The sequence below is a fragment of the Bowmanella denitrificans genome, from assembly GCF_002887595.1.
Taxonomy (GTDB): Bacteria; Pseudomonadota; Gammaproteobacteria; order Enterobacterales; family Alteromonadaceae; genus Bowmanella; species Bowmanella denitrificans.
In genome coordinates, this window is the sequence record NZ_PEBU01000006.1 from 1 (window position 1) to 57,671 (window position 57,671).

Consider the following 57,671-nt stretch of genomic DNA (forward strand, 5'->3'; position numbering starts at 1 on the left):
CCATGTGAGAGTAGCACACCGCCAGGCTCCCAATATGAAGAAGGGCTATCCGAGTGGATAGCCCTTTTTTATTGCCTCTCGTTTACCCCAACCATCAGACCGCTTTAATCCCTGTCGGAATCAATTCCGACCCACTCTGCTTGCTGTCACGCCTTAAGTTCAAAGATCTGATTTTTTCTGAAGGCCTATGTATAGCGCTGGTTCATAAAGAAAAATCCTGTAATGTCATATACATAAAACTAGCTTGTTGATCCTGGTGGGAGAGTTGTACATGGATAAGCGACTGTATGAGATCGATCTCTATCGTTTTATAGCTTCAGTGATGGTGTTGATATTTCACTATACCTTTGTGGGCTATATGCTCGGGTATGCGCCCGATATTCGCTTTGACGGCATAGGCGAATACAGCCGTTACTTTTATCTGGGTATCAACTTCTTCTTCATTATTAGCGGCTTTGTGATCCTGATGAGCGCCAAAGATGGTGAACCAGGCAAGTTCTTTGTTTCCCGTTTTATCCGGCTTTACCCGGCTTACTGGGTCGGGGTCATCCTGACCGGGAGCGGTATCTTGTACTTTAATCAAAGCCAATTTCAGGCATCAAGCGCTGAAATTGCTGCCAATGCCACTATGTTCCAGGCTGCCATGGGGATAAAATCCATCGAATCTGCCTACTGGACATTGTGGATAGAAATGCAGTTTTATCTGGTGATGTTTGCTCTGGCCTGGTTCGGCTGGTTACGTTTTATTCTGCCCCTGATTGGTCTGTCGTTGCTGGTGTGCACGGTCTCGCTTTTCACTAGCTGGGGGCAAGCATTCGATCTCTGGACTAACGCATTTCCGCATTGGTGGGGATACTTCGCGACAGGTTGCCTGCTTTATCTTATTCGCAGAGATGGCTTGGATTTACTGAAATCATCTATGTTAGTGCTGGCGTTAGTCTTTGTTGTCTGTCAAAACTGGCTATTTACCAACATGATGGAAGGCTGGTATGGCACGGCGTTTAATGAGTTTGTTATTATTGGATTAAATCTGTTGTTTTTGGGTTTGATGCTGTTTAGCACCTTGGCCAATCAACATCCGTTAAGAAATGCCCGGTTTGTTGCCTGGGGCGCCTTAACTTATCCCCTGTATCTGATTCATCAAAACATAGGCTATATGTTGTTTAATGCTTATGGCCAGCATATAAACAAGTACCTGATGCTGGTTGTAACGGCATCACTGATGCTGGCTGTTGCTTACGCTATTCACCGCTTGGTGGAACGCCCCTTAGCTCCCTGGCTTAAGAAGCACTTAACGGCCTGGCTGCAGGACAAAAAGGCCAGAGAAAGCCGGGGCAAAGGGGAACTGGAGCCACAATGACTCCCATTCATGCGGGCGATAAGAAGGACACCATAGAGCCGCTGCCGTCAAATGTGTGAGTAGAAGCATATTTTAATAGGCTGAAAATCTCTGATTTTTGTCTGAATTGTGCTGCCCAGAGCCTGGCGGATGTTGACTTTGTCTGAAGGAAACGTATTTTCGTCTGTATTGATTTCGCTAGGAGCCAACGGCTTTGGACAGGCAGCATCTCGGCATGGACGAGCAGGTGTACAGCGGGTGGCAGTTTGCACATTTTCACTTTTTTGCAGAGCAGGATCTGTTATGCAATCAATCGCATAATCAGCAGCATAAGCTGGAGCCTCAGGTCAGTCGCTTATTGCTGCTATTCTGCCAGTCCAACGGCCATCTGCTTAGCCGCGAGGAGCTGGAAAGAGCGCTATGGCCTAATACGGTGGTGGACAATAACAGCCTCTATCAACTGTTAACCAAACTCAGGCGTTTACTGGAAGACTCGCCCCGCCAACCTCAATTTATTAAAACGGTGCCAAAGCGCGGTTATTGTTTCCTGCCTGATGTATCTGCTCTGCCTGCTGAGTCGGTTAATACTGATAGTAAGACGCCAAGCAAAAGGCCTGTATGGGTAAGATGGCTAAGCTGGGGATGTGTCGGAGCCATGTGTTTTGCTGCTGTTGCAAGCCTGGGGAGTAAGTTTGACAGACCCAAACCGGTGCAATACGCATTAACGGACGTAAGTTATGCGCTTGGTTTGGAAGCGGAAGTCAGTGCTCACCCCGAACAAAATTTACTCGCCTTTGTCAAAGACATCAATCAACTGCAGGTCAGTGATAAAAGCGGTAATTTACTTAGCAGTCTGAAAGTGGAAAGTCGTATCAGCCTGCCGCAGTGGCACCCTAAGCGGGCACTGCTGGCTTACTGGCAATATCAGGCCGGAGAGTGCTTACTGAATCTGGCCGATGAAAAGCTGAATCAGATCCACACCAGTCGTGCGTTGCCCTGTACCTATGCCAAGCGCCCGGTATGGAAAAATCTGGATGAAATGGTGGTGATCTTAAAACGCAACCAGCAAGACCTGCCTTACCTCTATCGTATTAGCACTGGCCAACTGATTTTATTGCCGCTGCACCTGCACGCCGACGAGAATATTCGTGCCGCTGTTCGAGTCTGGGATGATGAAATTCTCTATCTGGTTAACAGCCCTGGCAAGGGCAGCTACTTGCTGTCTCTGGCCGGTAAAAAGGTGATGACATGGGATTACCATGTATGGCTGATATCCTATAACCCTAAGCGTCGCACCCTGATTCTTAATCATCCGAGTCAAATGGGCGCTATCATTGAACAAGTGCCTGGACAAAAGGCACAGGTGGTCGCCAATACTGCCCAGGGGGTTTTCACCTCTGTATCGGCGGACCAGCATGGTCAGTTGTTTGTGGCCAGCGAATCCTGGCAGGTTAATATTCGCAACAAGTTGAATATGCCCCTGTTTTCTTCATCCTCGCTGGATTATCTGCCAGCCACTAACCCATTGGGTGAAACGGCCTTTATGTCCAGACGCAGCGGAGTTTGCGAAGTCTATCTGCAAGCCGGAGACAAGCTGACCAGGCTTTCTGCCTATCATGGTAATGCCTATGCACATTTTCTGCAGTGGAGTCCCGATTTCAGTGCTCTGCTGTCCAATCGCGACAAACAAATCGTGCTGTATGGGCGACAGGGAGAAATTGGCGAATTTACCACTGAGCTAAGTGGCCCGTTGTTAAGTCTGGGGTGGTTGGACCATGAGCGGCTTTATGCATATGATGGCCAGACACTGATTTTGTACAACCGCCAGGGAATTATTCTACAGCAGTGGGCCATAGACGCCTTGGCGGTGCATTATGACTGGCAGGACAAGCGTTGGCTGATTTTTGACAAGCAGGTACTGCGCAGCACGTCTTCACTGGATATGCCTGGCGAGGCGTTAACTTCTCTCAACCCTCAGCACGTCAATCAACTGATGAATCTTAAGCTGGTCGATGGCAAGGTCTACTGGCAGTCAAAATGGGATAAAGGCATCCAAATCTGGCAATTTTCCCTGGATCAGACTCTGGCGCCGGTGCTGATAGAGCAGGGCCACTTTATCTGGCATTTTGATGTGGATGCCAAAGGGGAGCTAATGGTGGCGGCCAGGGAGAGAGTGGAAGGGGATATCAAGGTGTTGCGTCCAACCGAGCTTTAACCCATGACCTAAGCCGGGCCACCAGTTGTTTTTTACCACTAAGCCCGGCTTCCTGACAAACTGAGCCAATATCCCAACCTTGCAGCAGGTATCGCATTGCCAATTGCGTATCCATGCATGCTGGCAGTTTCACTCTGCTTATCAGCAAACAGCGCAGCGCCTGAAGCACATTATCAAGTGGCTGTGTGCCAACTGAAAAGGCCTGTAATTGTCTCTGATATCTGGCGCTAAGAGTGACGTCCTGGCGATTCCCCTTTAATAAACTCAGGGCCAGGCTGGCATCTAGCTGCTTAAAGTAAGTGGCTAACAGATAAGGATACTCGTCATAAAAGTAGCTTGTCAGTGCACACTGCCAGATCTGCGCCTTAGAGCTGAGCGCTTTTAACACCAGCAGGCTATGTTCGCCGCTGGCAGCATCCTGCTTGTGCCCGAGTCTGACGGGCATAAATTCACTATGTTGCCAGAAAGCCAATAAATCTGGCGAGGCGCCAAAACTGCTACCCAAGGCATCATAGCCGCGATGAGTCGCTTCAGTGGTCAATTGCCTCAGCATTTGCCGGCCCAGCCCCAAACGGCGCAGGCTGTCTTTTACCGCAATGCGCACAATTCGAAGATAGCTGAGACTGGCCAGCGTCGGTTCACATAAATAAGCACTGAGATTCTGCGCCAATAAATGACCTTGCACCCGCCGCTGCCCCAGGCTAATGGGGTTAGCGAGGTCCGCCAGGCGCTGCGTGCCTTCTGTTTGTACCAGCATCGCAGCAAGCAAGTGTTGCTCTTGCTGCAAGGTAACAACCTGTATATCCGGGGCGTCCAGTATACGCTGCAGGTCATCCGGACTGGTCTGATAATGGGCATTGACCAGCAGGTCAAATACCTTATGCAATAAGCTGGGTTGACTCGCCAACTGCGGGCCTGAATACCAGTGCAGTTTGAGTGCTGTGAACGGTTGTGAAGCTAATGTCTCTGGCGCATCACGCATGAGTAAGGCGTCAAACCATAAAGCTTCCAGACAGTCTCCTGGTGACCAGCGCAAAGGCGTGGATAAATGCAGTTGTTGCCAGCCGGGACGCTGAGCTTGCAGATAAGGTTTAAAGCGTATCTCAAAGCCTCGTCCACTGCCTTCGTAGCCGTGAATAGTGGAGGCAAATACCACCCGGCTATAACGTCCTAACAGTTTTTTCAGCAAGGGCGCCGGGATCGCTGCGGCTTCATCCACAAGCAATACGTCGGCAGGCTGCGCTTCGCGTAGCAGCACATCAACAGGTACAAAGCGCAGCTCCCCATGTGCTGTCTGCAGTCGATCTTTGCTTTGGTTTGCTTCTGGCAAAAGCTTTGCGGCTTGTGTAAAAGCCTGGGCAACGGCATCCGGATGCGGGGCGGTGATGACAATATTCCTGGCATTGTCACGGATCAGTTGAGCTGCGGCAATGCCCAATGCTGATGACTTACCTCGGCCCCGGTCCGCGGTAATAACCAGCGGGCGATGTCGGTGCCCCTTCGCCACTTTGACAATGCCCTGTACCGCCAACTCTTGTTCGGGGCTGGCACAGGGGCCCGGCATGGCTGATGGTTCGTCAGCCTGATAGTGGTAGCCGCGAAATGCCTCTGGTGTAAATACTGCCACCTGCCTGGATTGGCTGACCCTATCGAGTAGCCAACGACAGAACTGGCTGGGGCCAACAGGCCAGCCGAAGGAGTTTTTCTGTCCGGCTTTGGGGTCAATAAAGTGGACAAGTTCTTGTTGCGCCGGACACAGCAGCAGCATTAAGCCTCCCCGGCGTACGGTGCCGGACAGTGCCACTAACGCACTGGCGCTGACACCTGCAAATAAGTCATAAACAACTGTATCCCATTCATTGCCCAGTTGGCGTCTGTAGTCACGACAAGACACCTGATCCGGCTCGTCGCCAATCCACAGGGCCTGACCCGCCCCTGAATGTGATAACAGGCTGGCGGCTTGCTGTCTGGTCCAATCTTTGGGCCCCTGAATAAGCAGAAGCTGGCGATGAAACTGACCTGAGTAACGCTGATTCAGCCAGGATTGAAAAGCATGTTGCACGTCGGCCATATTGTCAGATAACTGGTATACTTAGCGCCTAGTTTATCCTATTGCTGTAGAGGAATTCGAATGCGCTTTTTATCCCGTCGTCTGGTGATGCCTAATGACCTTAACTATGCGAACGCCTTGTTTGGCGGACGCGCCCTGGAATGGATAGATGAGGAAGCTGCCATTTATGCCATCTGCCAATTGGAAAGCAATCATCTGGTCACCAAACACATTGGTGAAATCAGCTTTGAATCTCCGGCATTACAGGGCGATGTGGTGGAATTTGGTCTGGCCACCAAAAAGGTGGGCTGTACCTCTATTACAGTGTCCTGTCTGGTACGCAATAAGGCCACCAAGAAAACCATCTGCTTTGCTGACGATATTGTATTTGTACGGGTAGATCCGGAAACCCGTTTGCCGGTACCCCATGGTAAAACTATGGAAGAACTGGAGTCGCAAACCCGCCAAGAGCTCAAGACCCTGAATATGCAGGACTAGCTCACCTTACGCCCAGCCCTGGCGTTCGCTTCAATGAGTTTATCCATGTCCAGCGTCTGACTAACATGCAGATTGGTGGGGCGCAGGTGACTGGCCAGGACAATGATTCTATTGGCCGCAGCCCTGTTAATGCTGTCAGCCATCAGCTGTTGCTGATGGCTGTCCAGACCTTCAAAAGGTTCGTCAAGGCACCAGAGCGACGCCTCGCTTAACCAGGCTCTGGCCAGATTCAATCGTTTCAGTTCACCGCCACTTAATTTTCGCCCTGTTTCACCCAGCCACTCTTCCAGGGCATTTTCAAGGTGTGACAGGTTGGCCTGCCGTAATACCTCAATCAGCTTAGTGTCAGAGGCCGCTGCCGAGGCGATCTGCAGGTTGTCCCTGAGACTGCCGGCCAGACAAACCGGTTGCTGCTGAGCGAGGTACCAGCCCGTTACCACACCCTGTGCCAGAGTCTGACCCTTAACCAGGCGTTCCCCTTGATAAGGAATAAGGCCAAACAGAGCCTGTAGCAAGCTGGTCTTGCCTGAGCCGGAGCCACCCTGCAGTAACAGTAACTGACCGCTTTGCAGGCTTAAACTCATCGGCGGCAGCGAGCGGTTGCTGACCTGAAATGCCTTAAGTTGTATCTGTTCAAGCGGCATATCCAGTGTTTGTTGCGCGACATTTTGGATGGCAAGATGGGTTAGTTGTGTTTTGCCGTTACGGTAATCGGCCAGCGCTTGCTGCGAGCGCAGCGGGCCCGCCAACCAGTCTCTGGCGGTTAACAGCAGCATAACCGGAATAAGCAGTTTGGCTTGTCCAAGCAGGGCTGCAGGGGCCTGATAAAGCACTATTATCAGCAGTAACAGGCTTACACCATGCAATCGCCATAGTGCATGATCAGCGCGGTTTTGGATGTGCTGCTGTGCCTGCCACATGGCGGATGCATCGGCCAGATGCAATTCGGATTGCATATGCCATAACGAGCAACTGCTGAGCTGGGCGTTGGTTTGCTGTCTGAAGCGCTGCTTATGTTGCAACAGTTGTTCACTGTCACTCAGAGCTTTGAGGCAAACCCAGCCGAAGCTGAGCAGCATCCCCATCAATAAACCCCAACCATACACTGCCACTACTGGTGTTAAACACATCAGGGCCAGTTGACTAATCAGTAGCGTCAGGACCAGGCCAGCTTGCTGGCTTATCCAGGCCACCCATAAGGCGGCAACCGCTTCGGTATGCTGCACCAGTGCCTCAGTATTGGCGTCTTGTTGTGGTAACCGACTGTTGTGCATGCGTTTGAATAAGGTCAGTCTGGTGGCGGCTAGTCGCTCTAACAATTGTTTATGCCCCAGCCACATTTGTCCGTAGCCCGATGCAATACGAATCAGGGCAAGGGCGCGAATGACCACGGCAGGCAACATATAGTTGAACCCTGGGGCGGCAATGGCGCAGGCGGCAATAAACCAACTGGAAAAAATCAACAAAATCAGACCGGCAGCGACGTGGATTGCGGCCAGCAAGGTTGCCAGCAGATTGGGCTTCATAGACAGGTAATCTCCAGTCTGTCTGCCTGCCAATGGCGGTTGAACCATTGTGCAGGTAACGGTTTGTGTGACGCCCATACCACAGTGCGATCAGCCAGATGCAGCCTTAGCAGATGACAGAGTCGCTGGTGCTGTTCGTTGGTCAGGTGAGCTGTGGGCTCATCCAGTAATACCAGGTGAGTATCCGATAACAGTATTCGGGCCAGTGCCAGACGCTGTGCCTGTCCCCCGGAAAGAGCAGGGTGCTCACCCATTATGCTATCCAGGCAATGAGGTAGGCTCTTTGCCCAGTCACTTAACTCAACCTGGGCCAGCACTTGCCATAATCTGTCGTCATTGTGCTGATGACCAAGACACAAATTATCGCGCAGGCTAAGGGGTGTGATAACGGCCTGTTGAGTGAGTAACACCGCCTGACTTTGTATGCTATGACTACAAGGACGTTGGCCAAGCAAGCATTCCAACAACAATGTTTTGCCACTGCCTGACGGACCGGACAGTTGCACCCAATCCCCGGCTTGTAAGGTCAATCTTCTGGCATGCAACCCCGGCGGGCGGGCTTGCAGTGCTACCCAGTCCAAACCACTGAACTGTCCTGGCGTAGTGGGTGGCAAAGGCATTTCCAGTAGGGGGTGAAGCTCCATCGCCGCAGCCTCGGCCGCAGCCTTTTGATGATAGAGGCGCCCCAGGGCCTTTAATTCGCTAAAGCATAAAGGCGCAACCAGCAGAATAAACAGCCCCTGCTGCAGATTTAACGCTGGGCCTATCTGTAGCTCAGACAGTAAATTAAAGCCAACAAATACCGCTACCAATGCCACTGCCAGGGTGGCAAAGAAATCCAGCACGCTGCTGGATAGAAAGGCCAGACTGACCACTTTCATGGTGCGCCGATTTAATTCGTCACTGGCATCTTCAAGCAGGCGCTGCTGGCCGCTATGAGCCTGATGAATCAATAGCAGATCGGCCGCCTTCAGGCGGTCAGCAAACAAACTGCCCAACCGTGTCAGGGCGGTAAAATGCCTGCGATGCAAACTGGCTGCGCCACTGCCGACTAAATACATAAACAACGGTACCACAGGCAGGGTGAACAACATTAATACCGCTATCAACCAACTCGCTGGCCATAAACAGATGATGGCAAGCAAGGGAGCCAGTACGGCCAATTGTTTTTGCACCTGATAGCGGCTCAGAAATTCCGCCGTGGCGGGAATATGTTGTGACCAGAGTTGCTGCCAGTAGAAGGTGGGATGGCGGCGCACCAGCGCCAGTTGTCCGTTTTGTAACTGCCAGTGCAAGCGGCTTTGTAAATGCTGGCAGAGTTGCAAGTAAGTGCGCTGAGTCAGTTGTTGTTTTGCATAATCAAACCCAAGCCACATGCCCGCCGTCAGCATAACGCCTGATAATGTGGCTGAGTTGACCGGCTGTTTGCTGACAATCAGTGCGTCCGCGGCGACACTGACAAACCAGAAGAGTCCGAGCTGGCAGGCGAATATGGCCAAGCCCAGGGCTGTCAGTAGATGCAGGGCAGTGCGTTTAGTACTGCCCTGTTGACTGAGCCACGTCGACAGAGCCGGTGTGGCAGCGTCTTTAGTCATTTCTGTCCATGTCTTCGGTAGACTCCAGCCACATGGCGTTGATAATGCCAAAGGCACAGGCGAGTAAAACGCCCAGTATCCAGGTGAAATACCACATAGTCAGTCCTCCTAGTAAATGGCGTGACTTTGATTAAGTTCAGATTGTTTGATGCGTCCACGCATCACCCAAAAACCATAGGCGGTATATGCCAGGACGATGGGGACAAAGATACAGGCAACCGCAAACATAATTTTCAGGGTTAGCAGGCTGGATGTGGCGTCCCACATGGTTAAACTGGCATTAGGCATACTGGAGCTTGGCATCAAAAACGGAAACATGGAGAAGCCTGCAGTCAGGATGATGCCAGTCATGCTCAGGGCACTGCTGACAAAAGCCCAGCCTGCCCGCTTTTTCAGTGAAAACCAGGCGCAGGCCAGGCCCGCCGCAATACCCAAAGCAGGGGCGACCATCATCCATGGATAGACACTGTAATTACTCAGCCACGCACCACTTTGTTGTTCCACTGTCTTCGTCAGGGGATTGGAGGTGGCATAGGCATCAATGACCGATGTTACGACAAAACCATCAACGCCCAGTGCGACCCAAATACCGGCCAGTATAAACAGCACAACCGCCAGCACTGACAACATCACCGAGACCGCGCGAGCCCGTTGCAGTAACTGATCAGTGGTTTTCAACTGCAACCAGGTGGCCCCGTGGTTGAGTAGCATGGCAACCGACACCAGACCACAAAGTATGGCAAAGGGGCTGAGTAAACCAAAGAAGCTACCGGTGTAAGTTGAACGCAGGTTGTTGTCCAACTCAAAGGGCACGCCCAACAGCAGGTTGCCGAAGGCCACACCGAAGATCAGTGCAGGTACCAAGCCACCGGCAAATAATGCCCAGTCCCAGGCTTTACGCCAGGTGGCATTGGGCAATTTGCTGCGATAGTCGAAGCCGATGGGGCGCATCCACAAAGCGATTAGTGTTAACGCCAGGGCCAGGTAGAAACCAGAGAAGGCGGTAGCGTAAATCATCGGCCAGGCGGCAAAGATGGCACCACCGGCGGTAATAAACCATACCTGATTGCCATCCCAATGGGGGCCGATGGTATTGATCATCACCCGTCTGTCCTGATCGGTTTTGCCAACCAGTGTTAACAAGGCGCCCACTCCCAGATCAAAGCCGTCGGTGATGGCGAAGCCAATCAGCAGGACGCCGACCAGTCCCCACCAGATAACGCGCAATATTTCATAGTCGATCATAGTTGTGCTCCTTTTATACCCAGGTGCAGATTGTCCCGCTCGGCTTGCTCAGCCAGGGCAGAAGGACCTTTTTTGGCGAATTTCTGCATCAGATAAAAGCCGATAATAAACATCACCAGATAAAAGCTGGTGTAGGCCACAAGGGTGATGATCACGTCACTGACGGATAAGTTGGACACCGATGCATGGACCGGCAGGACCTCAGCAATAGACCAGGGCTGGCGCCCAAACTCGGCAACAAACCATCCTGCTTCACAGGCGATCCAGGGTAAAGGCAGGCTAAAGAGCGAGGCCTTAAGCAACCAGCGGGGCTTAGTGATCTGATGCTTGGTGCTGTACCAGAACGCTGCCGCAAATAAGGCCAGCATTAAGAATCCGCACACCACCATTAAACGGAAACTCCAGAATAACGGTGCCACTGGCGGAATACTGTAGTCTACCGCCCGCTGAATGGCGTCTTCACTGGGATTGGCCACATCAGGGGTAAAAGGTTCAAGCAACATGGCATAACCCAGATTGGCCTTGTTTTGTTCAAATAGCGCCAGTTCTGCCTCGCTGGCTCGTCCTGTTCTGACGCTGTCCAGCACGCCGTAAGCTTTACTGCCAGCGATGATTTTTTGTCTGTGATCTTCCTTAAGTTCGCGGATACCCATCACTTCCTCGTCCAGCGAGCGGGTGGCAATCAGTCCCATCAGCCAGGGGATTTTTACCGCATACTCGGTTTTCTCCAGCTCATCATTGGGGATACCAAACAGGGTAAATGCGGCGGGAGCGGGCTGGGTTTCATACTCTGCTTCCACCGCCGCCAGTTTGACTTTCTGGACATCTCCCAGTTCATAACCACTTTCATCACCCAGTACAATGACCGACAACACCGAAGCCAGACCGAAGCTGGCGGCAATGGCAAAGGAGCGACGGGCGAAGGCAACCTCCCGGCCTTTTAACAGGTAGTAGCTGGAAATCGCCAGGATGAACATGGCACCTGTTACATAGCCGGCTGACACGGTATGCACGAATTTTACCTGTGCTACCGGATTGAACATCACCTCGGCAAAGCTGGTCATTTCCATACGCATTGATTCAAAATTGAATTCAGCACCAACCGGATACTGCATCCAGCCGTTGGCTATCAAAATCCATAAGGCCGAAAAGTTTGAACCTAATGCCACCAACCATGTGGTGGTCAGGTGCTTAACTTTCGACATTTTGTCCCAGCCAAAGAAAAATAGGCCGACAAAGGTGGACTCCAGAAAGAACGCCATCAGGCCTTCTATTGCCAGGGGGGCACCAAAAATGTCGCCCACATAGTGTGAGTAATAGGCCCAGTTCATGCCAAACTGGAACTCCATGGTCAGTCCGGTGGCCACGCCAAGGGCAAAGTTAATACCAAACAGCTTGCCCCAGAATTTGGTCATCTGTTTGTATATCTCCTTGCCTGTCATCACATATACCGACTCCATAATGGCCAGCAGGAAGCTCAGGCCCAGTGTCAGTGGCACGAAAATAAAGTGGAACATAGCGGTCAGGGCGAACTGCCAGCGTGACAGCTCTATCAGTGTCTCGTTCATAACCAGGCCCTCATAGCAGGACTCCTTGTGAAGGTGTTGAATAACAGGTTCGTGGATTACTCTGTCACTGAACTGCTCAGCAAGTTTTGATCCATATCACCAAGGTGGTATTCCTTTGGGGGGAGAGGCCGCTACTGGGAAGGGCCGACAGGTCACCCGCATGGCAGGCCTGCTGAGTTGGGGGCGTGAAAGACTGACAATTTTGTCAGTCCTCGTCTAAACGTGCTATGCCAAGAGCTTTGAGCACATATTTTTCGTATACCGGTTCGCTGTTGCCGGTTTTCATCTTACGCATAAAGTATTTTTCAAAAGCGATCTTAGCCAGATGCACCCATTTGCCCTTTTTAAACCAGGTGACATTGCGAGGTGGGATCTGTGGCATTGCCACGAAGGCGGCGCCGGTATCGCCCATATCAGCGAGACAGATAGCATGCCAGGTGCCTTTACTGTGTGGAGGCTGATTGTCCACAATGATGGCTTTCAGGTTGTGGGCGATGGCTGTCATCATGGTTTCTATCATGTAGCCGGTTTTGGGGGTGCCGGTGGGGACTGGCGTCGTGTCTACTGGTGGAATGGCAACACAAACACCGCCTGAAAATATGTTTGGGTATGTCGGACTGCGTTGATACTCGTCTGTTATGACAAAACCTTTAGGGTTACACAAACCTTCCACATCAGCCACGGCTTGAACCCCGGCAAACGGTGGGATCAGCATGGCATGCTTGAAGGCCAGGTTGTGAGACAACTCCAACTGTCCTTTACGATCAAGCTCGCTGATATGCATATTGCTTTCGTCAATCAGGTCGACCCTGGCATTACATATCCACTTAATGTCGCGCTGACGCAGCTCAGACTCCAGCAAGGATTTCGAATCGCCAACGCCGCCTAAACCCAGGTGGCCGATATAAGGCTCGCAGGTAACAAACACCATGGGGACCTTATGCCTGACTTTCGCATCGCGTAAAGCTTTATCCAGAATAAATGCATACTCATAGGCGGGGCCGAAACAACTGGCGCCCTGAAATGCCCCCACCACTACCGGGCCGGGGTTGGCGATCAGTGTCTCAACATCCTGATGGCAGCGAATCGCATGGTCCAGTGTACAAATGGATTGGGTGAAATGCGCCGGTCCCGCCCCCGGAATGTTCTCAAACGCCAGTTTTGGGCCGGTGGCAATGACCAGATAATCGTAGTCAATCTGTTCACCCCCTTTACCCAATAGGCACTGACGCTGTACGTCTATTTTTTCAATCTTGGCACAGACAAAATCGATATGTTTTTTAGCCAGATATGGCGCGATAGGAAACTTAATCGCTTTGGGCTCTCGCCAACCTACCGCCACCCAGGGATTAGAAGGAACAAAACGAAAGTCAGGGTACTCGTTAACCATCACTACCTTATGATCTGCGCCCAGCATCTGTTTGATTTCATAAGCGGCTGGCATACCACCGGTGCCAGCCCCTAACACGACTATTCTTGCCATATTCAGCCTCATTGCGTTTGCATTGCTTGATGTAAAAAAAATGTTAGCGAGAAAGGTGCCAAAAGTGGTGAATCTTCGTTTCAGGGCTGAGATGCCGCGAAACTGGCCTTGTACTCTGTAAAAGTGAAAATTTCACTGTGCTGAAACTGTCATTTATGTCAGTATTTTCCTGTGGTGACTGACAAATATGGCAAATATGAATCTGTCTATTATCCAATCTATGATCGATGCGCTGGACAAGCCTGCCATCTTTATCCGGCCCGATTATTCTATCCAAGCGGTCAACCAGGCCTATCTGGATACCTACCAGCAACCCGTTAAGCTGGGTTTGAGTCGTTGTCACGAGATTTCTCACCATGCAACGGAGCCTTGTGACCGGCACGGCGAGCAGTGCCCGTTGTTATATTGCCAGCAGCATGGGCGCAGTAGCAGTGTTGTACATGTGCATCACACCCAGGCTGGGTTGCAACACTGCGATATCCTGATGCGACCAGTTCGAGATGACGATGGCATAACCCTTGGATACCTGGAAATTTTAAATAAGGTGGAATTTGCTGCGGCAGGGGCCAGTGTGAATAAGATGGTTGGCGTATCTGCGCCATTTAACAGAATGCTGAATCTGCTTAACCGGGCCGCGTCGGCTGATATTAGTGTTTTATTGCAGGGAGAAACCGGCACGGGTAAGGAGTTGGCTGCGCGGGCAGTGCATGATGCCAGTCAACGCCATGGCAAACCCTTTGTGATTATTGAATGTACCGGGCTTAGCGAAGCATTGTTTGAAAGTGAGTTGTTTGGTCATGAAAAAGGTGCCTTCACCGGTGCCAGTCACGCCAAGAAGGGGCTGGTGGAACTGGCCAATGGCGGCACGCTGTTTTTTGATGAAATTGGTGATGTGCCATTAAACATGCAGGTTAAGCTGTTGCGTCTGTTGGAAACCCGCAGTTTCCGCTCTGTAGGCGGGCTGCAGCCAAAGCGCAGCGACTTTCGCCTGGTCTGTGCGTCACATAAAAATCTGCTGGCCATGGTGGATGCGGGGGAGTTTCGACAGGATTTATACTACCGTATTGCCGGGTTCCCGGTTCAGTTACCGGCGTTACGTGAACGTCAGCGTGATATTCCTCTGCTGGTTGAGCAATTTTTGCATGGAGCGGCTGAACACAAGCAGTTCTCTGATGCGGCTATGCAGCAGCTTTGCCTTTACGACTACCCAGGTAATATTCGAGAACTGAAAAGTATTGTTGAGCAGGCAAGTTTGATAGCCAATGACAACCCGATCCAAGTGGAAGATTTACCTCAGATGCTGCAGCCGCGTGGCAGTGAGCAAGCTGAACCCGGCAACAGTATTTGCAGTTTGGAGGAATTGGAAAAGCACTATCTGGCCCAACAATGCGAGGCATTTTCCGGTACTTTTGAACAATTGGCTTCAGCACTTGGGGTAAGCGACCGCACGTTATATCGCAAATTGCATAAATTTGGTCTGCGCTTTCGCAGCCAACCTCAATAGGCAGGGCCGATTATTCAGGGCAGAACTTATCTTTTAGCAACTGCATAAAGCGCAATGTGTCCGGATCCTGGATGCGGTAGTAAATGCTCTGTGCTTCTTTGCGACACTGCACTAACCCCTGCTCCCGCAGTACCGCCAGATGTTGTGAAAATGCCGAAGCACTGAGGGCGAAGGTTTTATGCAATTCCCCGACATTTAATTCGCCTTCAGCCAGGCGGCAGAGAATTTGTAGCCTGTGTTCATTTCCCAGAGAGCGCAGAAAAGCGGCCGCTCTGGCAGCTTCATCTTGATGCAGTTGAATGTTGGTCATGGTCAAGCCTTACTACAATTGCAGTGACGGTTATCTATCAGAGGAGCTACCCTTATTTGCCCGCCCTGGCCAATTCAGCTTCAGTTTTAAAGCCAAATATTTTTCGCAGTACTATGGTCGCCGGACAAAAACCGGTAAAGGACTGCTGAAATAAGTTGGCTCCGATAAAAACGGTAAACCAGACAAAATACGGGTGCACCCATACCGTCAGGGCCACGGATAATAACACCATAAAGCCGGCAAAGGCAGTCAGGGCTCGTTCGGCACTCATCAAATTCTCCTGTTTTATGCTAACCACTGTGGTGGCGTTAATTTAAAAGCTGTACCTGACTCTCAACCAGGCGTTGTTGTTGTCTTTGAACTGACCAAAAAAGCTATGTTGCTGGTCGGCAAAGAACAGATTTAACCCCAGGCTCCATGCCCAATGGTCGTCCAGACGATGGCTCAGGCTCGGTCTGATGTAACCATCCTGATCGGTGGGGGAATAAAAGGTAAATAAGGACAAGGTCAGATCATCGGTCACATTACGCCAGGTCAGCCGGTTGGTTAATACCACGCGATTCTGCTCTTTTTCCCATTGTGGAAAAGGTGAATGGGCGAGTAAGGCACCGTGGTCCAAAGTGTGCTCCAGATAAAACTGAAAGCCGCCGGTTAAGCGAGTGACCAACTCCTGCTCATAGCCCAGTAACACGCGCCACTGGCTGTTTGGCACCGCAGGGTTGGTGCCATCCTGGTCCTGGCGGCTGTCATGGTAGGCCAACTCTGCGTTGAATAAACCCGCCCCAAGAGTTTGGCGAATGGATGCCCCTAGTACCCGCAGGCGACTGAAAGTGGGAAGTCCTTCTGGGCTCAGGCTCTCCGGACTTTTGCTATAGCCATCATAGGCATAGAAAGCCATCTCACGACCGTCTAAGTTTTTAAACAGCCGTAAGGCCCATTCGTCAGAGCGGGGAGTTAAGGCATTGAAGCCAGGGGCGATGATGCCGCCTGCCCAGGGGTTAAAGAACGAAAAGTAGTCGCCGTTGATATAGTTGTCCGGGTCAAACTTTGGGGTCCACACCAGGTCAACATTAACCAAGTCAAAATAGCCCGATACCTTTACCGCATCCGAGGGGGCTTTGAGGTATTCATCATGGCGTCCGGCAAAGAAAGACTGCCAGTCTTTAGGAAACAGATCGTTTAGAAACAGATAGTCACCGGTTCCCCAGGTAAGAATCTGCCGTCCCGCTTTGACATCCAGATGCTGGCCTAAGCTAAAACCTGCCGACAACTCGCGAAACTGACCGCGCCATTGTTGTTGTACGCCGTCATACCAGCCGTCTGCCTTAGCGGTTACAGAAACTTGCTGCCATTGGCCGGTTTTTTCCAGTCTGAGCCTGGCATCGGCCAGGCTCACCCGCGGATTCCAATGGCTGGAAGTCAGCCGACTACCCAGTGCCAGTTCGGCAAAGCCCTGAAGCGGCAAGGACGCGCCTGGTTCCTGCCAGTCCAAATCCCAGTCGTCTTGTGCGCTTTGCTCCTGTGCTGACAGGCTTAAGCTGCACAACATAGCAAGCAGCGAAATGACCTTCATCATTAATCCTTTAGGTTTAGCCAGTCACGCGGCGGTGTGCGCAAGCTGCGCTCTGAGAAAATATCCTCGGGCAGGCCGAGGTCATACTTAATAAAACGAAACTGCATTTCGGTCTGACCGCCGCTGAGCAAATCCTGCACCCTGGAATGGGTTACGGTCGGGTGCCCATCGATGTCTTCAACTTTCAGGGCCTCCACTTTTCTATATTCGCGCGCCTGGTTGTCGAAAAAACGGATCTCCACCGGCAGCATGCTGGTCTTGTTGATTTTGACCAGATAGCGGCTGAATTCCACTGACGCAGGGTCTTTAGGTTTGCCTTCCAGCACATAATGGTCGGGGGTTTGTTCCTGCAGGGTAAAATCGTCCAGCTCGGTATTGCGGCCTGAAACATCTTCATAAAAGAAATGTGAACCGACAAATGAGGTGCGTTTGTCACCGGCCGATATCCGCTTAACCAGATCTAATCCCGGCAGATACAGCCAGCGATCATCGTCACTGTCAGTATGTTTGACGACCCTGAATACGGTGTCGCGCACATCGGCAGGCTGGGAAAAGAACACCATCATATCTTGCGAGCCGCCATCTGCCTGGTCGCGGCGTAAAATGGTGAACTGACGCATTTGCTTACGGCCCTGATTATCGGTAATGATCATGCGTGCTGCACTGCGCCCATCATCGCCGGCGTAATAGGCAGCCAGCTCTGCTTGCCTGACTATGTCGCGGGCTTCCTGTGCCTGTATGCTAGTGTTCAGCAGCAGGGTGGTCAGCAATAGAAGCTTTTTCATTGTCAATTCTCCTCGTCAGGATTTAAACAGCCAGGAACGGACCAGCGTGGCCAGTGAAGGGAGCATCACCAATGTCACCAGGGCAGAAATTGCCATGATGCTGGCAAGGAATACGCCGACCGTGACATAAGGCACCAATGGGGCAAACAGCAGTGGCGTAAAGCCCATGGCGATAACAATCGCATTACGACTGATAGCTCGCGCTGGCTCTTCAAACATTAATGCCAGGGTTTGCTGCCAGTCCTTATGTTCGGCCCAGGTCGCCCGTAAACGCTCAATAAAATGAATGGCAAAGTCCACCGACAGGCCCAAGGTCAGTGATGACAGCACAGCAATGGGCATATCGTAATCCTTACCCAACCAGCCGATCAGGCCGTATATCAGGCTGATGGTAAGCGTCAGTGGCAACATGGCCAGAATACCGAAGGCCAGAGAGCGGAACAGTAACACCATCATCACCATTACAATCACAAAGGCGCCAAGCAGACTGTCGAGCATGCCGGCCACCATTTCCTGTTGCCAGACCACGTTCAGATATGCCTTGCCGGCCCAGTTCAATTGCAATCCGTCAGGCAGCGGATGATCTTGTATATAGCGTTCAACCAATTCAACAACGGCCGTCATATCCTGATTGTCACCACTGGTCAGTTGCAGCCATACCAGGCTTTGACGGTAATTCGGTGTGACAAAGTGCCATAGATCCCCAGGGCGGTGCGAAGACTGATACTGCAGGAGTGTTTGCGCCACACCGTTGGCAGAGGAGGGCAGAACAAAGTCAGTCTCGGTGCCAGAGCGCAATTCCCGGTTCACGGTTTTAACCACATCGGCCAGACTGTTGGATTTGCCTACCAGGCCGCTGCCTTGCAAGTGGACCTGTAGCTGGCTTATGTAGTCCAGAACCGACGGCGATAAAAAGCGCTTTGATTGACTGGACAATGATTCCACATCGGCCTGCAAAGTGGCTAACAATGCGATGTCTGTGTCGTTGCTGAGTTCGAAACTTTTGTCATCAATGGCCATTAGCAAGGCAGACAGATCATCGTCTTGTTCCAGAATACCGGCTTGCTGCCTGAGCCAGGTGCGGGTGGCGTCAGACATTTGTTTCTCACCCGCGATACCGGCAATGGCTTGAATTGCCTCGTGGCTTAGATTGTTCGTATCCGTTAACACCAAAAAGGCATCGTAGGTGCCGGCAAAGTGTTGGTTCAGCACGCTGTCGGCAATGCGCAGTTCATGATCCGCTTTAAACCAGCGAACCGGGTTGTCGTTAATATTGATCAGGCTAATACCATACACAGACAACGCAAACAGGGCGGCAAATCCCAATAACCAGAGTTTGGCATGGCTGCCTGCCAGTTTGCCAAGCTTACGCAGCGCTGGAGTCAGTTTCGAATCCTGCTCTTTGGGTAGTTTTTCCAGCAGGCGGGACAGCGTATGGTCATTCAGACCGGACAGATAAGCCGGAACAAAAATAACGGTTAGTACAAAGGCCAGCATGATGCCGCTGCCCACGAACGCACCAAAAATCTGTACAGGAGGAATCGGCGTTAACATCAGGGATAGAAAGCCAACGGTGGACGTTACCGAAGTAAATAACATAGGAGTGAACAGGTGCCCCATAACCTGGCGAATAGTGTGGCTGGCCTGTTGCCCAGGTTTATGTCGATCGGCGAACTCAGAGAGTATATGCACTGAGTCTACCACGGCGATGGGCATCAGGAAGATAGCGATCATGGATGACATAATATGCACGGTAAATCCCATGCCGATGAGCGCTCCCATGGTAATCAGCACGGTTGCCATGGCGACAATCATGGCGGGTAGTACAAAAGGAATATTGCGAAAAAATACCCAAAGCAGCAGGAAAATGGTCAAGCCTGCCAGGGGGGCTGAGATGCCCATCTGCACAAACATTTCGTAGCCGAATCTGTCTTCGGCTACCGGCAAACCCGTTATATGCCACTCATCCAGGCTGCCCAGACTGGCAATATGGGCCTTCAGATCCCGGGCTATGGCGTAGCTTTGGTTTTTATCGACGATAGGCACGTACAGTGCTGCTGCTTTGCCGTCGCCGGATACCAGCGTATTACGCAGCAGCGGTAATCTCTCAGCCTGCTCGCGAATACGCTGTGCCCCTGCTAAGTCGCTGGGGGCAGATTTCATCATCCATTCAAATCTGATGGTGCCAGGTTGCGCCTGACTGATATTGTCGACATTGGCCAGAGACATCAAATCGGCCTGCACCACCCCCTCTATGCTTGATGCATACTCGGTCACATCAACCAGCGCCGACAATGTTTGCGGATTGTAGATACTCTGCTGATTCACCACGCCAACCACTATGGTGTCGTGCATGGCAAATGTGGCTTTTGCCTGGTTGTGGAATACGCGCTCAGGGTTAGTGGCATTGAGCATATTTTCAGGATCAGTATCGATCTGAATCTTTGGCAATTGGGCGACAAATATCAGGGTCAGCAACAGCAGGCCCCAATACACCCACTTGCGATAATGGATAGCGATATTCAAAACAGTGTTGACCATCAGATGCTCTAATATCAGGTTTATCTAATTTAGAATAATACGAAATATAGCGGATGAGAAAGTTTCTGTCATTATTTATTTCGCTTTTCTCTAAAGTAATGTTGCATGTGTGAGGTGTGAGGTGTGAGGTGTGAGGTGTGAGGTGTGAGGTGTGAGGTGTGAGGTGTGAGGTGTGAGGTGTGAGGCGTGAGGCGTGAGGCCGGGATGTCGGAATAAATTCCGACCCTCTGTGGGTCGGACTTGAGTCCGACATACCTAGCGACGGGAGGAACCTGCTTATCACATATGCAGCGCCTTATGGCATTTCAATACGCAGATTGGCTTTTTTCCAGGCTTCAAACCCGCCTTCCACCGAGTAGACCCTGGTAAACCCCATGCGCATCAGAGACTCTGCGGCCAGTGCGGAACGGGCGCCACTGCGGCAATACAAATACATATCCTGCTCTGCCAATTCTTCTAAAGGGGCCTCGGCGCCTCTGGCCTGCGGCAGATTAGTCAGGCTGGTTTCTAAAATTCCCCGTGGCAGATTCAGTGCACCGGGGATAAAGCCTTGTCTGTATTCGTCTGGCTCACGTACATCCAGCGCTATAATGGGGTGTGCCAGTTGTTGTTCCAGGGTAATGATAGGGACTTCCTTGATACGCTGCTTGGCTTCAGCGACCAACTGTGGGGCGGATTTAATCATATGACCTCCAATAGACTGTGTCCGACAATAAACAAAGCAATAATGACTAATAACAGGGCAAAGCCACGGCGTAAACGCTGTTGTGACCAACTTGCTGACCAGTAACGGCCGCTCAGACTGCCGATAATTCCTAGCGCGCTGATGGCCAACAGTAGCGTCCAGTCCAGTTGCCCGTTTGACTGAAATTTCAGATTGGCAAGCAGCGCCAATACCGCATTACTGAATATCAATAGCAGACTGGTAGCTCTGGCGTGGAAAAAGTCCTGACCTGCAAACCTGACTAAAACAGGTACCAGCATAAATCCACCGCCAGCACCGGTAAAGCTGGTCAATGCACCAGCGAGAGTTCCTGCGATAACGATAACGTAAGTGCTGGAATGGTTTGCGGTTGTTTCTTGATGCCGCCACATAGCTTGGGCGGCAATCAGCATCAGAGTGGCAAAGATCAGCAACTGCAGCAGTGGGTGAGCGAATTGTCCGGCGTAGGCACCAATATACCCACCCAGCGCGCCACTGATACCTAATTGCCAAGCCATACGCCAGTTTATCTGCTGCTTGGCAGGGCTGAATAGCAAGGTGGCGAGACTAATCATCGCTACGATAAACAATGATCCGGCAATGGCCTGCTTAACATCCTGACCGGCAAGATAGACAAGCAGAGGTAACGCTAGCACAGACCCCCCGGAACCTAATATTCCCAGACTCAGACCAATTCCTGCGGCGGCAAGAAGGGCTAACTGCATCGTTATCTCTCTTTGGAATAAGTTTATAACCTTTTATTGTATATTATTTCGTGTTTTGCTAAAGTTCAAGACGGAATTTTCATCAGGAGGGGTATTTATGGCACTGCGTGTTGACACTTTTTTTCATCAGGACAGTTCAACCCTGAGTTATATTCTCAGTGATCCTGATAGCGGCGAGGCGGCTATCATTGACCCTGTTCTGGACTTTGACTATGCCGCCGGTCGCAGTCACACCGCCTTTGCCGACAGACTGATCGAGCATGTTGCGCATCAGAACCTGCAGGTGAAGTGGATCTTGGAAACCCATGCGCATGCTGACCATTTAACCGCCGCACAGTATCTTAAAACCAAGCTCGGCGGGCTGATTGCCATTGGTCAGGGGATTACCAAAGTTCAGCGAACCTTCCAAAGCATCTTTAATCTGCATGACAGTTTGCCCCTCGATGGCAGTGACTTTGACCATCTGTTTTATGAAGGCGACAAATTTAGTTTGGGTGACATGCAAGGAACAGTGTTAGCGACGCCCGGGCATACCAATGACAGTTTAAGTTATGTCATAGATGGCAATGCCTTTGTGGGAGACAGCTTGTTTATGCCGGATGCCGGTACGGCTCGCTGCGATTTCCCCGGCGGCAGTGCCGCTCTGCTCTATCAATCGGTACAAAAGCTTTATGCTTTGGGGGATGACATTCGCATTTATGTGGGACATGACTATCAGCCACAAGGGCGGGCGCTGGCCTATATGGCCACCGTGGCCGAACATAAAGCCCACAATATCCATATCAGCGCCAAGACCAGTGAAGCGGTATTTGTGCAAACACGCCAGACCAGGGATGTGACCCTGGCTGTACCACGCCTGATTGTGCCGAGTATTCAGGTCAATATTCGTGCAGGCAAATGGCCAGAGCCTGAAGACAATGGCCAGATTTATCTGAAGGTGCCGGTGAATATGCTGGGACAAAAGCCTTAATGCCTAGTGGCCAGTTGCAGTGCATCTGCCATGGCATTCTCTGCGCTGGTGTGGATATCCGGTGTGACACCTTGCCCTTCTATTCGACCAAGATTAAGACTGAAATAGTCGGCTATTGGCAGGAAGAGTTGTGCGTGCTGGTCTAAGTCGAACAGGGTTTGCGACAGCATTTTTCCAGCCGTGGTTTCACCTACCAGTGTGACATTGGGTAACATCGCCATGGCGGCTGCGGCCAGTTCAGCGGCACTGGCAGTTTGACGACTGGTTAACACATAAACCTGCCTGTCAAAGCGTGGGCTGGCAGGCTGAAATTCCACCTTGGTCAGCGACTGCTTTTGTACGTCCTGCCAGAAAGAGCGAATCGACCAACCTTGCCAGGCGGGTAATGTCAGCCAGTCCTGCGATTCAGGGGCGCGTTGCTGCTGTAAAAACCATTGGCGACTGGCAAAGGCTCCGGCGGCAAGTGGCTGCTCAAGCAAATGTGCGACCAACGGGCGTACGGCAAAGGCACCGCCTTCATTGTGGCGCAGGTCAATCACTAAGGCCTGGGCATCGCTGAGTTTTTCATAGGCTTCGTCGATTTGCCGGATGGTATCCTGGCCCATCATGGTATTGACGGTCAGTATGGCAATATTATCCTGCCAGGTCAGAATCGCTCCTTGTCCACCGACATTCATTTCGTCCAGAAAGGCGGCTAACTCCTCTGCACTTTGCTGGCGCTTGGCCAGGCGTACATGGGAAAACGGCCCCTGTTGCCAGAGCTGATTAAAGGCTCTGGAAAATTCAATGGGATCGGGTATCTGTGCATCCAGTGTTGCTGTTTCTTGTCGGATAGCCTGGTAGGCAGGTTGCGCCAACTCTGCAGGATTGTAGTGGTGTTGTTGCAACAGGCTGTCTATGTTATCTGCTCTGCTGACTTCAGCCTGTAAGGTGGCGCTGCAGCAAAAGCTTAGCAGCAGGCTGGCACATAACAGGGGGGAGGGCGATGACCGCATGGTTTTTCCTGGTTGGTTTTAATCGATACATGTCCTAGCAATTTATAAGCCTATTTTAAATATTTGATTTATATAGAAATGCTCTGTTGGCATGGCTGGGGGATGGTGAGAACGACTAGTTTGCGGGCTAAATAGCCAAGTGTTTTATGGCTGAATGGACCACCGGTTCACTGAATTATCTGCATGACCTGTTGATTTGTCACAGACCAATGCTACATTGCCTGCCTTGACAATGTTTTAAGGCTTTTCATGAGGTCGTCGGTTTCGCAGATTTTTGCCCGGGGTATGTTGTTCAGTCTGCCACTGGCTATTACCTTTGGCGCTTTGTACTGGTTTTTCAATTGGTCAGAGTCGTTGCTCAGTGTACCGCTTAGCTATTTGTTGCCACAAGGCTGGTATGTACCCGGAATGGGCGTGGTTTCGGGCCTGGCGATTATCTTTGTGCTGGGCATTCTGGTTCAGCTTTATCTGGTCAAACATTTATTTCATTGGTTTGAGTCCTTGCTTGAGCGTATTCCTCTGGTGAAAACCCTATATGGCAGCGCTAAGGACATTCTTAAGCTGTTTTCCGGCTCCAGCCAGGACGAACTACAAAAGGTGGTGTTAGTTACCCTGCACGACGATATTCGCATGATTGGTTTTGTTACCAATGAACAGATCGATTTCGCCGCCGACCAGGATGTTATTGCCGTGTATGTGCCTCTGAGCTATCAGGTGGGCGGACATTTACTATATTTGCCGCGCAGCCGCTGTGAACCATTGGATATGCCAGTGCAAAAAGCCATGCAGCAAGTGCTGACGGCGCACATCAGCCAGGCCAAAGTGAAGAAGCCATAATCAAAGCCATATAGCTGGCGGCTGAAACATGCCTAGGCAAAGCTGTGGCAGGCCTGTTACAATTCACATCGGCTTGTTATAAAGCCAAAGGCCAAGGGGTGCCACCTCCGTTGTCGGAGCAAAAGGCTGAGATGCGACCGCAGATACTGCGGCTAAGCAAACCCTTACACCTGATCCGGATAATACCGGCGTAGGAATGGTTGCAAGGTTTTCCTTCTGAATTTGTCCCATTGACCTGCCGTTAGCCCGGATCTTTTCCAGCTGTGATGAGAAGATCCAATGAAAATACGTTATTCCCTACTTTCTGTGGCGATTGCCATCGCCTGTCAGCCATTAATGGCCGAAGAAGCAGATACTGCTGTACAGGCCGTTGAACATATTCTGGTCACATCAGATTTCTCGGTTCGTAATCTGCAAACCCTGCCTGCCAGTGTGTCAGTGGTGGGGCAGCAGGAAATCACTGCCCGCCAGGCACAGCATTTAGAGCAGATTTTAAATGTGGCACCCAATGTTAATTTCAGTAGTGGTGCCTCGCGCGGGCGTTTTGTGCAGATCCGCGGGATTGGCGAGCGCAGTCAGTTTGCCGAGCCCATTAACCCTTCGGTTGGTTTTGTCATTGATGAGATGGATTTCTCTGGGATCGCCGCTATCGGTACCTTGTTTGACGTGCAGCAAGTGGAAGTGCTGAAAGGTCCGCAGGCCACCGAGTTCGGCGCCGCCGCCCTGGCCGGGGTGATAAAAATTCAGACCATGGAGGCGGGCAGTGACAGCCCTGGTCGTGTCAGTTTGAGTCTGGCTGAAAATAACAGTTGGTCAGCGGGCGTGGCCCAGGGCGGTGAGCTGACTGACAAGCTGCTTTACCGGGTGTCTGCCCAGCAATATAAAAGTGACGGTTTTATCGAAAACCTGCATTTACACAGAGATGACACTGGGCAGCGTGATGAATTGACCAGTCGCCTTAAACTCAAATACCTGGCCAATGACGATCTGACCTTGGCGCTAAACTATCAGTACTTTGATATTAACAACGGCTACGACGCTTTTACCCAGACCAATGATGGGAAAACCCGCTCTGACCAGCCAGGCTACGACAAGCAACAAACCCATGCTTTGAGTTTACAGGCTGACTGGCGCCTGGACTGGGCGACTCTGAAGGCTATTGGTACCTGGTCGGATTCCGAAATGGAATATGGTTACGATGACGACTGGTTGTATGACGGTTACCCCGGCGGTTACACCGCTTTTGACGCCTATGCTCGTGAGCGCGACACGCACAGCCTGGAACTGCGCTTGTCATCTTCTGCCTCTGCAAAGTGGTTTAACGGCACCACTGATTGGGTGCTGGGCGTTTACAGCAAAAACGTGGATGAAGTGCTGACCCGCGAGTATGACTATCTGGATGGGGTGTTTCGCAGTGATTATGAGCCGCAAAACCAGGCCATTTATGCGCAAACTATCAGCCAATTAAACGACAAAACCCGCCTGACGGTAGGGCTCAGATTCGACAAGTTTGATATTGAGTATGTTGATTCAGATGGCTTTGTGGCCAGTGTCAGTGACGACATGCTGGGCGGAAAACTGATACTTGATCATCAGTTGACTGAGCAAACCCTGGTTTATGCCGGCGTCAGCCGTGGGTATAAGGCCGGCGGATTTAACCTGGATGAACAGGTGAGCGCCGACAAACGCAACTATGCACCGGAATATAACTGGAACTATGAACTGGGTGTGAAAGGCAGCAATGTCGAGGGTGATCTGACCCTGCGCGTTGCCGGCTTTTACATGCAGCGCAAGGACACGCAAATCAGTGACTATCAACTGATACCTTCCAGCGGCCAGGCAGCGGAATTTATCGACATTATAGCCAATGCCGATATAGGCACTAACTATGGACTGGAAGTGGAAAGTCGCTGGCAGGTTAACGACAACCTGGGACTATATGCCAACTTGGGCTGGCTGCGCGCCAGCTTTGAAGATTACACCAATGCCAAAGGCGAGTATGTGAATAAGCGCGATCAGGCGCAGTCTCCTCGTTATACCTTTAATCTGGGCATGGACTGGCGACTGGCTGAAAACTGGCATTGGCATCTGGAAACCGATGGTAAAGACGGTTTTTACTTCTCTGACGGCCACAATGAGCAAGCCGATGCAGAGGTGTTGGTTCACACCCGCCTGAGCTGGCAGCACAATGACTGGACGGTGTCGCTGTGGGGACAAAACCTGTTCGACCGCGAATACCATGTGCGTGGCTTCTATTTCAACAATGAACCCGAAGACGGCTACGACCAGGATAAATCCAGGTTATATACCCAGTTAGGGGATGGTCGCCTGCTGGGTATCAGTGTTGATTATCTGTTTTAATTTATTGTCCCGGCAGGGACGCCGGGTATTTGCCAGGGCGGCAGGTTTGTCAGGAATATTTATATGAAACTGGTTGCAGAAATTTCCCTTTATCCCTTGGCCGATAAATACATTGCGCCTATTCAAACCTTTATTGACCGTATTAGTCAGTACCCGCAACTGGATGTTGAAACCAGCGCAACCAGCACCCGCATCAGTGGTGACTATCTACCCACTATGGAGATTCTGGCCAAAGAAATGCAGCGCAGTCATCAGGAGATTGGCCAGGCTATTTTTGTTTGCAAATTCTTAAATGGTGATGCCATGGGTAGCGGTCGGTAATGAACTGGTTATCTGTTGTCGCTCAGCAATGGGCTGCTCAGTCAAACTGGGAGTTACTGGCGGTGGTGCTGGCGCTCGGTTACGTATGGCTGGCCGCCAGACAAAGTATCTGGTGCTGGCCCTGCGCTTTGGTAAGTACAGCCATATACAGCTGGTTGTTCTGGGAGCATACCCTGCCACTACAGACCCTGCTTAACCTGTATTATCTGGTTATGGCCGTGTATGGCTGGTGGCATTGGCGGGCCATGGCGGATACCGAGCCCTGCCAGGTACAAAAACGCAGTGGCTGGTATCACCTAGCGGCGGTGCTACTGCTGTTGCCTTTGTCGCTGGCCATTGGCTGGAGTCTGAAAAGCTACTTTAATAGCGAACATTTGTATGTGGATGCGCTGGTGACGGTATTCAGTTTGTTCACCACCTATCTGGTCACGCAAAAAGTGCTGGAAAACTGGCTGTACTGGCTGGTTATTAATAGTTTTGCTGCCTGGCTTTATTGGCAAACCGGTTTGTATCTGACAGCGCTGCTGTTTGTCGGGTACCTTGGCTTTGCCCTGTATGGCTACATTAAATGGCGCAGTAGTTATCTGCAGGACCCACATGCTGTCGGCTGAGCAGGTCATTGAGTTACAACAGCAGGGCTGGATACAGGCTGATTACCACCTGACAGAATTATTTGACGGCACGGTTAACCGGAATTTCTGTCTGACCTCAGGTCAAAAACGTTTTTTTCTGAAGTTGTTTAGTCAAAGCGGCGGTGATCGTCAGGATCGGCGTCGCCAGTTTGACCTTCAGCAATGTATTGCCGCACATGGCATGGCGCCAGAGCCCTTGTATTTATCTGAGCGGCACGATTTTATGCTGGAAGCCTGGCTGGAAATACAGGACCTGGCGTCCGCCAGGCTAAACAAACCGCAAAAAATACAAAGGTTGGCCGAGCGCCTGTTTGCTATTCATCAGCTACCCATAGATTGCGCTGATTTGCCGCTGGTGGACGACTGGCAACATTATATTCAACGCGGCGCAATTCAGGATCGCACCCTGCTGACACAGGTTGAAGAACTGAGTCCCCGGTGGCTGGCTTTACCTAAGCCGGTGTTTTGTCACCATGACTTGTGCCTGGCCCACGTCTGCCTGATGCCACAGCGGGTTTGTCTGGACTGGGAGTATGCCGCCATGTCTACCCCTGCCTATGATATAGCGTCCAGTATTTTGGCCGAGGGGCTGGATGCACAGCAGGGCAGGTGGCTGAGTGACAGCTATGCCAAAATCAGCAGTACCTGTGCAACTGCGCTCTGGCAAGAGGCGCAGCAGATGCGGCCCTTTGCCGAGTTAACTAACCGGCTTTGGCACCTGGCTCATCGCTAGGGGCTGTTTATCTTTTCAGTATAGATTTTGTTCAAATTCAGCCCCTGGTGCTTATCATCCGTCGCCGGTTTCCAGCGACATAGGTTGTAACTGAAAAAAGCTATCCGGCGGCGTACTGCTGTCGGTGTATTGCATTGCCCATGTTGCCAGACTTTGCATCGCAGGTAACAGATCGGCGCCTTTGCGGGTGAGTCGGTATTGATAGCGTACCGGCTGCTGCTGATACGGCTGCTTGTCGATAATCCCTTCATTTAATAACCGTTTTAAACGTGCAGCAAGAATATTGCTGGGAATATTCTCCTGTTGGCAAAACTCTGAATATCGCCTGGCACCCCCTAGTAAATCACGAAGCAGCAGTAGTGACCATTTGTCACCAACAAGATTGAGAGCCTGAAAAAGCGGACAAGGTTTATGCATGGTTAGGCGCATTTATTGGTTTTCCTTATTATAAAATCGTCACTTGCAAAATAAAAGTTAGTGTTGCTATTCTCTTTTAACTTTCAAAATGCAAGTTACTTAAGAGGATATATGCTGGGCGATTACCAATGGAGTGAGCAAACCTGCGGCAGGCTGTCAAAATGGGACAAGCTCAGACTGCTTGGCTTGTTGGCAAAGGCTAAATGCATGGAACAAAGTTCCAGAATGGCGGTTAGCTTGCGGCTGAGATCTGTGTTGCAAGATGCTGGCGAAAACTGGCTTAACCTGCCGGATTCGCAACTGGTCAAGCAAACTGAGGAAGAGGCTGTTGCCCTATACAGTGCGCCGATGCTGGCCCATTGTTATCGCACCTATTTTTTTGCCCAGCTGTTTGCCCGCTATTATCAGCTTAAAGTGGACAGTGAATTGCTGGCTGTCAGCAGCCTGTTGCACGATGTGGGATTGTGCTCGCCTTATTCAGAACAATGCAGCCATACAGGATTTCAAATCATTGGTGCTCGCCATGTGCAACAGCGTGTTCAACAGGCTGGTTATTCGCAGCATAAGCAACGCCGAGCCTATGAAGCGGTGAGTTTGCATTTAAATCTGTATATCAGACCGAAGCCGCAATTTGCAGAAGCAGCTGTATTGCAAAGAGGCGCTATCTTGGATGTGATTGGTGCCAACCGACATTTGTTTGCGCCGGCGCTGCTGGCCTGGGCGCACAGGTTTTATGCAAGAGATGGCTTTCGGGCTGATATTCTCGATACTATGCAGACTATACCCCATGCGCCACATTCCCATGCTGGATTTTTAGGGCGTTGTGGCTTTGCCGGGCTGGCTGCCGCCAATCCCCTGGACACGTAACCTCTGGACAACATTTGCGCATTTGGAAAATGAGATGCAGATAAATGCTTTACCTTTAACTTGGCATGGGTATAATGCGGCCTCCATTGCAGGGGCGTAGTTCCAATTGGTAGAACAGCGGTCTCCAAAACCGATGGTTGGGGGTTCGAGTCCCTCCGCCCCTGCCAGTATTCAAAGAAGCCTGTCCAAGTGACGGGCTTTTTGCTTTTTTGCATCGAAGAAATGCGGCGGCGGGGTGAGAACCCCCATTGGGGTTAGACATCTTTGCCGGGAGCTATACCAGCTCCAATAGTTATTTGTTCATTCAGAGCAGCCCTTAAAGGCTTAGAGCAAGGCGCAGTTTCGCAGGCATAGTTGGTCCTACGTCAAGGCACTGCAACGCAGATATAAGCCTTTAAGGGCGCTTCCTTTGGACGAGTCCAAAATGCACGCTAACGACGTTTTTTGCGTTCGATTTAGCCCCACTAAACCTACACGCAAGAGCCTTGTTATCGAGCATTTTGGCTCTCGCTGAAAGAACAAATAACTATTGGAGTTGGTATTGATGTACCGCTTTAGTGCCGCTTGCGGTCAGGTGCAAGGAGGCACCTGAGGAAATCCCTCCGCCCCTGCCAGTATTCAAAAAAAGCCTGTCCAAGTGACGGGCTTTTTGCTTTCTAACAAGTAGCGTTTACAGACGATGATACGCTGGATTTGCCGTCTTATTACCCGTAACAATTATCGACGCTGGTTTGACTCTGATGGTAAGCTAGCCCTCCTATGACGACACTGACACCATATCAACAAGCCGTACTGACTGAACTGGGTATCGTTCAGTGGCAGCTACGCACTAAGCCTGATGCTGCTGAGATTGGCACGCCGACACACAGTGGGGCGGATGCTGCACAGCTGTCCCCATCCGGACAATCTGCGCCAAGAGCCAGCGCCGAGTCTGCCATTGCCAGACTGAAACAGGCCATGCAAGGCAGTACCACCGCCATACACAGTCAACCTGAGCCTGTTCAGGTAAGTGCGCCTACAGCGCTATCTGTGCCTGATACTAAGCCCATGGCTGAGCCTTTGTGGATAGCTGATAGTGAGCCAATGTTCAGCGATGTGCTGCTGGCGCTAAATTGGCCCGAAGGGCTAGGGTCTCTTCGTTGGCAACAAGCAGATGAGTTTAAGCTGGTGGATGGGATACTGTATTGTCCTGCGCCAGCCGCCCTGGCAACCGATAGCCGTCTTAAACGCCGCTTATGGCAGCTTCTGCAAGCATGCTGAGTTTCCTTGCCTTAAACAGCGAAAACTACCAACCGGCTTTTGCTTTGCAGGTGGCCTGCCATAGCCATCCCTGGTCAGAGGCCACCTTCGCCAGTTGTCTGGATGGTCAGTATTTTGCCTGGCAAATGGAAGAGAATGGTGAGCTGGCCGGGTTCTATGTGGGGTTGCAGGTTTTGCAGGAAGCCACACTGATGGATATCGGCATTGCCAGTTCACACCGGGGGAAGGGGCTGGCTAAGCCCTTGCTGGAACATTTTTTCAGCCAATGCCGCGATAAAGGCATTGATGAGGTATGGCTTGAGGTGCGGGTATCTAATCAGGCGGCAATTGGTTTGTATAAACAGTATGGCTTTGTACTGATTGAGCGGCGTAAAAACTACTATCCCTGCGAGGAAGGGCGCGAAGATGCGCTGATTATGAAGCTAAGCTGGGAAAACGCCTGATTGGACCAATTCCTGGTCTTTCTGTTGCTGATGCGGCCAACCGCAATTTCCTCTCTCTCGTGGGCGACTTTACAAGCACTTTAGGCTACAATCCGCGCCTTGTTTTTAAACTGTTTCTACCCGGCGATACAGAGTGCCGGAGCCAGGAAGCGGTCTGATATCAGCCAAACAGCAGCAGAGAGTCCCGTGGCCAGCAAAGCTTATCTAGAACAACTGAACAAACGACGCACCTTTGCGATTATCTCGCACCCGGATGCCGGTAAAACCACCATCACCGAAAAGGTCCTCTTGTTCGGAAATGCCATTCAAAAAGCCGGTACTGTGAAAGGGCGTGGTTCTAACCAGCATGCCAAATCTGACTGGATGGAGATGGAAAAAGAGCGGGGCATCTCGGTCACCACCTCGGTGATGCAGTTCCCTTATGCTGATTGCCTGGTTAACCTGCTGGATACCCCTGGACACGAAGACTTCTCCGAGGATACTTATCGCACCCTGACCGCAGTAGATGCCTGTTTAATGGTGATCGATGCGGCAAAGGGGGTGGAAGATCGTACCCGCAAATTGATGGAAGTGACCCGTCTGCGCGATACACCCATTCTGACCTTTATGAACAAGCTGGATCGCGATATCCGCGACCCCATGGAATTGCTGGATGAGGTGGAAACCGAACTGAAAATCGCCTGTGCGCCGGTAACCTGGCCTATCGGTTGTGGCAAGGAATTCAAAGGGGTTTACCATATTCACCGTGATGAAAGTATTCTGTACCAGTCTGGTCAGGGCCATACCATCCAGGCCGTGCGCATTGTAAAAGGGCTGGATAACCCCGAGCTGGATGCTGCCGTTGGCAGTTCACTGGCCGGGCAGTTGCGTGATGAACTGGAACTGGTGATGGGGGCCTCTCACGAGTTTGATCAGGCCGCTTTTCTGGCCGGTGAACTGACTCCGGTATTTTTTGGCACTGCCTTGGGTAACTTTGGCGTCGATCATATGCTGGATGGCCTGGTGAAGTGGGCACCACGCCCGCAGGGCCGTCAGACTGATGTGCGCGAAGTCAGTGTTGAAGAAGAAAAGTTCAGTGGCTTTGTGTTTAAGATCCAGGCCAATATGGATCCTAAACACCGCGACCGTATTGCCTTTTGCCGTATCGTATCTGGTCGCTACGAAAAGGGCATGAAACTGCACCAAACCCGTATCGGTAAAGATGTACGTATATCCGATGCCCTGACCTTTATGGCCGGTGACCGGGAAGCGGTGGAAGAGGCCTTCGCCGGCGATATTATTGGTTTGCACAACCATGGCTCGATTCAAATAGGTGATACTTTCACAGAGGGCGAAAAACTTAGATTCAGCGGTATTCCTAACTTTGCCCCTGAGTTGTTTAAACGTATTCGTTTAAGAGATCCGCTTAAGCAGAAGCAATTGCAAAAGGGCCTGATCCAGCTGTCTGAAGAAGGTGCGGTACAGGTATTCAGGCCGCTTATTAATAACGATCTGATTGTCGGTGCGGTTGGGGTATTGCAGTTTGATGTGGTGGTGGCCAGGCTGAAGGCTGAATACAACGTCGATGCGATTTATGAGCCGGTTAACGTGTCAACCGCGCGATGGGTATATTGTGACGATGCTAAAAAGCTGGATGAGTTTCGTCGTAAGGCCGAGGTGAATCTGGCCCTGGATGGCGGCGACAACCTGACCTACATCGCACCCACTATGGTGAATCTGTCGCTGGCGCAAGAGCGTCATCCGGATATCAAGTTCCATAAAACCCGCGAACATTCTTAAGCCGCTGCTATACAGGATGATAAAGACGATGAACATATACGAACTAATACTGGATAAATTCAAGCAAGCGTTGGCGAAAGTGGGTGCACCAGAAGGTGCTCAGGCACCATTGACGCGCAGCACCCGTCCTGAGTTTGGTGACTACCAGTTTAATGGAGCCATGGCGCTTGCAAAAGTATTGGGCCAAAAGCCACGGGATATCGCCGAGAAGATTATTGAGGCGGTGGAGCTGGATGGCATTGCCAGCAAACTGGAAGTGGCCGGTCCGGGCTTTATTAATATTCACCTTTGTAGCCGATGGCTGGCGGCCCAACTGGATAGCGCCGCCCAGGACCCGCGTTTGGGCATTGAAAAGGAAGCCGCCAAAACTGTGGTGGTGGATTACTCCTCGCCCAATTTGGCTAAAGAGATGCATGTTGGCCACTTAAGAACCACCATCATTGGCGATGCCGTGGTGCGTATCCTGGAATTTATGGGCCATAAGGTGATCCGTCAGAACCATATGGGCGACTGGGGAACACAGTTTGGTATGTTGCTGGCGCACTTTAGTGATCAGCTTCAGGAGCAGGTTGCCGAGACGGCCTTGTCGGATCTGGAAGACTTCTATCGTGCCGCTAAAGTGCGTTTCGATGAGGAACAGGGCTTTGCTGACCGTGCCAGAGACTATGTGGTTAAACTACAAGGCGGCGACAGCCAATGTCTGAAACTGTGGCAGCAGTTTGTGGATATCTCCATCGCCCATTCTGAAGAGGTTTACCAGAAGCTGAACGTGACCCTCAAGCGCGAAGATATTATGGGTGAAAGTGCCTACAACGCGCGCTTGCCAGGCATTGTCAGTGCCTTAAAAGAGCAGGGCCTGGCCGTGGAAGATCAGGGTGCACAAGTGGTATTTATCCAGGAACTGGCGGACAAGGAAGGCAACCCGGCGGTGTATATCGTGCAAAAATCCGGTGGTGGCTACTTGTACTCCACCACCGATTTGGCCGCCATGCAATACCGCTCTTTTGAACTGGGGGCTGATCGTATCCTGATCCTGACCGACGCCCGTCAGGCGCTGCACTTTAAACAAACCGAAATTGTTGGCCGCAAAGCCGGTTTTATCCGTGAACAAACCAGCTATGAACATTGTCCTTTCGGCATGATGCTGGGCAGTGACGGTAAACCCTTTAAAACCCGCACCGGCGGCACAGTCAAACTGGCTGAGCTCTTGGACGAAGCGGTGGAGCGCGCATCAGCACTGATTGCAGCCAGGGACAGTGAACTGAGTGCCGATGAGATGAGCCAGGTGGCACAAAAGGTCGGGATTGGTGCGGTTAAATACGCTGACCTCAGCAAGAACCGCACTACAGACTATATGTTCAGTTGGGACAGTATGCTGGCCTTTGAAGGCAATACCGCACCTTATTTACAATATGCCTACACCCGAGTGCAGAGTATCTTCCGCAAAGCCGGCGTGGATGCCGCAAGTCTGACGGCAAAGATTCAGTTGTTGGAATCTCAGGAACGCGCATTGGCATTGCAGCTTAGCCAATTTGTTGAAGCCATAGTGCAGGTTGAGCGCGATGCTACTCCACACGTGTTGTGTGCTTATCTGTATGATTTGGCCAGTCAGTTTATGAGTTTCTATGAAGCCTGCCCAATTTTGAAAGATGGGGTGGAAGATGACGTGCGTAACAGTCGCCTGCAACTGGCCGGGTTAACCGCCAGAACCTTGCACACCGGCCTGAATTTACTGGGTATTGATACCCTCGAGAAAATGTAAGCCAGCTCTCTGAACGAGAACCCATAAAAAACGCCGGTACAGCACCGGCGTTTTTTGGTTTTAAATCATCGGCAACAGCCGATGATCTTTGTGTTTATCAGAAGCTATATTTAACCCCTGCAGTGTAAACACGGCCATCAATATCATATAACTTCATGGAGGTGGCACCTGTATCAGCGGTCCAGCCCAGGTTATCGTCAATGGATGGATCTTCGTCGGTTAGGTTACGCACACCCACAGAGATCTCCAGGCCGTCGATACCTGTCCAGATAGCGTTGATGGAGTGCATATCCCAGGCGGCGAAACGGCCTTTGGAATTGGCTTCCATGCTGTCGATCCAGTTGTAGCGGTAGTTCACTGCAAAGTCACCGATACTGTACAACAAGTTAAAGTTGGCACGGTTTGCCGGATACTCTTCCATGCCTTCACGCTCAATGACTGTTCCTACCAGCTCATCTTCGTATTTGGCAATATGAGACCATTGAATTTCTGGCGCGAAGCTACCGTATTCAGTGTCAAACTGATACTGCAGACGCAGATCCATACCTGTCACTTCACGGTAGCCCAGGTTGGCATTGACGTTGATCAGACCGCAGTTTGGCGCTTTTTCGGCAACACACAAGGTGATAGACCCAGGTATACCATTGCTGCTGGGGGCGCGGTTGATGACTACACCTGCCGGTAGGTTGCCTTCTTGCTCAAGTTTGAAAAGATCCTCAAACTCAGGTGAAGTGACCAGACCTTCAATTTCTACATTGTAATAATCTAGGCTGACCAGCAGTTTGTCGATTGGCTCAAGCACCAGCCCCAGATTGTAGGATTCGGACGTTTCCGCTGCCAGTTGCAGGTTACCGCCTGTGTAAGTTTCTACCTGTGCTTTGGGACAATCTTTATCGCTGATACCCTGGGCGCGACAGCGGGTCAGATCCTGTACGCCTTCGAAAGATTGCTGTGGCTTGGCGTACAAGTCAGTCAGGTTCGGTGCTTTAAAGCCCTGACCATATGAAGCGCGAACCTTTAACCACTCGGCTACCTGATAACGTGCGGCGATTTGCGGCGACACTTCAGAGCCAAAGTCACTGTAGTCGTCATAACGTACGGCCAGGCTGATATCAAAGTCATTGGTTACCGGCAGCTTGGTTTCGGCAAAAGCCGCCCAGCGGTCACGGCCGCCACTGGCGGAGTTGCCGGCAGAGCCTAAAACATTCTGAGCTTCACGATAGGAGTCATAGATATCCTGGTATTCTTCATCGGCAAATTCTGCCCCGGCCGCCCATTGTACGGCACCACCAGCCAGGTCAATCGGCAGATCGCCACTAAAGCTGGTTTGTACAGACCAGTAGTCTGAACGTAAATCACGGGACAACGTCGCGCGGCTGGCAGCTATAGCGGCCAGATGCTTGGGATCGCTGGACATAGGGTCAACATAGTTATAGTCGCCACTTGCCACCAATGCTTCAATATTGGACGTCAGCACATAGTTATTACCAGCCTCTGAGCCACGGTAGTCGTATTTACGTACGCTGACATCATAGTCCACTGCACCGTCAAAAATAACGCCATTAAAACCGGCTACCAGATCCATCTCTGTGACATCCTGACTATCATCGCGCGGGCCGTGCGCGACAAAACGGTGATACAGGATAAAATCTTCCCCAACCGGGTTGATGGGGGCATCGGCACCGACCAAGAAACCGCCGATGGCCGGAGCGAAACGACCGGAAGACTCCATTCTGGACAGCCTTCCTTCAAAATACAGTTGGTGGTTTTCCCCTAAGTCGCGACGGGCGTCGACAAAGGCTGAGTAACGCTCGGTATCCATGGTGGAGTAGGAGATATCGCTGTAGATATATCCGCAGCCTTCACCCGGCACATCCAATGGGTTTCTCATCTTCATATAGAAGCTTTCGTCACATTCACCCACAATAAATGCGCGTGATTGATCCATTGTCAGGCCAGTGTTGCCGCCGCCATTGGCACCGGTTACATCGACTCCATCAATAGGGTAGCCGTCTGAATCTTTCACATTCAGCTTCGAATAGTCGCGGTCACGATCGGCAATATGATCTTTCTTGGTGTATTCAAAAGAGAACAGCACGCTGGATTTATCATTAGATGAACCCGTGGTGAATTTTACCGACTTACGATCAGCACCATCGCGGCTGGGCGCTTCAATGGCAGCATCGATAATGCTGCCATCAAAGTCACTCTTCATAATAATATTGATTACCCCACCAATGGCATCCGCACCATAAATGGCAGAGGCGCTGTCGGTCAGAATTTCGATATTCTGCACGGCCGACAGAGGGATAGAGTTGATATCGACAGAGGATGAACCGGTAAAAGGGTTCCCCGGGACGCGGCGGCCATTAATCAGCACCGCGGTTCTGTCTGCCCCCAGGCCTTTCAGGTTTACCTGGGCGATAGGGCCAAAGCTGCTACCGGAGCTTTCACGGTAAGAGCCCATGGTATTGTATGAGGTGGAGCGGATAACATCGGCTACGTTTTCAAAGCCTGCTGCTTCAATGGCGTCGGCGGTAATCACAGTAACAGGGCGCGGCGCGTCCGATACCGTGGTGGCAATGCGCGAGCCGGTCACCGCGATTTTTTCTACACTTTGTTCCTGTTGAGCCTGAGCCATGGCCTGGGTGGCAAATGTGCTTGCCACACCCAGTGTCAGCGCCAGATTAACTGAACGAGACAATCTGGATTGCTTTTGCATGTGTTAGTTCCTTTTCTGTATTTTTGTATTTAGATGTCCGAACGCGGACGAAGAAGAGGCAAGCGGCGCTGTTTATTACCGCTGTCCTTTACCCGCCAGCAATGGTTTATGACTAGCGACGGGAACTGCTGAGAAAGCAGTGGCGGGACTCTAAAGGGGCTTTTATTTGGATACAAGCGACAAAGACAAATTGTAACAAATACAAAATCTTAGTGTCGATTTTTGGGCAGTTGAATCGCGTTGATGGCTGAATCTTTTTTGTACCTATCGCCTTGCTGCTGAGGTTGGGCGGCGCTAAAAACAATCCAGAGATACAGGCTGGGATATTTATTGTGCTCGCAGGTCGATTTGACCATCTGATTGAACTGTTTAAAGTTTGCAAAACCATAGTGATTAGCTATTTCTATATAACTCAATGAATTAGTTGGAACAGCTTATGTGGTTTAGGCGTAGTCATGCCGATGACGTCGTTCATGCCATTCATCAGACGCAGGCGGTTATCGAATTTTCACTGGAAGGTATTATTGAGACTGCCAATCAGAATTTTCTGCAATTAATGGGTTATCAGCTAAAAGAAGTGCAAGGCAAGCATCATAAAATATTTGTTGATGCGCAAACCGCCAGCAGTAAAGCCTATCAGGAATTCTGGGCACAACTTCGGGCTGGCAAACCGCAAACGGCAGAGTTTCGGCGTATTACCAAGTCTGGTGCCACGGTGTGGATCCAGGCATCTTACACCCCCATTTTCAGAAAAGGTAAGATTGAGCGAATCGTTAAATTTGCTACAGACATTACCCAACAGGTTTTAACGCGAGCCAATTATCAGTCACAACTGGATGCGATTCAGCGTGCCCAGGCGGTCATTGAATTTGATCTGGACGGTAAAATCCTGCATGCCAACGACAACTTTCTATCCTTAATGGGCTATACCCTGGCAGAAGTGAAAGGCAAGCCCCATGCTATGTTTGTTGATCCGCATGAGGCGGCATCACCGGCATACCGGCAGTTTTGGCAGCGACTTCGTGAAGGGCGCTATCAGACCGCAGAGTACAAACGCATTGCCAAGGGGGGCAGACCTGTTTGGATCCATGCCACCTATAATCCGATCCTTGGACCGGACGATACGCTGTTAAAAATAGTGAAGTTTGCCAGTGACATCACTGAAGAAGTGCAAAAACGAGAGGAATTTAAATTACTGTCGCTGGTGGCCAATGAAACAGATAACACGGTGATTATTACTGATGTGGAACGTAAAATTCTCTATGTAAATAATGGCTTCAGCCGTATGACCGGTTATGTGCAAGAGCAAGCGGTAGGGCAGTTTGTCAGGGATATTCTGGTCGGCCCCAGAACCGACGACGTAACGCGTCGGCGTATTGTCGATGAATTGTCAAAACCGGCAGCGTTCTACGATGAGATAGAAATACATCGGCATGATGGCACATCACTCTGGGTGTCTGTTACCAGTAATCCTGTGCATGCGGAAGATGGCAGCCACAATGGTTTTATTGCAATTCTGGCAGACATTAGTGCGGTAAAAACCACGGCACTGGACTATCAAACCCGCTTTTTAGTTATTAGTCGTTCCAACTTACTGATCGAGTGGGACAATAACGGTCAATTGCTTGAGGTAAACAACTACCCTAGAGAACATTTTAATGTCGACAATCAGTTATTTGCTAAAGCAATGGGAAACTGGGCAGGCTGCTTAAATACTGAGCAACGTCGGTTTTTAGCAGAGAAAGACCTGGTTTCGGCTGAAGTTGCGGTGAACCTGAATGGTCATGGCTATGTTATTGCTGCCACATTCGGACAAATTCGCACCGTCACCGGCGAACCAAACAAAGTGATTATGTTTGGTACTGATGTGAGCGAACGTCAGGCTGTTGTTAAAACCAGTGAGCAAGTGATGGAACAATTGCTGCAATCTGGTCTGCGCATCAACCAGATGGTGGCCAGCATTAATGCCATTGCTGACCAAACCAACTTGTTGGCGCTAAATGCCGCCATCGAGGCGGCCAGGGCCGGCGAGGCCGGCCGAGGGTTTTCCGTGGTGGCCGATGAAGTACGTAATCTGGCCGCCAAGGCAGGCAGTTCGGCAGGGGAAATAAACCAGGTTGTTAGTACCAATCAAACCTTGCTGAATGACTTGTCAGATACCTTGAAGTTGCTGAATCGGCGTAATTAATCCACCACAAGCGGACTATTGTCTTATCTTGGCCAGTAATTCTGCGGTTTTTTCCTGCATCAAGGCTGGATTACCGCGGCTTTCCACATTTAAACGAATCACCGGTTCGGTGTTGGACTTGCGCAGATTAAAACGCCAGTCGGCAAATTCAACACCTATGCCATCTGTATAGTCCAGCGCCAGGGCATCGGCCTGATAAGCGTCCAGCACCTTTTGCAAGGTGGCGTCGGCATCAACTACCACGCTGTTTATTTCACCAGAGGATGGGAACGCCTGAATACGTGCCTCAACCAGCTGTGACAGCGGGGTACCCGTGGTGCAGATAAGTTCAGCCACTAATAACCAGGGCAGCATACCTGAATCACAATAGGCAAAGTCACGGAAATAATGATGCGCGCTCATTTCTCCGCCATATACCGCATCTTCCAGTCGCATGCGTTCCTTAATAAAGGCATGGCCGGTTTTGCTTTTAACCGGTCGGCCCCCTGCATGCTGAATGATATCCTCTGTATTCCAGTAGACTCTGGGGTCAAAGATGATAGCTGCCCCAGGGTCTTTCTGTAAAAAGGCCTGTGCCAGCAGCCCGACTATATAGTATCCCTCGATAAATTGACCTTTTTCGTCAAATAAGAAGCAGCGATCAAAGTCGCCATCCCAGGCGATGCCCATATCGGCATTATGCGCTTTTGCCGCTTCGGCTGTTTGGTCGCGACATTCCGGCAATAACGGGTTGGGAATGCCCTGTGGAAAGGTGCCATCCGGTTGGTGATTGATTTTAATAAATTCCACCGCGCAGCCAGATTGATGCAGGGCTTTTTCAATACAGTCAAGGGCTGGTCCGGCGGCACCGTTACCTGCATTGACCACCAGTTTCAAAGGCTTAAGATGGTTGGTATCAATGTAGCTCAACACGTGGGCGGTAAATGCTGTTTTGTTGTCTTGTAACCGATAGCGGCCACTGGCAAGGAGCTTTTCCTGTGCCACGCAGCCATGCCCCTGTTCAAAGCTACCTTCTAACGGGGTAGTTGCATAGCCAGCCAGGGCGGCAGCAACCACATCTTGTGCATAACTTTCAGCCAGCGTCTGCACGTCAAACAGGCCGGTATCGCCGCTTATGGGACGCGAACCTTCGCGCACCAGCTTCATACCGTTATAGTCGATGGGATTGTGGCTGGCGGTAACCACAATGCCGCCGTCCTGATGTAAGTGGCTGGTGGCAAAGTAAATCTCTTCAGTACCGACCAGGCCGATATCGGTCACCTCGGCTCCGCCGTCTATCAGGCCTGCACTTAAGGCAAGTTTCAGCGGTTGTGAACTTAGGCGTACATCACCCCCTACCACCACGGATTTGGCTTGCAGGTGCTGGGCAAAGGCGCGGCCGATACGATATGCAATGAACTCATCCAGTTGCTCTACCAACTTGCCGCGAATATCGTAAGCCTTAAAACAGTGCATTTTCATCCGCCGTTATCCTTCTTTTTGTTCCGTGCGGCCATACCGGTCTGAAAAACGCACAATATCGTCTTCACCAACATATGAACCAGACTGCACTTCTATCAGCTCCAGCGGAATCTTGCCGGGATTTTCCAGACTGTGCACAGCACCGATGGGAATATAGGTGGACTCGTTTTCGGTGAGCAGAAATGTCTGGTCATCACAGCTGACCCTGGCGGTACCCGCCACCACTATCCAGTGTTCGGCTCTATGGTGGTGCATTTGTACGGACAGTTTCTCGCCCGGTTTGACACAAATGCGTTTAACCTGAAAACGACTACCCTGATCCAGTGAATCGTAGCTGCCCCAGGGCCGGAACACTTCGCGGTGAAATTCAAATTCCGGGCGTTTTTTCGCTTTAAGTTTGTCTACTACCTTTTTAATGTCCTGTACCTGGTCTTTGTGTGCTACCAATATGGCATCCTTGGTTTCCACTACCACCACATTATCTATGCCAACTAACGCGATCAGTCGTTGTTCGGCATTGACGTAGCTGTTATGTACGTTTTCCAGGATTGCATCGCCTCGTACCACGTTACCTTTGGCATCTTTTTTCTGCACTTCCCATAAAGACGACCAACTTCCCACATCATTCCAGCCGGCATCCATTGGCACAACAGCGGCAGCGTCGGTCTTTTCCATGACTGCATAATCAATTGAATCTGAGGGGCATGCAGCAAAGATGTCATTGTCTACACGGACAAAATCCAGATCCTGACTTTCACTGGCAATGGCCTGACGACAAATATCGACAATCTCCGGTGCATGCTGTTCCAGTTCTTGCACGTAGCGGCTGGCCTTGAACATAAACATACCGCTATTCCAAAGGTAAGCGCCGGAAGCGAGGTATTGTTCTGCTGTGTTAAGGTTCGGTTTTTCCACAAACTCGGCCACGGCGAAACCATCGCTGCTTTGTATGGCGTCACCCCGGCGGATATAACCATAGCCTGTATGGGCGCAAGTGGGCACAATGCCAAAGGTAACCAGTTTGTTTTGTCTGGCTAGCTGTTCTGCCTGGGATATGGCCTGATGGAAGGCCGGAATATTTTCAATTAAGTGGTCTGCCGCCAGTACCAGTAGAATCGGATCTTCCCCTTTTTGCGTGGCATGCAGGGCGGCAAGAGCGATGGCCGGAGCGGTATTCCTGCCAACAGGTTCAAGCAGAATGCCGTCATGGTGAATCCCGGCCTGAAGCAACTGTTCGGCCACGATAAATCGATGCGCTTCGTTACACACAAACACCGGGGCATCATGCGCCAGACCGTTCAGTCTTGTCAGGGTATCCTGCAGCATGCTGTGCTCTGATGTCAGGCTTAAGAACTGCTTAGGAAAGGCCGCCCGGGATTTAGGCCACAGACGACTGCCTGTTCCGCCAGCCATAATAATGGGTTTCATATGTGATCTTCCGACTTGATTTTTTACAAGCATAACATCGGCTTGTTGCCAGGGGTATAGGGCTGGAAGAGGGAAAGAGCTGGATGGCGCGGCACGTCCCTGTGCCTGACAACAGGGCCGTTACTTCACTGTGGCTTTTCCTATCAGGGCTTTGACGGTTTGCTTGCCAATACCCTGAATCTTGGCGAGATCCTCTATGGACTGAAAGTTACCATTGTCCTGGCGATATTTCACAATGGCTTCAGCCTTACTTTTGCCGATACCTGGCAATTGCATCAGTTCCTTGGCCGAGGCAGTATTAACATTAATTGCTGACATACTGGCCTCAGTTTGTACCGCCCTGTCCTTGGTTACATCCTTATCTGATGCCAGGGCGGGGGCGGTGATGCCCAGCATCAAGAGCGACAACAGTAAGTACTTTTTCATATCCTTTTCCTTCTATTCCTTGTCATAACGCTGAGCGTCGCATTCAAGTGTAGACCTAGTTTGATGTTTTGTTGGTCAGTGGTAGGGATTTTTAATACTGTTTGTCCCTGGACATCGCCGCTCATTCGCCTCCATGCGACAGCAGCATACGCCCGCCAAGGATGGCGGAAGTGCAGAAAACGCAGGAGCAGCTTTTCTGCCGCCCGCCAAGGATGGTGGAAGTGCAGAAAACGCAGGAGCACTATAGCGTAAGGAGCGCTATAGAACAGCTTTAGCTGGCCTGCTATGCAGGTAAGCTACAGGGAAGTAGCTTATAGTTATTCTGCCCGTCCATCCCTGGACATCGCCGCTCATTCGCCTCCATGCGATTGCGGCATACCGTCCATCCCTGGACATAAAAAAGCCGGTCAGGGACCGGCTTTAGTGTTGTGGGGCACGCTTACAGGCGTTCTAACACTGCCTGGGTAAAGTCAGTGGTGCCATGTGAACCGCCCAGATCGCGGGTAGTACGGTCACCTGACTCAATCACTTCCTTAATGGCGGCACGAATCCTCTCGGCTTTATCGGCCATACCCAAATACTCCAGCATTTGAATGGAAGCCAGGATCACTGAGGTTGGGTTGGCCAGATTCTTACCAGCGATATCCGGCGCTGAGCCATGTACCGCCTCGAAAATAGCACAGTCTTTACCGATGTTGGCACCTGGGGCCATGCCCAGGCCGCCAACCAGGCCGGCGCACAGATCAGACAAAATATCACCGAACAGGTTGGTGGTAACAATCACATCAAACTGATGGGGATTCATCACCAACTGCATACAACAGTTATCGACGATCATCTCTGTTGACTCAATTTGTGGATAACGCTGAGCGACCTCGCGGGCCACCTTGAGGAACAGACCAGAGGTCGACTTCAGGATGTTGGCTTTATGTACCGCAGTGACCTTCTTGCGGCCTTCACGCACTGCCAGTTCGTAGGCAAAGGTGACAATGCGCTCTGCACCTTCGCGGGTGATCTTACTCATGGCTTCCGCTTCGCTACCATCAGCAGATACAACCTGACCAAGACCGGAATACATACCTTCGGTATTTTCACGAACCGTGATGATATCAATATTTTCGTAGCGTGCTTTCGTGCCTTTAAATGATAGTACCGGGCGCACATTGGCATATAGCTGGAACTTTTTGCGCAGGCTGACGTTGATTGAGGTGAAGCCTTCGCCCACAGGTGTGGTCAGGGGACCTTTCAGTGTCACCTTGTTGCTGGCAATAAGATCCAGCGTTTGTTGAGGGAGCAACTCACCGTGTTTTTCCAGTGCCACCAGGCCTGCGTCGGCATAGTCATAGGCAAAATCACAGCCGGCCTTTTCCAGAATTTGAATGGCTGCATCAACGATGTCCGGACCAATGCCGTCACCACGAATAACAGTAATACGCTGTTGAGTCATGAAGAATTCCTATGTCTGTCGTCAGGCTGACCCATTGGCAAAGGTAACACCATGGGCGATGGGTTCCGGTTATTGTCAGTACCGGAATTATGGGCGCGTTTTATAGCACTTTAGCCGATAATTTTCCAGCCGATAGCGCCAAAGTGCGGGAAATGCACCACGCTTATCCAGACAAAGGACAGTAGCAATGGCTTTGCTCTATGGCTTGCCATTTGACCATTTGGCATTGTGCTGTGTTGATATCTAATAAGTTTATTGCTGCCAGGTGGTATGGGCAGTTGTCATCCAGTGTTTCAGCAAACCAGATATGCCTTGCTATCATCAAACTAAGTCCCAGCAGACAGGCTGAGGCGCGGATACCAACCGGCATATCATGTGGCATGTCCGCATGGTATTTAAGTGCTTGCAGTAACTTGTGCTGTTGATGCCAGCCTTCTGCCAGTTTTAAGGCATGAATTTGCATATCTGCGGACTGCGGAATGAGTCCGCTAAGTGCATAGGCCGGGGTTGCCGGCTTGGGCAATTTGACCATAAGCTTGATGGCTGGATGGGTGAAAAGACCGGCGCAGGCGAAATATCCAAGGGTCATGGCTTCATCACTATCCAACGAGGCATGCTGATGTGCCAGTGCTTCCATAATTCTCACCACGAGCTGGGTGAATTGTAAAAGGCTTTCCTGCAAGGGGAAGAAATGCTGATTCAACCTGCTGATTAAGGCTTGCTGGATCAATAAGTGGCGGGTTCGTTCCAGCCCCTGAAACAGTAAGGCGTGTTTGACTTCCGACATTCTTAGTTTAAGTCTGGTACGACGGCTGGCATCTTCACTTAACTGACGGGCTAAGAAACCTTCATCGGCAATATGTCTGGCCAGATTGTCCAGATCTGAATCGGGGTGGCCGAGCAAATCCTGTATCACGAGAAGTTTGGCCGGAGGCTGGCTAATTGGATAAGTGGATTTACTCTGGGCCGACAGAGTGGGGGAAATCTCACAAGCCTGTTGCCAATCTGAATTCCAGCAGCTCTCAAAGACACTGACATCCGGGAAGCACAGCCTGGGGTGAATGGCATTCACGTTGTCATACGATATCCATTCCACACTTTGCCCTAAGCCATTGTCTGAGTCGGGGACACCTCTGACTATTACACCCGCATCTGAAACGGACAGCACCATAGCCAGCCGCTGGTCGGCGAGTTCGATATGGCTGCCAGGCGGTATTCCCCCTGGGAACGGATAAAGCCCGTCCATCAAGGGTAAAAAAGTAGGAGGAAGTTTTTGTGCGACTGCTTGAATTGCTTCATCAAAATGCTTTTCCAGCATTTTGTCAGCCAGCAATGTGGCAAATACCAGCAGGCGCTGTGTCGTCGACAGCCTGTGCAATGCCCGGTAAAAACCTTGCTTTCCAGCATGGGGTAAAAGGTTATGCAACATCAACGCGCCGCTGTACCAAAGCGGCTGATTACATTGCTTTAGCCAGCGAAGCAGGAGCTGATACTTCTGATTGTCTTGTATCACTGAATGGCAAAGCGTGGCGCACAACAAGCTTTGTGCAACGCTATCGTTAACCGACATACGTTGGCAAAGCAACTGAGTGATAATAAGTCTGCGTAAGGTTTGCTGACTTTGCAGGGCAAGGGATTCTAACCTGATAAGGGCCAGAGCAGTGAATTGGTCACAAGCCTGGCTGGCTTGTTTAGCTTGCCTGGCTACGGCCAGGCATTGACGTAGCAGCGATGTGCTCAGTGTTGCCAGATTAGCTTGTTGTTCAAGTTCTTGCAGGGCCGCTAAGAGCTGAATGCCGGGACTTGATGTTGAACTCACTGCCAATCCAGATACTGCTGGTAAGCTCCTTCTCCCCAGGCGATCAGTTGATCATTCTTAAACAGCAAAGGTGTACATTCATTCATGGTGGTAATGCCATCAGACTCCATATGTTGGGTACGATAGAACATTACCTGCAGCTTATCATCCTGGCTGTGCTTGGCTTCGCTGATATCCGGTGAACCGAGTAACTCAATAATCGCTTGTCTTGCCGTACCAAGTTCCAGCTTGCCGACTTGCACTTTGTTGTATTGTTCACGGTCCTGCCAGTCCATGGAATCAGGATCATCCGGATAAAATAATAGTACCAGCACCGCGAAGAGCAGGTAGATAATCAGTCCGAGGCCAATTCTTTTTGCAATGGTTTTATTCATAATTATTGTGCGTTATTACTGCCTACCGTTAAAGTCTACACAAAACACAGCGCCAAGACAGTGGTCTTAGGCGCTGATATTGAGCGCTTGATCTTTATTTCACCAGTTTATAGCAAGGGTGATACTGACTACCAGGCAGCTTCATCCGATGTTGGGTAACAAAAGACTGAAGTAGTTCGTCCAACATCTTCATTAATTGCAGATCGCCGTTTATTTCAAATGGACCTTGTTCACGAATTTGCCTGACGCCTTCGGCCTTAACGTTACCTGCGACTATGCCTGAAAAGGCACGTCTCAGCGAAGCAGCTAATTGGGCTTTAGGCTGATTCATATGCAAATTCAGCGATTTCATATTGTTATGAGTGGGTGCGAAAGGCATTTGAAACTCTGGGTCTATTTTAAGGGCCCAGTTGAATTGGTAAGAATCGCCCCGCATCTTGCGGTACTCAGTGATATCTGCCTGGCTTTGCTTGATGGTTCTGGCGACCTCGGCTGGGTCATCGACGATGATGGTATACAAACTTTGTGCTTGTTTACCTAAGGTTGCACCGATGAATTGATCAATGCTGGCAAAATAATCTTCACATTCCTTGGGGCCGGTCAGGATAATGGGCACCACCTGATCCTGGTTTTGCTCATGCAACAGAATACCGAGCAAATACAGTAATTCTTCTGCGGTTCCAACGCCGCCGGGGAAGATCACTATGGCATGGGCGATTCGGACGAACGCCTCCAGGCGCTTTTCAATATCCGGCATAATCACCAGTTCGTTGACTATGGGATTGGGGGGCTCGGCAGCGATAATGCTGGGTTCGGTAATCCCCAGATAGCGACCGTGTCTGACCCGCTGTTTGGCGTGCCCTATCGTGGCGCCTTTCATCGGACCTTTCATGGCGCCTGGACCACAACCGGTACAGATATTTAACTCGCGCAGTCCCAATTGATAGCCGACTTCTTTGGTATATTTGTACTCCAGCTCACTGATGGAGTGTCCACCCCAGCATACCACCATGTTCGCGTCACCACTGGGACGGATAACCTCTGCATTACGCAGCATATCAAAGACCATATGGGTGATATGGATAGATTCAGACTGTTCGACCAGCAAGTTGTTCTGGTAACGGGCGCCCATATGTAGCAAATCCCGCAACACAGCAAATAAATGCTCATGAACCCCTTTGATCAGTTTATCGTCTACAAAAGCCAGAGCAGGTGGGTTGACCAGTTCAATCTTCACCCCGCGTTCGCGGCGCAGAAGGTTGATTTCGAAATCTTCATAGGGAGAAAATATGTTTTCGTAGTTGTCTTCATGGGCGCCACTATTCAGCACTGCCAGGCTGCAATTGCGAAACAGCTGATAAAGTTCGCTGGAGGTGGATTTTTTCAGTCTGTCTACTTCCAACTGGGACAGCAGACTCATGGCCCCGATGGGGTTTAGCTGTACAGTTTTTTTCATTATCATCCTTTACTGATTATGCAGCGGTTTCGGCCCTGATGCTTAGCTTCATATAGTGCGCGATCGGCACGCTCGAAGACGGTGTCAACGTCATCTTCACGGGAAAAGCCAGCAGCACCAAGTGATACTGTGATACTGACCGCTTGCTCTTTGAATTTGAAGGGGATTTTTTCAATTTGTTGGCGAATTTTTTCCAGCACGCTATCCAATTCTGCAATGGGGGTTTGCGGAAACAAGATCACAAACTCTTCTCCACCCCAGCGGGCTAAAAAGTCTGTGGAGCGCAGACATTTGGCAATTTGCTGGGCAATAACCTGCAAAGTCTTATCGCCCCCAGCGTGGCCATATTTATCATTAATACCTTTAAAGTGATCGACATCAACCAGAGCCAGGCTTAAGTCGGTGCCGTATCGGCGCCAGCGCCGATATTCCAGCTCGACCCTGTCATTGTAGGCATAGCGGTTGGGGATCTGAGTCAGAGGATCATGATGACTATGGTATTTTTGTTGTAATAGCTTTTGTTTGTATTCAGATGCTTCTTTTTCGAGCAAGGTCAGTTGATCCTTCATATCCCTTAACAGGTTCATCAGCACCAATTGTTCTTCTTTGTCGGCCCGTTCACGGTGGTCTAACGTGGATGCTATCTTACTCAGGTAGTCGCAGGCCTGTTGTTTTAGCAAAGACAGATCATGGGCTTCCCCTACTGCCAGTTCGATACCCTGAAGATGTTGGCGCAGTTGCTGATTACTTTGTACCTTGACTTGATATGCCGCCTGACTGTCTTTGAGTGAGCGGCCCACCGCCTGGCTGACATTATTCAGGGTTGAATGCAAACTGGTTATAAAACGTTCGGCTTGTTTTCTGTCTTTGAGCACATCCTTCAATAGACAGCGCACGATCACCAGACAGCATTCCAACAGCTCATTGCGCTGCAGACCATGATCGAGCCGCTGGCGGATTTCTTGTAACTCTTCGTCCTTACTGGCGCCGGACAGTTGCAACACCAGTTCCCGTAATTCGCAGACCAGTTGCTGGTGCAATCGTTGCTCATCTTGGTCAGTGGAAGGCTTGGTTATCTTGTTGCCTTGTGTAGCGGGGATTTCGGCCAGCGCTCTTTGGTAGAGTGATAAGACTTTTTCTAAATAGGCCTGACCAGTATAAATCGATGCATAACTTTGTCGGATAGTTTGCAGAAATTGCTGAGAGTCCTCTTTCAGGGCCTGAGGCACATCTGGGGTTTCACGTAACTGTTGAATGGCATCTTCCAGCAGGGCCTGAAACTTGGCATTCTGCTGGCGGCTGTGGTCAGCATTGTCCATCAGCAACCCGGTCAGTTTGCCGATACTGACTTCCGCCAAAGTAAAGTTAACCTTGCCCCCCAAATGCCCGCGTAACACCTGAAGTTCCTTGTCAAGCAGGGGGTTTACCCCATCATAGAATTTGCTGAGTCTTAAAATAAATTGCGACAGCGTATCAATTTGATGCTTAAAGCTACGCAGCACTTTCTGCTGGTTCTGGGAAGACAGATCTAATCGCACAGTATTTGTTTGTGACTCATTATCCATGCCAATGGGTCCTTACTTTCGGCTCCGTGTCAGACCAATGGATTGGGCTGTCAGCTCATCGCGTTGCGAGGTACGATCGTCAGTATAATGGTTATTTATCTGTGTATAAGCAATTTTTTTAAGAATATCGGGGAGTTGGGCGTATATACAGGAGCGCTCAGGCAGAAAAAACAAAGGGATGGCAAGCCATCCCTTTGTTTCAGTCGTCGTTCAATGGACGTTTGACCAGATAGTAGGGTAACCGGTCATTTTTATTATTGTTAAGAGGCATGTGTGTTCTAGTCCTGTTATCAACAACTGCGGACATTTTACACAGTTAGCTTTAAAGTGAAAGTGGTTTTGTAATTATTCTTGGTGGCTTTCAGTTTTACTGGCGAATCAGTCGAAAATTGGCATAGGGAGATTCAAAATTACTTCTGAAAGGATTGATGTCCAAACCACCGCGACGGGTGTAGCGTGCATAAACAGTCAGATTCTGAGGCTGACACTGCTGCAGGATGTCGCAAAATATCCGCTCGACACACTGTTCGTGAAACTCGTTATGTTGCCGGAAAGATATCAGGTAGCGTAACAGACTCTCCGGTTGGATTTCGTTTCCGCTATAGCGAATTAAAACACTCGCCCAATCTGGTTGGCTGGTAATCAGGCAATTGGATTTGAGCAAGTGACTGATATGACTGCGCTCTACCAACTTATTGGTACAGACCAGCAATTGAGGATTGGGTTGATATTCACTTACTTCAATATCCAGATCATCCAATAAATCAGCCTGATAATGCTGGATTTGGTAATCCTTGGTGGCGCCGAGGTCATGCAATCTGACCTTAACCTTTTCTCCGGCACAATGGGATAAGTCCCTGCTAAGTGTGGCTTGTAGTTCATCCCGGCCGCCAATCTTCCACTGATTGAAGCTGTTCAAATATAGCTTGAAAGACTTGGATTCAATTAAGTTTGGGCTACTGGCTGGGATCTCAACCTGCATCAGGGCTACACAGGGTTTACCCTTAAGATTCAGCCAGGACAGTTCATAACCATTCCAGATATCTACACCATGGAAGGGTTGATTATCCACACATCCCAACGCTTGCCGATTCATACTGCGAGGTACGGCCTGCAACAGATCCGGTGTGTATTGGTCAATATATTCTGAAACTTTCCCGAGACTGAGATGGGTGAGGGGATTGGTGGCGTTATGCTCTGTCATCATTTTTCTGTGCAGGTTAAACTGACACTATTCTAACGTTTTTCGTGTTCAATCAATAGATATGCAAGTTGCCAGTAGTCTACAAACCTTTGTTCAGCGTTATGTTCAATATTATCAGCAATCTGGGCGGCCCTTGCTGACTGACTGGGATGCGAACTGGCTTTCTCCTTGCCAGATTGGCGAGACTGATGCCGCTGGACAGATTATATGGCAGCCTGTGGCCAGAGTCGGGCTCGCTGACTTTGTTGATACCGAACGGGCGTTGGAGCTTGAGTTTCACCCGGATATCAAGGCGTTTTATAGCGCATATTGGAGTGAGAATCTGACGGCCCATACTTCCAGGGGGGACTTACAATTGCTGTTGCCTTGGAATGAGGATGACTTTATCCGCTTGCAGCAAAATTTGATTGGTCACGTGCTGATGAAAAAGCGCTTAAAGCAGCCTGTCACCCTGTTCTTTGCAGTGACGGATGATGATGATTTTATTCTCAGCCTGGACAACCACAGTGGTCAGGTGGTGCTGGAACGCGTGGGCTTACCTGCCTCAGAGGTGCTGGCGGATAATCTCAGCAGTTTTCTTGACGGTCTGGCACCAGGCCCAGGCGAGGTTTAGGATTTGCCCAATTGCTGATGAATCTGAGTAACCAGAGCGATAAGTTCTGACATCTGCTTTTCCAGTTTATCTACCCGTTGTGACAAAGACGGAACCTGTTGCTCGGTTTCTGCCACGGGTTTGGCCTTGGCCGCTAATGCCTCGGGTGCCTGTTTCCACTTTTGTAATACCGACAGAATGTCGGCCAGCGGCAGTGGCTTTTGTGCTCTGGACTTTATCAGAGCCACTGAGGGGGCTTTCCCTGCCGCCAATAATTCCTTGCATAACGACAAAATATAGTCCGCATTGTTCATAGTATTGGTCAATTTGGCTATCTAGTGGTGAATAGAGTCATTCTAACACTACCTAAGCATGGCATTGATATTAAAAAGTGTTTTAATATCAGTGTTATACAACTTGGTTCGGCTCTTGCTTACACCCATTCACATCAACCAACTGTCCAACAAGACGAGGAAAATAATGAATAAATGGATAGCTGCGATTACGTTAAGTTTGGCTGTAGGCAGTTTATCTGGCTGTATAATTTCGGTTAAACCTGATCAGTATCATCAGGCAGATTGGGAGAAACGTGAAAGCCAGAATCGCCAAGAGATTGCCAGGCTAAGCCCAGGGTTAAGTCTGGAAGAAATTACTCACCGCCTGGGGGTACCCGATTTTAGCGAGTATCACGATCAAAATGGCCAAAAGGTCCAAGTCTTGTTTTATCGTACCCATCGAAATCATGGTGATGGTGTAACAAGCAAGGATGAATGCACACCTCTGGTGTTCAAAGATAACCACTTAAGTGGCTGGGGCGACGAGGCCTATCGGACATATTAGTCTGAACCTAATGCTTACTCATTGATCAGCGCAGCCTATTGTTGAGCTGATCAATGACTTCAGCCCACTCCGCATCATCAGTCAAGGCATGCTGAATAAAACTGCTTTGAGACGAGTTCCAGAAGGGTGCCTGCTCCAGCTTGACCCGGCTGTCTAAGCCTTTATGACGGTCTATAAAGCGGTTTATCGCTCCTTCGTCACTGGCGAGCCCCAACTGGTTAAATAGATCGTTAATGCTTGGACTGTTGATGTTCATACCTTCCTCCACGAAGATAACAAAATGTTAACAAATTCCCCGTGCTGGGTTATTGTCTTATCTACAACTATAGACAACTTCTGTTGGAAACGGCATGAACCTGGCGTTGGCAAAAGATAAAGTAAAAGCGGTATTCCTGGCGGCTGAAGATCTCAAGATCGCTGCTTCGATTTTATACCAGGCTTACCATGATGATCCGCTGTTTATGAATATATTTCAGGCCGATAAAGAGGGCTACGAAGAGCGACTACGCGCTGCTATCCGTGAAGAACTGCATACTTTTTGGATCGCCAAACAGCCTATGGTCGGGTTATTTGAAGGCGAACGACTGTTGGCAGTGGCCTGCCTTATTCAGCCCAACGCCAGCCTGGGACCCAATCGTTTCTGGCATTGGCGTTTAAAAATGTTGTTGACCGCTGGATTCATGGGCACCCGACAAATGGTTGAGAAGGAGCAAAAGGTCAGAGAGCAGGTGCCGGCAGGACGTTACCATATGCTGTCGTTTATTGGTGTGCATCCGGATCATCAGCATCGAGGCTTGGGGCATGTATTGATGAGGGCCATTGATACCTTGATGGATGAAGATAGATCCAGTGAAGGGGTTGCAGTATTTGTCACTTTGCCCAAATGTCTTGGCTTTTTTGAGGACGGTGACTACGGGTTAGTGAAAGAATTACAGGTTGGCCGTATCGCTGGCCACTTGATGTTTCGGCGAAAAAAATAGCACTTTGCTTAGCGTTTGCGCAGCTTTATTTGGACTGAGCATTTGGCCGTTGTCAGACGTGTAAGACAAAGGCCGCTTTCTTTGTAAGACATTTCTCACAAAACTGTAGGATAAACCGCTTTTGTTTATGCCGACAAACTCCTACGACTTTTCTTAATTTATTGAAATGTAAAGTTTATTGGTCTTTTCTTCTTGTCTGTCATAGTGCATTTATGTTGTCAGCCTGAATTGGGGGTATGGCAAATAATCCCCTGTGCTTTATCTTTATCCCTGTCACAAGGAAACACGATGGGTCAGGGAAGAGTTTTGGATACCTTCAGGATGAAGGGCAAGGATGAAGCCTAAGGAGAAGGCAAAAGGAACAGCTTCAGGGGGAAGCTAAAGGAATAACTTCAGGATGAAGTAAATGGACAACCCTGGGAGAGGGGAATCGCGCCACAATGGAGGCAGCGTACAGGGATAAGGGAGCGGGATCCACTCAGGACGAGTGTCTTACTCAGGGAGAGTAAGGGCAAACGGATTGGATTCCAGATGGAACCGGAACAAGGATGATAGTGGCAAAGGTATGCCGTAAAGGGAATTAGTATTTGGTAGGGGCGTGGTCTGATGACCACGCCTTTATTCTTTTTGGCGCCTTGGTTTGGCGGGGTCAAACCCGGTAAGGCGGCAACTGGGTATCTGTTACTTGCATTCCACGCATAATTAAACTGCCCTGATAGGCATCTTCGCCGTTACCGGAAAATTCAAAATCAAATTCACAGTACCAATCCAGTTTGCCGTGAAAAGGACGAATTCTGGTCTTTCTTCTGGACAGGGAAATAAGCTGTAAGCCTTGCTTATTGCAATAGTCCTGCAGATAGCCATAGGCTTTTTCACTCATAGCCCTGACTCGCCAGAATTGCCAGGCCAGCGCCAGAATCACCATCATTAATAGCAGGTCAGCCAGATTCATTGCTGTTGCTCGCTAAATAGTCGTCCGATGGCCTGGGTAAGGGCGGGACTTTTGTCTGTGCTGCGCAGCATGGCCAGCATAGCTGCTCTGAGCTGCGGCAATCTGACCAGATCTGCAAACACTGGTGCAAACAAATCCGGCGTATGTTCAGCCACAAGATTTATATAGGGTGAAAGCAAGTCATGGGGTAGCAGCCTGTGCCAGTGACGCCCTGAAATCGTTATCAGCAAATCGCTGTCAATTTGCTCACCTTGCAGCAGCTTGCTGAGTGTATCAGCCACTAATCCATCAGCCTGACTTTGGCTGAGAGCCCGTAATCCAGCTATTTGCCAGGCTGGCTGTGTCGGGTGTGCCGCCATCTGTGCCAGTATAAACTCACTCAGACCGACATCCAGTTGGTGATTTTCCAAGGAATTCAATAAGGTTAGCTGCACCTGTTGATGTAATGCAGTAAATTGACTGATAAACAATTGGCGTGTCTTAGGGTCGTCCAGACTAGCGGCTAAATCAGCCAGTCCTTGCAAGGCCAGGGATTGCCACTCCTGATCCGCAGGGGCACGAATATAAGCCTGAACATTAGCCAGGTGTTCTGATTCGGGTAATTTCATCGCCTTACGCACTAAAGCGTTAAAATCTGCCATTTGTTGTTGGCCCGGAACAAAGCCATAAGGATGTTCCGGCAGGGTGTCTGGCGAGGCGTTGTCCATCTGTTTGCCCAACGCTTCTAATACAATACCCAGGAAATGATTGCGGGCGGCACTGACCAACATTCCTTGCTCGTCCAGTGGCAGTTTTAAAAACCAGATGTACTGCTGATGACTAAGCTGCTTATTCCAGAACAACACAGCCAGCCAAGCATAGCCAAGTCGGGGATAAGGATGGGCCTTGCGGTTATTTTCTATATCTAGAAAGGTTTGCGGATCCAGCTTACGGATCGCGCGGCCTAAATCATATACCCGGTACTGACAGCCGGATTGCAGCAGGAATTCACTCAGTGTACTGATACTGGTCATGTTACTCTTGGACTTTTCGCCCCTCCGATTGGAGGTGCACCATATTGCCTTAATTTGAAGCAGGCAAGTATAACCCGATAGATATAGCATGTCAGACTTTGTAAAACGTAAGCTAAGCCACAAGCTCCTCACTAAACTCACCAATGCAATGCAGCATGCGGGTCTATGGCACAAACAAACCCCAGCGGCTGGAGCGTTGTTAAGTCAGGCACCATTTTGTGTGGATACCCTGCAGTTTGAACAATGGTTACAGTTTGTTTTTCTGCCGCGCATGAATAGCATTATCACTCAAGATTTACCTTTGCCTGGCACTATGGCGCTGCTCCCCATGGCCGAGCAAAGCTGGGGTGACAGAGTTGATCTCTCTGCTGTGCTGACGGTGTTGTCGCAGATAGATGACTTATATGCACCCATGCCGACCTTACCCGTATTGTATCAGGATGACTACCTGGTGGCGGTGCACAAGCCGGCCGGGTTGCTGGTGCATCGCAGTGTGATTGACAAGTACGAGACACGTTTTGCCATGCAGGCCGTGCGCGATCAAATTGGTCAGCCAGTGTATACCGTGCACCGCCTGGATAAGCCTACTTCTGGGGTATTGTTATTCGCTCTTAGCCAGGAAGCTGCCAGGCGGCTGACGGAGCAGTTTACTCAAGGGGCAATAAACAAAACCTACCGGGCCATTGTCAGAGGCTTTACCCCGGATGCCGGGCGCATCGATTATGCTCTTAAGGAAAAGCTGGATAAAATTGCCGATAAACAGGCAAAAACAGATAAACCAGCGCAGTCCGCGGTCACTGATTATAAAACCTTACAGCGATTTGAATTACCCTTTGCGGTCAGACCTTATCAAACTGCCCGTTATTCCCTTTTGGAGTTGTATCCGCAAACGGGTCGTAAGCACCAGATACGCAGACATATGGCACATATCCGCCATCCCATTGTCGGCGATGTGAATCACGGCGATGGCAAACACAATGCGTTGTTACGCCGTGAATTTAGTTTTAACAGACTGGGGCTGTGTGCCTGGAGTATGTCCCTGATACACCCTTTTACTCAGCAGGCGCTGACAATCACACTTGAGCAGGAACCCAGATTCGATGCACTATTGACCCGTTGGCACCATTACCAAATTAAGGAGTAATAATAGGCTTATGGCTGAAATCAGTATTTTTTACGGCAGTGTTTATGGCAATGCCCAGCAATTGGCCGAAGATGCCAAACAACAATTAGCCGCTGGCGGACATCAGGCTAAGGTGATTGATGAACCTGTTATGGCAGATTTCCAACAGGCCGAGCAACTGTTATTTATCAGCTCCACCACCGGGCAGGGCGACATTCCGCCTAATCTTGAAGGTTTTATTCTAGATCTGGAATCCCGTTTTCCGCTACTCAATGGTAAAGGCTTTGCCGTTGTGGGCTTAGGGGACAGTAGTTACGGAGAAACCTATTGTGGGGCCGGGCGAAAAATATTTGCCTTGCTGGAAGAACTGCGCGGTGAGCCATTGGCGCCGCTTTTCAAAGTGGATGCGTGTGAAACCCTGGATCCACAGGACGAAGTACTGCCCTGGTTAAAACAGGTATTTGGCTAAGCCAGATTATGGCTGTGACGCGGCAAGAAAAGTCCTGTGCGCTCATCGCCTGATAGTCTTTGCGTCATAGCAAGTATTGCCGTTGATTGAGGGCGGGGTGTCCCGCCCTCAGCGCAGATTACTCAGCGCCCCGCAGCAGGGCATTGATACCCACTTTAGCGCGGGTTTTGGCATCCACTTTTTTAACAATGATCGCGGCGTACAGGCTGTATTTGCCATCGGCTGACGGCAGATTGCCAGGTACCACGACCGAGCCCGCCGGGACTCGACCATAATGGATCTCGCCTGTTTCACGATCATAGATGCGGGTGCTCTGGCCAATATAGACACCCATAGAGATCACGGCGCCTTCCTCAACTACCACGCCTTCCACGATTTCAGAGCGGGCACCGATAAAACAGTTGTCTTCAATGATGGTTGGGTTGGCTTGCAGCGGCTCCAGTACACCGCCAATACCGACACCACCAGACAAATGCACGTTCTTACCAATTTGTGCACAAGAGCCCACTGTCGCCCAGGTGTCCACCATGGTGCCTTCATCCACAAAGGCGCCGATATTAACGTAGGAAGGCATC

51 protein-coding genes, 1 tRNA gene, 2 pseudogenes and 1 riboswitch (1 of these 55 running past the window's edge) are annotated in these 57,671 nt (G+C 50.4%); of the genes and pseudogenes, 23 read left to right on the forward strand and 31 right to left on the reverse strand.

The features are described 5' to 3' along the window. Positions 1–271 precede the first annotated feature (271 nt). On the forward strand, positions 272–1,360 hold the full coding sequence (locus CSR04_RS12000; protein ID WP_102796554.1) for an acyltransferase family protein: 1,089 nt from the start codon (positions 272–274) through the stop codon (positions 1,358–1,360). Positions 1,361–1,553: 193 nt separating this feature from the next. After that, the gene (locus tag CSR04_RS12005; protein WP_146027167.1) at positions 1,554–3,554 is read left to right on the forward strand and encodes a winged helix-turn-helix domain-containing protein; all 2,001 of its coding nucleotides are present in this window, start codon (positions 1,554–1,556) and stop codon (positions 3,552–3,554) included. Here CSR04_RS12005 and CSR04_RS12010 read toward each other — a convergent pair. After that, positions 3,526–5,625 carry a tRNA(Met) cytidine acetyltransferase TmcA gene (locus CSR04_RS12010; RefSeq protein WP_102796556.1) on the reverse strand — a complete coding sequence of 700 codons (2,100 nt, stop codon included), beginning with the start codon at positions 5,623–5,625 and terminating at the stop codon, positions 3,526–3,528. The genes CSR04_RS12005 and CSR04_RS12010 overlap by 29 nt on opposite strands. Before the next feature lie 60 nt (positions 5,626–5,685). Between CSR04_RS12010 and CSR04_RS12015 the strand changes: the two genes are divergently transcribed. Then, on the forward strand, positions 5,686–6,102 hold the full coding sequence (locus CSR04_RS12015) for an acyl-CoA thioesterase (RefSeq protein WP_102796557.1): 417 nt from the start codon (positions 5,686–5,688) through the stop codon (positions 6,100–6,102). Here the strand turns inward: CSR04_RS12015 and CSR04_RS12020 are convergent. From CSR04_RS12020 to CSR04_RS12045, 6 genes are all read right to left on the reverse strand, one after another. Further along, positions 6,099–7,628: an ATP-binding cassette domain-containing protein gene (locus CSR04_RS12020; RefSeq protein WP_172449342.1), complete on the reverse strand. Its 1,530-nt coding sequence runs from the start codon at positions 7,626–7,628 to the stop codon at positions 6,099–6,101. The two genes, CSR04_RS12015 and CSR04_RS12020, sit on opposite strands and share 4 nt — an antisense overlap. Then, a complete protein-coding gene (locus tag CSR04_RS12025) occupies positions 7,625–9,223 on the reverse strand; it encodes an ABC transporter ATP-binding protein/permease (RefSeq protein WP_102796559.1) in 1,599 nt (532 codons plus the stop codon). The genes CSR04_RS12020 and CSR04_RS12025 overlap by 4 nt, the downstream gene beginning before the upstream one ends. Further along, positions 9,216–9,320 (reverse strand): cytochrome bd-I oxidase subunit CydX, encoded by a 105-nt coding sequence (cydX, locus tag CSR04_RS12030; protein ID WP_102796560.1) that lies wholly within the window; start codon positions 9,318–9,320, stop codon positions 9,216–9,218. Before cydX ends, CSR04_RS12025 begins: the two co-directional genes overlap by 8 nt. An 11-nt stretch (positions 9,321–9,331) precedes the next feature. Beyond that, positions 9,332–10,468 (reverse strand): cytochrome d ubiquinol oxidase subunit II, encoded by a 1,137-nt coding sequence (gene cydB / locus CSR04_RS12035; RefSeq protein ID WP_102796561.1) that lies wholly within the window; start codon positions 10,466–10,468, stop codon positions 9,332–9,334. Next, positions 10,465–12,036, reverse strand: a complete 1,572-nt coding sequence (locus CSR04_RS12040) for a cytochrome ubiquinol oxidase subunit I (protein ID WP_102796562.1) — start codon at positions 12,034–12,036, stop codon at positions 10,465–10,467. Before CSR04_RS12040 ends, cydB begins: the two co-directional genes overlap by 4 nt. Before the next feature lie 205 nt (positions 12,037–12,241). After that, a complete protein-coding gene (locus CSR04_RS12045) occupies positions 12,242–13,519 on the reverse strand; it encodes an NAD(P)/FAD-dependent oxidoreductase (RefSeq protein WP_102796809.1) in 1,278 nt (425 codons plus the stop codon). Positions 13,520–13,715: 196 nt separating this feature from the next. On the opposite strand from CSR04_RS12045, the gene CSR04_RS12050 reads away from it, so the two are divergent. Next, positions 13,716–15,023, forward strand: coding sequence for a sigma-54 interaction domain-containing protein (locus CSR04_RS12050; RefSeq protein ID WP_425427692.1), 1,308 nt, complete (start codon positions 13,716–13,718; stop codon positions 15,021–15,023). A gap of 10 nt (positions 15,024–15,033) precedes the next feature. Here CSR04_RS12050 and CSR04_RS12055 read toward each other — a convergent pair whose 3' ends face one another. The 7 genes from CSR04_RS12055 to CSR04_RS12085 all read right to left on the reverse strand — a co-directional run bounded on the left by CSR04_RS12055 (position 15,034) and on the right by CSR04_RS12085 (position 21,660). Continuing rightward, a complete protein-coding gene (locus CSR04_RS12055; protein WP_172449343.1) occupies positions 15,034–15,333 on the reverse strand; it encodes an ArsR/SmtB family transcription factor in 300 nt (99 codons plus the stop codon). A gap of 52 nt (positions 15,334–15,385) precedes the next feature. Continuing rightward, positions 15,386–15,604, reverse strand: a complete 219-nt coding sequence (locus CSR04_RS12060) for a YgaP family membrane protein (RefSeq protein ID WP_102796564.1) — start codon at positions 15,602–15,604, stop codon at positions 15,386–15,388. Positions 15,605–15,646: 42 nt separating this feature from the next. Beyond that, on the reverse strand, positions 15,647–16,906 hold the full coding sequence (locus CSR04_RS12065; RefSeq protein ID WP_245921579.1) for a hypothetical protein: 1,260 nt from the start codon (positions 16,904–16,906) through the stop codon (positions 15,647–15,649). A gap of 2 nt (positions 16,907–16,908) precedes the next feature. Continuing rightward, entirely contained in the window at positions 16,909–17,691 is a 783-nt protein-coding gene (locus tag CSR04_RS12070; protein WP_102796566.1) for an outer membrane lipoprotein-sorting protein, read from the reverse strand. 15 nt (positions 17,692–17,706) lie between these two features. Then, positions 17,707–20,232 carry an efflux RND transporter permease subunit gene (locus CSR04_RS12075; protein ID WP_102796567.1) on the reverse strand — a complete coding sequence of 842 codons (2,526 nt, stop codon included), beginning with the start codon at positions 20,230–20,232 and terminating at the stop codon, positions 17,707–17,709. A 295-nt stretch (positions 20,233–20,527) separates the two neighbouring features. Next, positions 20,528–20,917, reverse strand: coding sequence for a rhodanese-like domain-containing protein (locus CSR04_RS12080; protein ID WP_245921582.1), 390 nt, complete (start codon positions 20,915–20,917; stop codon positions 20,528–20,530). Beyond that, positions 20,914–21,660, reverse strand: a complete 747-nt coding sequence (locus tag CSR04_RS12085; protein WP_102796568.1) for a sulfite exporter TauE/SafE family protein — start codon at positions 21,658–21,660, stop codon at positions 20,914–20,916. Before CSR04_RS12085 ends, CSR04_RS12080 begins: the two co-directional genes overlap by 4 nt. A gap of 97 nt (positions 21,661–21,757) precedes the next feature. Here CSR04_RS12085 and CSR04_RS12090 point away from each other — a divergent pair, with 97 nt between their 5' ends. Continuing rightward, complete coding sequence (locus tag CSR04_RS12090; RefSeq protein WP_102796569.1) at positions 21,758–22,630, forward strand: MBL fold metallo-hydrolase; 873 nt, start codon at positions 21,758–21,760, stop codon at positions 22,628–22,630. Here CSR04_RS12090 and CSR04_RS12095 read toward each other — a convergent pair. Further along, positions 22,627–23,625: a S41 family peptidase gene (locus CSR04_RS12095; RefSeq protein ID WP_102796570.1), complete on the reverse strand. Its 999-nt coding sequence runs from the start codon at positions 23,623–23,625 to the stop codon at positions 22,627–22,629. The genes CSR04_RS12090 and CSR04_RS12095 overlap by 4 nt on opposite strands. Positions 23,626–23,874: 249 nt before the next feature. Here CSR04_RS12095 and CSR04_RS12100 point away from each other — a divergent pair, with 249 nt between their 5' ends. From CSR04_RS12100 to CSR04_RS12120, 5 genes are all read left to right on the forward strand, one after another. Then, entirely contained in the window at positions 23,875–24,462 is a 588-nt protein-coding gene (locus CSR04_RS12100; RefSeq protein WP_102796571.1) for a DUF502 domain-containing protein, read from the forward strand. An 84-nt stretch (positions 24,463–24,546) separates the two neighbouring features. Beyond that, a riboswitch (TPP riboswitch) is annotated at positions 24,547–24,676 on the forward strand. A 65-nt stretch (positions 24,677–24,741) separates the two neighbouring features. After that, entirely contained in the window at positions 24,742–26,823 is a 2,082-nt protein-coding gene (locus CSR04_RS12105; protein WP_102796572.1) for a TonB-dependent receptor, read from the forward strand. 63 nt (positions 26,824–26,886) lie between these two features. Next, entirely contained in the window at positions 26,887–27,144 is a 258-nt protein-coding gene (locus CSR04_RS12110; protein WP_102796573.1) for a hypothetical protein, read from the forward strand. Continuing rightward, positions 27,144–27,755 carry a nicotinamide riboside transporter PnuC gene (gene pnuC / locus CSR04_RS12115; RefSeq protein WP_102796574.1) on the forward strand — a complete coding sequence of 204 codons (612 nt, stop codon included), beginning with the start codon at positions 27,144–27,146 and terminating at the stop codon, positions 27,753–27,755. Before CSR04_RS12110 ends, pnuC begins: the two co-directional genes overlap by 1 nt. After that, the gene (locus CSR04_RS12120; RefSeq protein ID WP_172449344.1) at positions 27,742–28,509 is read left to right on the forward strand and encodes a phosphotransferase; all 768 of its coding nucleotides are present in this window, start codon (positions 27,742–27,744) and stop codon (positions 28,507–28,509) included. Before pnuC ends, CSR04_RS12120 begins: the two co-directional genes overlap by 14 nt. A 54-nt stretch (positions 28,510–28,563) precedes the next feature. Here the strand turns inward: CSR04_RS12120 and CSR04_RS12125 are convergent, their stop codons facing one another. Beyond that, positions 28,564–28,938 carry a winged helix-turn-helix transcriptional regulator gene (locus CSR04_RS12125; RefSeq protein WP_216362562.1) on the reverse strand — a complete coding sequence of 125 codons (375 nt, stop codon included), beginning with the start codon at positions 28,936–28,938 and terminating at the stop codon, positions 28,564–28,566. Positions 28,939–29,037: 99 nt separating this feature from the next. Between CSR04_RS12125 and CSR04_RS12130 the strand changes: the two genes are divergently transcribed. The 6 genes from CSR04_RS12130 (at position 29,038) to argS (ending at position 35,037) form a co-directional block, all read left to right on the forward strand. Further along, complete coding sequence (locus CSR04_RS12130) at positions 29,038–29,793, forward strand: HD domain-containing protein (protein ID WP_102796576.1); 756 nt, start codon at positions 29,038–29,040, stop codon at positions 29,791–29,793. A 90-nt stretch (positions 29,794–29,883) separates the two neighbouring features. Beyond that, positions 29,884–29,960 (forward strand) — tRNA-Trp (locus CSR04_RS12135). Positions 29,961–30,552: 592 nt separating this feature from the next. After that, a complete protein-coding gene (locus CSR04_RS12140) occupies positions 30,553–31,053 on the forward strand; it encodes a hypothetical protein (RefSeq protein WP_102796577.1) in 501 nt (166 codons plus the stop codon). Continuing rightward, the gene (rimI, locus tag CSR04_RS12145; protein ID WP_102796578.1) at positions 31,047–31,496 is read left to right on the forward strand and encodes a ribosomal protein S18-alanine N-acetyltransferase; all 450 of its coding nucleotides are present in this window, start codon (positions 31,047–31,049) and stop codon (positions 31,494–31,496) included. Before CSR04_RS12140 ends, rimI begins: the two co-directional genes overlap by 7 nt. A gap of 186 nt (positions 31,497–31,682) precedes the next feature. Then, positions 31,683–33,275: a peptide chain release factor 3 gene (prfC, locus tag CSR04_RS12150; protein ID WP_102796579.1), complete on the forward strand. Its 1,593-nt coding sequence runs from the start codon at positions 31,683–31,685 to the stop codon at positions 33,273–33,275. A gap of 28 nt (positions 33,276–33,303) precedes the next feature. Next, positions 33,304–35,037 carry an arginine--tRNA ligase gene (gene argS, locus CSR04_RS12155; protein WP_102796580.1) on the forward strand — a complete coding sequence of 578 codons (1,734 nt, stop codon included), beginning with the start codon at positions 33,304–33,306 and terminating at the stop codon, positions 35,035–35,037. 97 nt (positions 35,038–35,134) lie between these two features. Here argS and CSR04_RS12160 read toward each other — a convergent pair whose 3' ends face one another. After that, positions 35,135–37,759, reverse strand: a complete 2,625-nt coding sequence (locus CSR04_RS12160; RefSeq protein WP_102796581.1) for a TonB-dependent receptor plug domain-containing protein — start codon at positions 37,757–37,759, stop codon at positions 35,135–35,137. A 436-nt stretch (positions 37,760–38,195) separates the two neighbouring features. Between CSR04_RS12160 and CSR04_RS25510 the strand changes: the two are divergent. Both CSR04_RS25510 and CSR04_RS25515 read left to right on the forward strand, forming a co-directional pair. Next, a pseudogene (locus tag CSR04_RS25510) lies at positions 38,196–39,293 on the forward strand (PAS domain-containing protein); the annotation flags it as partial. A gap of 399 nt (positions 39,294–39,692) precedes the next feature. After that, positions 39,693–39,947 (forward strand): annotated as a pseudogene (locus CSR04_RS25515) (methyl-accepting chemotaxis protein); the annotation flags it as partial. Positions 39,948–39,962: 15 nt separating this feature from the next. On the opposite strand, the gene CSR04_RS12175 reads toward CSR04_RS25515, so the two are convergent. The 9 genes from CSR04_RS12175 to queF all read right to left on the reverse strand — a co-directional run bounded on the left by CSR04_RS12175 (position 39,963) and on the right by queF (position 51,127). Continuing rightward, positions 39,963–41,408, reverse strand: a complete 1,446-nt coding sequence (locus tag CSR04_RS12175) for a phosphohexomutase domain-containing protein (protein ID WP_102796584.1) — start codon at positions 41,406–41,408, stop codon at positions 39,963–39,965. A 6-nt stretch (positions 41,409–41,414) separates the two neighbouring features. Beyond that, on the reverse strand, positions 41,415–42,836 hold the full coding sequence (locus CSR04_RS12180; RefSeq protein ID WP_102796585.1) for a mannose-1-phosphate guanylyltransferase/mannose-6-phosphate isomerase: 1,422 nt from the start codon (positions 42,834–42,836) through the stop codon (positions 41,415–41,417). 120 nt (positions 42,837–42,956) lie between these two features. After that, positions 42,957–43,262, reverse strand: coding sequence for a ComEA family DNA-binding protein (locus CSR04_RS12185; RefSeq protein ID WP_102796586.1), 306 nt, complete (start codon positions 43,260–43,262; stop codon positions 42,957–42,959). Between the two features lie 439 nt (positions 43,263–43,701). Further along, positions 43,702–44,709 carry an isocitrate dehydrogenase gene (locus tag CSR04_RS12190; protein WP_102796587.1) on the reverse strand — a complete coding sequence of 336 codons (1,008 nt, stop codon included), beginning with the start codon at positions 44,707–44,709 and terminating at the stop codon, positions 43,702–43,704. Positions 44,710–44,872: 163 nt separating this feature from the next. After that, complete coding sequence (locus CSR04_RS12195) at positions 44,873–46,528, reverse strand: HDOD domain-containing protein (protein WP_102796588.1); 1,656 nt, start codon at positions 46,526–46,528, stop codon at positions 44,873–44,875. Further along, a complete protein-coding gene (locus tag CSR04_RS12200; protein WP_102796589.1) occupies positions 46,525–46,902 on the reverse strand; it encodes a DUF3192 domain-containing protein in 378 nt (125 codons plus the stop codon). The genes CSR04_RS12195 and CSR04_RS12200 overlap by 4 nt, the downstream gene beginning before the upstream one ends. A gap of 94 nt (positions 46,903–46,996) precedes the next feature. Beyond that, entirely contained in the window at positions 46,997–48,358 is a 1,362-nt protein-coding gene (gene ppnN / locus CSR04_RS12205) for a nucleotide 5'-monophosphate nucleosidase PpnN (RefSeq protein WP_102796590.1), read from the reverse strand. A gap of 2 nt (positions 48,359–48,360) precedes the next feature. Continuing rightward, positions 48,361–49,923 (reverse strand): diguanylate cyclase domain-containing protein, encoded by a 1,563-nt coding sequence (locus tag CSR04_RS12210; protein ID WP_102796591.1) that lies wholly within the window; start codon positions 49,921–49,923, stop codon positions 48,361–48,363. Between the two features lie 367 nt (positions 49,924–50,290). After that, entirely contained in the window at positions 50,291–51,127 is an 837-nt protein-coding gene (queF, locus tag CSR04_RS12215) for an NADPH-dependent 7-cyano-7-deazaguanine reductase QueF (protein WP_216362567.1), read from the reverse strand. A gap of 61 nt (positions 51,128–51,188) precedes the next feature. Here queF and syd point away from each other — a divergent pair, with 61 nt between their 5' ends. Next, positions 51,189–51,740 carry a SecY-interacting protein gene (gene syd / locus CSR04_RS12220; protein ID WP_102796593.1) on the forward strand — a complete coding sequence of 184 codons (552 nt, stop codon included), beginning with the start codon at positions 51,189–51,191 and terminating at the stop codon, positions 51,738–51,740. Here the strand turns inward: syd and CSR04_RS12225 are convergent. Next, entirely contained in the window at positions 51,737–52,033 is a 297-nt protein-coding gene (locus CSR04_RS12225) for a hypothetical protein (protein ID WP_102796594.1), read from the reverse strand. The genes syd and CSR04_RS12225 overlap by 4 nt on opposite strands. A 166-nt stretch (positions 52,034–52,199) precedes the next feature. Here CSR04_RS12225 and CSR04_RS12230 point away from each other — a divergent pair, with 166 nt between their 5' ends. Next, positions 52,200–52,559: a DUF3192 domain-containing protein gene (locus CSR04_RS12230; protein ID WP_102796595.1), complete on the forward strand. Its 360-nt coding sequence runs from the start codon at positions 52,200–52,202 to the stop codon at positions 52,557–52,559. 25 nt (positions 52,560–52,584) lie between these two features. Here the strand turns inward: CSR04_RS12230 and CSR04_RS12235 are convergent, their stop codons facing one another. Next, the gene (locus tag CSR04_RS12235; RefSeq protein WP_102796596.1) at positions 52,585–52,815 is read right to left on the reverse strand and encodes a DUF2789 domain-containing protein; all 231 of its coding nucleotides are present in this window, start codon (positions 52,813–52,815) and stop codon (positions 52,585–52,587) included. A 94-nt stretch (positions 52,816–52,909) separates the two neighbouring features. Between CSR04_RS12235 and CSR04_RS12240 the strand changes: the two genes are divergently transcribed. Further along, entirely contained in the window at positions 52,910–53,539 is a 630-nt protein-coding gene (locus CSR04_RS12240) for a GNAT family N-acetyltransferase (RefSeq protein WP_102796597.1), read from the forward strand. 649 nt (positions 53,540–54,188) lie between these two features. On the opposite strand, the gene CSR04_RS12245 is transcribed toward CSR04_RS12240, so the two are convergent. Further along, positions 54,189–54,491 carry a DUF3301 domain-containing protein gene (locus CSR04_RS12245; protein ID WP_102796598.1) on the reverse strand — a complete coding sequence of 101 codons (303 nt, stop codon included), beginning with the start codon at positions 54,489–54,491 and terminating at the stop codon, positions 54,189–54,191. Then, positions 54,488–55,504, reverse strand: a complete 1,017-nt coding sequence (locus CSR04_RS12250; RefSeq protein ID WP_172449346.1) for a DUF3549 family protein — start codon at positions 55,502–55,504, stop codon at positions 54,488–54,490. The genes CSR04_RS12245 and CSR04_RS12250 overlap by 4 nt, the downstream gene beginning before the upstream one ends. Before the next feature lie 88 nt (positions 55,505–55,592). Here CSR04_RS12250 and truC point away from each other — a divergent pair, with 88 nt between their 5' ends. Both truC and CSR04_RS12260 read left to right on the forward strand, forming a co-directional pair. Further along, entirely contained in the window at positions 55,593–56,648 is a 1,056-nt protein-coding gene (gene truC / locus CSR04_RS12255; RefSeq protein ID WP_102796600.1) for a tRNA pseudouridine(65) synthase TruC, read from the forward strand. A 10-nt stretch (positions 56,649–56,658) separates the two neighbouring features. Further along, positions 56,659–57,096: a flavodoxin domain-containing protein gene (locus tag CSR04_RS12260; RefSeq protein ID WP_102796601.1), complete on the forward strand. Its 438-nt coding sequence runs from the start codon at positions 56,659–56,661 to the stop codon at positions 57,094–57,096. Positions 57,097–57,214: 118 nt separating this feature from the next. On the opposite strand, the gene dapD is transcribed toward CSR04_RS12260, so the two are convergent. Beyond that, positions 57,215–57,671: the 3' portion of a 2,3,4,5-tetrahydropyridine-2,6-dicarboxylate N-succinyltransferase gene (gene dapD / locus CSR04_RS12265; protein ID WP_102796602.1), read on the reverse strand. The gene runs 368 nt beyond the window's last position; only the last 457 of its 825 coding nucleotides appear in the window; the start codon falls outside the window, past its right edge — the gene reads right to left on this strand; it ends in the stop codon at positions 57,215–57,217.

Coding starts and splice junctions, on each gene's coding strand:
- CSR04_RS12000 (WP_102796554.1), top strand. CDS start 272: ATGGATAAGCGACTGTATGAGATCGATCTCTATCGTTTTATAGCTTCA.
- CSR04_RS12010 (WP_102796556.1), bottom strand. CDS start 5,625: ATGGCCGACGTGCAACATGCTTTTCAATCCTGGCTGAATCAGCGTTAC.
- CSR04_RS12015 (WP_102796557.1), top strand. CDS start 5,686: ATGCGCTTTTTATCCCGTCGTCTGGTGATGCCTAATGACCTTAACTAT.
- CSR04_RS12020 (WP_172449342.1), bottom strand. CDS start 7,628: ATGAAGCCCAATCTGCTGGCAACCTTGCTGGCCGCAATCCACGTCGCT.
- CSR04_RS12025 (WP_102796559.1), bottom strand. CDS start 9,223: ATGACTAAAGACGCTGCCACACCGGCTCTGTCGACGTGGCTCAGTCAA.
- cydX (WP_102796560.1), bottom strand. CDS start 9,320: ATGTGGTATTTCACCTGGATACTGGGCGTTTTACTCGCCTGTGCCTTT.
- cydB (WP_102796561.1), bottom strand. CDS start 10,468: ATGATCGACTATGAAATATTGCGCGTTATCTGGTGGGGACTGGTCGGC.
- CSR04_RS12040 (WP_102796562.1), bottom strand. CDS start 12,036: ATGAACGAGACACTGATAGAGCTGTCACGCTGGCAGTTCGCCCTGACC.
- CSR04_RS12045 (WP_102796809.1), bottom strand. CDS start 13,519: ATGGCAAGAATAGTCGTGTTAGGGGCTGGCACCGGTGGTATGCCAGCC.
- CSR04_RS12050 (WP_425427692.1), top strand. CDS start 13,716: ATGAATCTGTCTATTATCCAATCTATGATCGATGCGCTGGACAAGCCT.
- CSR04_RS12055 (WP_172449343.1), bottom strand. CDS start 15,333: ATGACCAACATTCAACTGCATCAAGATGAAGCTGCCAGAGCGGCCGCT.
- CSR04_RS12060 (WP_102796564.1), bottom strand. CDS start 15,604: ATGAGTGCCGAACGAGCCCTGACTGCCTTTGCCGGCTTTATGGTGTTA.
- CSR04_RS12065 (WP_245921579.1), bottom strand. CDS start 16,906: ATGAAGGTCATTTCGCTGCTTGCTATGTTGTGCAGCTTAAGCCTGTCA.
- CSR04_RS12070 (WP_102796566.1), bottom strand. CDS start 17,691: ATGAAAAAGCTTCTATTGCTGACCACCCTGCTGCTGAACACTAGCATA.
- CSR04_RS12075 (WP_102796567.1), bottom strand. CDS start 20,232: ATGGTCAACACTGTTTTGAATATCGCTATCCATTATCGCAAGTGGGTG.
- CSR04_RS12080 (WP_245921582.1), bottom strand. CDS start 20,917: ATGATTAAATCCGCCCCACAGTTGGTCGCTGAAGCCAAGCAGCGTATC.
- CSR04_RS12085 (WP_102796568.1), bottom strand. CDS start 21,660: ATGCAGTTAGCCCTTCTTGCCGCCGCAGGAATTGGTCTGAGTCTGGGA.
- CSR04_RS12090 (WP_102796569.1), top strand. CDS start 21,758: ATGGCACTGCGTGTTGACACTTTTTTTCATCAGGACAGTTCAACCCTG.
- CSR04_RS12095 (WP_102796570.1), bottom strand. CDS start 23,625: ATGCGGTCATCGCCCTCCCCCCTGTTATGTGCCAGCCTGCTGCTAAGC.
- CSR04_RS12100 (WP_102796571.1), top strand. CDS start 23,875: ATGAGGTCGTCGGTTTCGCAGATTTTTGCCCGGGGTATGTTGTTCAGT.
- CSR04_RS12105 (WP_102796572.1), top strand. CDS start 24,742: ATGAAAATACGTTATTCCCTACTTTCTGTGGCGATTGCCATCGCCTGT.
- CSR04_RS12110 (WP_102796573.1), top strand. CDS start 26,887: ATGAAACTGGTTGCAGAAATTTCCCTTTATCCCTTGGCCGATAAATAC.
- pnuC (WP_102796574.1), top strand. CDS start 27,144: ATGAACTGGTTATCTGTTGTCGCTCAGCAATGGGCTGCTCAGTCAAAC.
- CSR04_RS12120 (WP_172449344.1), top strand. CDS start 27,742: ATGCTGTCGGCTGAGCAGGTCATTGAGTTACAACAGCAGGGCTGGATA.
- CSR04_RS12125 (WP_216362562.1), bottom strand. CDS start 28,938: ATGCGCCTAACCATGCATAAACCTTGTCCGCTTTTTCAGGCTCTCAAT.
- CSR04_RS12130 (WP_102796576.1), top strand. CDS start 29,038: ATGCTGGGCGATTACCAATGGAGTGAGCAAACCTGCGGCAGGCTGTCA.
- CSR04_RS12140 (WP_102796577.1), top strand. CDS start 30,553: ATGACGACACTGACACCATATCAACAAGCCGTACTGACTGAACTGGGT.
- rimI (WP_102796578.1), top strand. CDS start 31,047: ATGCTGAGTTTCCTTGCCTTAAACAGCGAAAACTACCAACCGGCTTTT.
- argS (WP_102796580.1), top strand. CDS start 33,304: ATGAACATATACGAACTAATACTGGATAAATTCAAGCAAGCGTTGGCG.
- CSR04_RS12160 (WP_102796581.1), bottom strand. CDS start 37,759: ATGCAAAAGCAATCCAGATTGTCTCGTTCAGTTAATCTGGCGCTGACA.
- CSR04_RS12175 (WP_102796584.1), bottom strand. CDS start 41,408: ATGAAAATGCACTGTTTTAAGGCTTACGATATTCGCGGCAAGTTGGTA.
- CSR04_RS12180 (WP_102796585.1), bottom strand. CDS start 42,836: ATGAAACCCATTATTATGGCTGGCGGAACAGGCAGTCGTCTGTGGCCT.
- CSR04_RS12185 (WP_102796586.1), bottom strand. CDS start 43,262: ATGAAAAAGTACTTACTGTTGTCGCTCTTGATGCTGGGCATCACCGCC.
- CSR04_RS12190 (WP_102796587.1), bottom strand. CDS start 44,709: ATGACTCAACAGCGTATTACTGTTATTCGTGGTGACGGCATTGGTCCG.
- CSR04_RS12200 (WP_102796589.1), bottom strand. CDS start 46,902: ATGAATAAAACCATTGCAAAAAGAATTGGCCTCGGACTGATTATCTAC.
- ppnN (WP_102796590.1), bottom strand. CDS start 48,358: ATGAAAAAAACTGTACAGCTAAACCCCATCGGGGCCATGAGTCTGCTG.
- CSR04_RS12210 (WP_102796591.1), bottom strand. CDS start 49,923: ATGGATAATGAGTCACAAACAAATACTGTGCGATTAGATCTGTCTTCC.
- queF (WP_216362567.1), bottom strand. CDS start 51,127: ATGACAGAGCATAACGCCACCAATCCCCTCACCCATCTCAGTCTCGGG.
- syd (WP_102796593.1), top strand. CDS start 51,189: ATGCAAGTTGCCAGTAGTCTACAAACCTTTGTTCAGCGTTATGTTCAA.
- CSR04_RS12225 (WP_102796594.1), bottom strand. CDS start 52,033: ATGAACAATGCGGACTATATTTTGTCGTTATGCAAGGAATTATTGGCG.
- CSR04_RS12230 (WP_102796595.1), top strand. CDS start 52,200: ATGAATAAATGGATAGCTGCGATTACGTTAAGTTTGGCTGTAGGCAGT.
- CSR04_RS12235 (WP_102796596.1), bottom strand. CDS start 52,815: ATGAACATCAACAGTCCAAGCATTAACGATCTATTTAACCAGTTGGGG.
- CSR04_RS12240 (WP_102796597.1), top strand. CDS start 52,910: ATGAACCTGGCGTTGGCAAAAGATAAAGTAAAAGCGGTATTCCTGGCG.
- CSR04_RS12245 (WP_102796598.1), bottom strand. CDS start 54,491: ATGAATCTGGCTGACCTGCTATTAATGATGGTGATTCTGGCGCTGGCC.
- CSR04_RS12250 (WP_172449346.1), bottom strand. CDS start 55,504: ATGACCAGTATCAGTACACTGAGTGAATTCCTGCTGCAATCCGGCTGT.
- truC (WP_102796600.1), top strand. CDS start 55,593: ATGTCAGACTTTGTAAAACGTAAGCTAAGCCACAAGCTCCTCACTAAA.
- CSR04_RS12260 (WP_102796601.1), top strand. CDS start 56,659: ATGGCTGAAATCAGTATTTTTTACGGCAGTGTTTATGGCAATGCCCAG.